This window comes from Robbsia andropogonis, assembly GCF_034047095.1.
Taxonomy (GTDB): Bacteria; Pseudomonadota; Gammaproteobacteria; order Burkholderiales; family Burkholderiaceae; genus Robbsia; species Robbsia andropogonis.
The window spans coordinates 1,152,528-1,210,198 of record NZ_CP139170.1; the positions used below are offsets into that span (position 1 = coordinate 1,152,528).

50 protein-coding genes, 1 tRNA gene, 1 other RNA gene and 2 pseudogenes (1 of these 54 only partly in view) are annotated in these 57,671 nt (G+C 60.0%); 30 read left to right on the top strand and 24 right to left on the bottom strand.

Annotated features, from left to right (window positions below):
* Together SJQ66_RS18610 and SJQ66_RS18615 are read left to right on the top strand one after the other, a co-directional pair.
* A protein-coding gene (locus tag SJQ66_RS18610) for a ferritin-like domain-containing protein (protein ID WP_036008633.1) crosses the window boundary here: on the top strand, positions 1–19 show its end. It extends 830 nt beyond the left edge of the window; the window shows 19 of its 849 coding nt (coding positions 831–849); the start codon falls outside the window, past its left edge; it ends in the stop codon at positions 17–19.
* Positions 3–599 carry a hypothetical protein gene (locus SJQ66_RS18615; RefSeq protein ID WP_052738087.1) on the top strand — a complete coding sequence of 199 codons (597 nt, stop codon included), beginning with the start codon at positions 3–5 and terminating at the stop codon, positions 597–599. Before SJQ66_RS18610 ends, SJQ66_RS18615 begins: the two co-directional genes overlap by 17 nt.
* A gap of 17 nt (positions 600–616) precedes the next feature.
* Here SJQ66_RS18615 and SJQ66_RS18620 read toward each other — a convergent pair whose 3' ends face one another.
* A complete protein-coding gene (locus SJQ66_RS18620) occupies positions 617–2,221 on the bottom strand; it encodes a DEAD/DEAH box helicase (protein ID WP_320535151.1) in 1,605 nt (534 codons plus the stop codon).
* An 860-nt stretch (positions 2,222–3,081) separates the two neighbouring features.
* On the opposite strand from SJQ66_RS18620, the gene SJQ66_RS18625 reads away from it, so the two are divergent.
* The 3 genes from SJQ66_RS18625 (at position 3,082) to SJQ66_RS18635 (ending at position 6,035) form a co-directional block, all read left to right on the top strand.
* A complete protein-coding gene (locus tag SJQ66_RS18625) occupies positions 3,082–3,771 on the top strand; it encodes a response regulator transcription factor (RefSeq protein ID WP_036008650.1) in 690 nt (229 codons plus the stop codon).
* Between the two features lie 219 nt (positions 3,772–3,990).
* The gene (adh, locus tag SJQ66_RS18630; protein WP_024902665.1) at positions 3,991–5,511 is read left to right on the top strand and encodes an aldehyde dehydrogenase; all 1,521 of its coding nucleotides are present in this window, start codon (positions 3,991–3,993) and stop codon (positions 5,509–5,511) included.
* A 167-nt stretch (positions 5,512–5,678) separates the two neighbouring features.
* Positions 5,679–6,035, top strand: coding sequence for a response regulator (locus SJQ66_RS18635; protein ID WP_024902666.1), 357 nt, complete (start codon positions 5,679–5,681; stop codon positions 6,033–6,035).
* Here SJQ66_RS18635 and SJQ66_RS18640 read toward each other — a convergent pair.
* Positions 5,984–7,018 (bottom strand): LysR family transcriptional regulator, encoded by a 1,035-nt coding sequence (locus SJQ66_RS18640; protein WP_046151846.1) that lies wholly within the window; start codon positions 7,016–7,018, stop codon positions 5,984–5,986. The two genes, SJQ66_RS18635 and SJQ66_RS18640, sit on opposite strands and share 52 nt — an antisense overlap.
* Positions 7,019–7,125: 107 nt before the next feature.
* Between SJQ66_RS18640 and SJQ66_RS18645 the strand changes: the two genes are divergently transcribed.
* From SJQ66_RS18645 to SJQ66_RS18655, 3 genes are all read left to right on the top strand, one after another.
* Positions 7,126–8,211, top strand: coding sequence for a DUF1338 domain-containing protein (locus SJQ66_RS18645; RefSeq protein WP_024902668.1), 1,086 nt, complete (start codon positions 7,126–7,128; stop codon positions 8,209–8,211).
* A 52-nt stretch (positions 8,212–8,263) separates the two neighbouring features.
* Positions 8,264–9,808 (top strand): L-piperidine-6-carboxylate dehydrogenase, encoded by a 1,545-nt coding sequence (amaB, locus tag SJQ66_RS18650; RefSeq protein ID WP_320535152.1) that lies wholly within the window; start codon positions 8,264–8,266, stop codon positions 9,806–9,808.
* Positions 9,809–9,960: 152 nt separating this feature from the next.
* On the top strand, positions 9,961–11,166 hold the full coding sequence (locus SJQ66_RS18655; RefSeq protein ID WP_390173993.1) for an aminotransferase-like domain-containing protein: 1,206 nt from the start codon (positions 9,961–9,963) through the stop codon (positions 11,164–11,166).
* A 97-nt stretch (positions 11,167–11,263) separates the two neighbouring features.
* Here the strand turns inward: SJQ66_RS18655 and SJQ66_RS18660 are convergent, their stop codons facing one another.
* The gene (locus SJQ66_RS18660; protein ID WP_024902671.1) at positions 11,264–11,938 is read right to left on the bottom strand and encodes a pentapeptide repeat-containing protein; all 675 of its coding nucleotides are present in this window, start codon (positions 11,936–11,938) and stop codon (positions 11,264–11,266) included.
* Here SJQ66_RS18660 and SJQ66_RS18665 point away from each other — a divergent pair.
* Positions 11,937–12,092 (top strand): hypothetical protein, encoded by a 156-nt coding sequence (locus SJQ66_RS18665; RefSeq protein WP_157684957.1) that lies wholly within the window; start codon positions 11,937–11,939, stop codon positions 12,090–12,092. The two genes, SJQ66_RS18660 and SJQ66_RS18665, sit on opposite strands and share 2 nt — an antisense overlap.
* Here SJQ66_RS18665 and SJQ66_RS18670 read toward each other — a convergent pair.
* Positions 12,084–12,383: a hypothetical protein gene (locus SJQ66_RS18670; RefSeq protein WP_024902672.1), complete on the bottom strand. Its 300-nt coding sequence runs from the start codon at positions 12,381–12,383 to the stop codon at positions 12,084–12,086. The genes SJQ66_RS18665 and SJQ66_RS18670 overlap by 9 nt on opposite strands.
* A gap of 96 nt (positions 12,384–12,479) precedes the next feature.
* On the opposite strand from SJQ66_RS18670, the gene SJQ66_RS18675 reads away from it, so the two are divergent.
* The gene (locus SJQ66_RS18675; RefSeq protein ID WP_320535153.1) at positions 12,480–13,532 is read left to right on the top strand and encodes a hypothetical protein; all 1,053 of its coding nucleotides are present in this window, start codon (positions 12,480–12,482) and stop codon (positions 13,530–13,532) included.
* 60 nt (positions 13,533–13,592) lie between these two features.
* On the opposite strand, the gene SJQ66_RS18680 is transcribed toward SJQ66_RS18675, so the two are convergent.
* Together SJQ66_RS18680 and SJQ66_RS18685 are read right to left on the bottom strand one after the other, a co-directional pair.
* Positions 13,593–13,677: transfer RNA gene (locus tag SJQ66_RS18680), tRNA-Leu, on the bottom strand.
* A 153-nt stretch (positions 13,678–13,830) separates the two neighbouring features.
* A complete protein-coding gene (locus SJQ66_RS18685) occupies positions 13,831–14,775 on the bottom strand; it encodes a CysB family HTH-type transcriptional regulator (protein ID WP_024902674.1) in 945 nt (314 codons plus the stop codon).
* Positions 14,776–15,251: 476 nt separating this feature from the next.
* On the opposite strand from SJQ66_RS18685, the gene SJQ66_RS18690 reads away from it, so the two are divergent.
* The 6 genes from SJQ66_RS18690 (at position 15,252) to cobA (ending at position 21,770) form a co-directional block, all read left to right on the top strand.
* Positions 15,252–16,922, top strand: coding sequence for a nitrite/sulfite reductase (locus SJQ66_RS18690; protein WP_024902675.1), 1,671 nt, complete (start codon positions 15,252–15,254; stop codon positions 16,920–16,922).
* A gap of 15 nt (positions 16,923–16,937) precedes the next feature.
* On the top strand, positions 16,938–17,531 hold the full coding sequence (locus tag SJQ66_RS18695; RefSeq protein WP_024902676.1) for a DUF934 domain-containing protein: 594 nt from the start codon (positions 16,938–16,940) through the stop codon (positions 17,529–17,531).
* Positions 17,532–17,545: 14 nt separating this feature from the next.
* On the top strand, positions 17,546–18,409 hold the full coding sequence (locus SJQ66_RS18700) for a phosphoadenylyl-sulfate reductase (RefSeq protein WP_024902677.1): 864 nt from the start codon (positions 17,546–17,548) through the stop codon (positions 18,407–18,409).
* Between the two features lie 105 nt (positions 18,410–18,514).
* A complete protein-coding gene (gene cysD, locus SJQ66_RS18705) occupies positions 18,515–19,420 on the top strand; it encodes a sulfate adenylyltransferase subunit CysD (protein ID WP_046151959.1) in 906 nt (301 codons plus the stop codon).
* 16 nt (positions 19,421–19,436) lie between these two features.
* Positions 19,437–20,843 (top strand): sulfate adenylyltransferase subunit 1, encoded by a 1,407-nt coding sequence (locus SJQ66_RS18710; protein ID WP_081764834.1) that lies wholly within the window; start codon positions 19,437–19,439, stop codon positions 20,841–20,843.
* A gap of 135 nt (positions 20,844–20,978) precedes the next feature.
* Entirely contained in the window at positions 20,979–21,770 is a 792-nt protein-coding gene (cobA, locus tag SJQ66_RS18715; RefSeq protein ID WP_036008722.1) for a uroporphyrinogen-III C-methyltransferase, read from the top strand.
* A gap of 51 nt (positions 21,771–21,821) precedes the next feature.
* Here the strand turns inward: cobA and SJQ66_RS18720 are convergent, their stop codons facing one another.
* Genes SJQ66_RS18720 through lptF form a run of 3 tightly spaced genes read right to left on the bottom strand, consistent with a single transcriptional unit; the run spans position 21,822 to position 24,442 of the window.
* Entirely contained in the window at positions 21,822–22,187 is a 366-nt protein-coding gene (locus tag SJQ66_RS18720) for a sirohydrochlorin chelatase (protein ID WP_024902681.1), read from the bottom strand.
* Complete coding sequence (lptG, locus tag SJQ66_RS18725; RefSeq protein WP_024902682.1) at positions 22,187–23,353, bottom strand: LPS export ABC transporter permease LptG; 1,167 nt, start codon at positions 23,351–23,353, stop codon at positions 22,187–22,189. Before lptG ends, SJQ66_RS18720 begins: the two co-directional genes overlap by 1 nt.
* A complete protein-coding gene (gene lptF, locus SJQ66_RS18730) occupies positions 23,354–24,442 on the bottom strand; it encodes an LPS export ABC transporter permease LptF (RefSeq protein ID WP_024902683.1) in 1,089 nt (362 codons plus the stop codon). It lies immediately after the preceding gene.
* Positions 24,443–24,681: 239 nt separating this feature from the next.
* Here lptF and SJQ66_RS18735 point away from each other — a divergent pair.
* Both SJQ66_RS18735 and SJQ66_RS18740 read left to right on the top strand, forming a co-directional pair.
* Positions 24,682–26,202: pseudogene (locus SJQ66_RS18735) on the top strand (leucyl aminopeptidase); the annotation flags it as partial.
* Between the two features lie 217 nt (positions 26,203–26,419).
* Positions 26,420–26,833 (top strand): DNA polymerase III subunit chi, encoded by a 414-nt coding sequence (locus SJQ66_RS18740; RefSeq protein ID WP_024902685.1) that lies wholly within the window; start codon positions 26,420–26,422, stop codon positions 26,831–26,833.
* 58 nt (positions 26,834–26,891) lie between these two features.
* Here SJQ66_RS18740 and SJQ66_RS18745 read toward each other — a convergent pair whose 3' ends face one another.
* From SJQ66_RS18745 to SJQ66_RS18755, 3 genes are all read right to left on the bottom strand, one after another.
* Positions 26,892–27,143: a LysR family transcriptional regulator gene (locus tag SJQ66_RS18745; protein WP_236693326.1), complete on the bottom strand. Its 252-nt coding sequence runs from the start codon at positions 27,141–27,143 to the stop codon at positions 26,892–26,894.
* A 78-nt stretch (positions 27,144–27,221) separates the two neighbouring features.
* Entirely contained in the window at positions 27,222–28,310 is a 1,089-nt protein-coding gene (locus SJQ66_RS18750) for a porin (RefSeq protein WP_236693325.1), read from the bottom strand.
* Positions 28,311–28,744: 434 nt separating this feature from the next.
* Entirely contained in the window at positions 28,745–29,488 is a 744-nt protein-coding gene (locus tag SJQ66_RS18755; RefSeq protein ID WP_036008655.1) for a GntR family transcriptional regulator, read from the bottom strand.
* A gap of 182 nt (positions 29,489–29,670) precedes the next feature.
* Here SJQ66_RS18755 and SJQ66_RS18760 point away from each other — a divergent pair, with 182 nt between their 5' ends.
* From SJQ66_RS18760 to SJQ66_RS18785, 6 genes are all read left to right on the top strand, one after another.
* Complete coding sequence (locus tag SJQ66_RS18760) at positions 29,671–30,096, top strand: GlcG/HbpS family heme-binding protein (RefSeq protein WP_024902690.1); 426 nt, start codon at positions 29,671–29,673, stop codon at positions 30,094–30,096.
* A 1-nt stretch (position 30,097) separates the two neighbouring features.
* Entirely contained in the window at positions 30,098–31,147 is a 1,050-nt protein-coding gene (locus SJQ66_RS18765) for an amidohydrolase family protein (RefSeq protein ID WP_046151843.1), read from the top strand.
* A complete protein-coding gene (locus SJQ66_RS18770) occupies positions 31,144–32,037 on the top strand; it encodes a VOC family protein (protein ID WP_046151842.1) in 894 nt (297 codons plus the stop codon). The genes SJQ66_RS18765 and SJQ66_RS18770 overlap by 4 nt, the downstream gene beginning before the upstream one ends.
* An 82-nt stretch (positions 32,038–32,119) precedes the next feature.
* Positions 32,120–32,992, top strand: coding sequence for a fumarylacetoacetate hydrolase family protein (locus SJQ66_RS18775; RefSeq protein ID WP_024902693.1), 873 nt, complete (start codon positions 32,120–32,122; stop codon positions 32,990–32,992).
* 5 nt (positions 32,993–32,997) lie between these two features.
* Positions 32,998–34,638, top strand: a complete 1,641-nt coding sequence (locus SJQ66_RS18780) for a bifunctional 3-(3-hydroxy-phenyl)propionate/3-hydroxycinnamic acid hydroxylase (RefSeq protein WP_320535154.1) — start codon at positions 32,998–33,000, stop codon at positions 34,636–34,638.
* 61 nt (positions 34,639–34,699) lie between these two features.
* A complete protein-coding gene (locus tag SJQ66_RS18785) occupies positions 34,700–36,118 on the top strand; it encodes an MFS transporter (RefSeq protein WP_253462781.1) in 1,419 nt (472 codons plus the stop codon).
* A 553-nt stretch (positions 36,119–36,671) separates the two neighbouring features.
* On the opposite strand, the pseudogene SJQ66_RS18790 reads toward SJQ66_RS18785, so the two are convergent.
* A pseudogene (locus tag SJQ66_RS18790) lies at positions 36,672–37,842 on the bottom strand (IS3 family transposase).
* Between the two features lie 71 nt (positions 37,843–37,913).
* Here SJQ66_RS18790 and SJQ66_RS18795 point away from each other — a divergent pair.
* Together SJQ66_RS18795 and SJQ66_RS18800 are read left to right on the top strand one after the other, a co-directional pair.
* Positions 37,914–38,465, top strand: coding sequence for an MFS transporter (locus SJQ66_RS18795; RefSeq protein ID WP_157684958.1), 552 nt, complete (start codon positions 37,914–37,916; stop codon positions 38,463–38,465).
* A complete protein-coding gene (locus tag SJQ66_RS18800) occupies positions 38,465–38,656 on the top strand; it encodes a hypothetical protein (RefSeq protein ID WP_024902701.1) in 192 nt (63 codons plus the stop codon). The genes SJQ66_RS18795 and SJQ66_RS18800 overlap by 1 nt, the downstream gene beginning before the upstream one ends.
* 154 nt (positions 38,657–38,810) lie before the next feature.
* Here SJQ66_RS18800 and SJQ66_RS18805 read toward each other — a convergent pair whose 3' ends face one another.
* Complete coding sequence (locus tag SJQ66_RS18805; protein WP_320535155.1) at positions 38,811–40,301, bottom strand: asparaginase; 1,491 nt, start codon at positions 40,299–40,301, stop codon at positions 38,811–38,813.
* Positions 40,302–40,703: 402 nt separating this feature from the next.
* On the opposite strand from SJQ66_RS18805, the gene lgt reads away from it, so the two are divergent.
* Positions 40,704–41,603 carry a prolipoprotein diacylglyceryl transferase gene (gene lgt, locus SJQ66_RS18810; protein WP_024902703.1) on the top strand — a complete coding sequence of 300 codons (900 nt, stop codon included), beginning with the start codon at positions 40,704–40,706 and terminating at the stop codon, positions 41,601–41,603.
* A 99-nt stretch (positions 41,604–41,702) separates the two neighbouring features.
* Here lgt and SJQ66_RS18815 read toward each other — a convergent pair whose 3' ends face one another.
* The 4 genes from SJQ66_RS18815 to SJQ66_RS18830 form a co-directional block, all read right to left on the bottom strand.
* On the bottom strand, positions 41,703–42,449 hold the full coding sequence (locus SJQ66_RS18815) for an SIMPL domain-containing protein (protein WP_253463080.1): 747 nt from the start codon (positions 42,447–42,449) through the stop codon (positions 41,703–41,705).
* 259 nt (positions 42,450–42,708) lie between these two features.
* Positions 42,709–42,892, bottom strand: a non-coding RNA gene (ssrS, locus tag SJQ66_RS18820) — 6S RNA.
* A gap of 412 nt (positions 42,893–43,304) precedes the next feature.
* A complete protein-coding gene (locus SJQ66_RS18825; RefSeq protein WP_024902705.1) occupies positions 43,305–43,619 on the bottom strand; it encodes a cell division protein ZapA in 315 nt (104 codons plus the stop codon).
* Complete coding sequence (locus SJQ66_RS18830) at positions 43,609–43,998, bottom strand: hypothetical protein (protein WP_024902706.1); 390 nt, start codon at positions 43,996–43,998, stop codon at positions 43,609–43,611. The genes SJQ66_RS18825 and SJQ66_RS18830 overlap by 11 nt, the downstream gene beginning before the upstream one ends.
* 317 nt (positions 43,999–44,315) lie before the next feature.
* On the opposite strand from SJQ66_RS18830, the gene SJQ66_RS18835 reads away from it, so the two are divergent.
* On the top strand, positions 44,316–44,948 hold the full coding sequence (locus SJQ66_RS18835) for a ParA family protein (RefSeq protein ID WP_024902707.1): 633 nt from the start codon (positions 44,316–44,318) through the stop codon (positions 44,946–44,948).
* 93 nt (positions 44,949–45,041) lie between these two features.
* Here SJQ66_RS18835 and panD read toward each other — a convergent pair whose 3' ends face one another.
* From panD to SJQ66_RS18855, 4 genes are all read right to left on the bottom strand, one after another.
* Complete coding sequence (panD, locus tag SJQ66_RS18840; protein ID WP_024902708.1) at positions 45,042–45,431, bottom strand: aspartate 1-decarboxylase; 390 nt, start codon at positions 45,429–45,431, stop codon at positions 45,042–45,044.
* A 6-nt stretch (positions 45,432–45,437) separates the two neighbouring features.
* Entirely contained in the window at positions 45,438–46,286 is an 849-nt protein-coding gene (gene panC, locus SJQ66_RS18845) for a pantoate--beta-alanine ligase (protein ID WP_320535156.1), read from the bottom strand.
* Positions 46,287–46,503: 217 nt separating this feature from the next.
* Positions 46,504–47,433, bottom strand: coding sequence for a segregation and condensation protein A (locus tag SJQ66_RS18850; protein ID WP_082102339.1), 930 nt, complete (start codon positions 47,431–47,433; stop codon positions 46,504–46,506).
* 1 nt (position 47,434) lies between these two features.
* A complete protein-coding gene (locus SJQ66_RS18855) occupies positions 47,435–47,620 on the bottom strand; it encodes a DUF3460 family protein (RefSeq protein WP_024902711.1) in 186 nt (61 codons plus the stop codon).
* Positions 47,621–47,968: 348 nt separating this feature from the next.
* Between SJQ66_RS18855 and SJQ66_RS18860 the strand changes: the two genes are divergently transcribed.
* Positions 47,969–49,804 (top strand): autotransporter assembly complex protein TamA, encoded by a 1,836-nt coding sequence (locus tag SJQ66_RS18860; protein ID WP_024902712.1) that lies wholly within the window; start codon positions 47,969–47,971, stop codon positions 49,802–49,804.
* Positions 49,805–49,813: 9 nt separating this feature from the next.
* Entirely contained in the window at positions 49,814–54,583 is a 4,770-nt protein-coding gene (locus SJQ66_RS18865; protein ID WP_320535157.1) for a translocation/assembly module TamB domain-containing protein, read from the top strand.
* A 79-nt stretch (positions 54,584–54,662) separates the two neighbouring features.
* Here SJQ66_RS18865 and metG read toward each other — a convergent pair whose 3' ends face one another.
* Positions 54,663–56,807, bottom strand: coding sequence for a methionine--tRNA ligase (gene metG, locus SJQ66_RS18870; protein WP_024902713.1), 2,145 nt, complete (start codon positions 56,805–56,807; stop codon positions 54,663–54,665).
* Between the two features lie 240 nt (positions 56,808–57,047).
* Entirely contained in the window at positions 57,048–57,650 is a 603-nt protein-coding gene (locus tag SJQ66_RS18875; RefSeq protein ID WP_046151951.1) for a YiaD family glycine zipper/OmpA-like lipoprotein, read from the bottom strand.
* Positions 57,651–57,671 lie beyond the last annotated feature (21 nt).

Below are 57,671 nucleotides of genomic sequence, written 5' to 3' on the forward strand. Positions count from 1 at the left end.
ACATGTCTTCTTCCGGTAAGCCGGCAAGGGAACGCGCCATCGTCAGTACGCTGGACGTGCTGGCGTCCGCATTGCGGTTGGCGATGGCCGATGTTCCGGGTAACGAGGATGTCACGGGTGTCCACCCGGCGGCATCTGACATGCATCCGCAGGAAGCGACCTCACCTCAATTCACCCTTTCATTATTGACTACCGGCGTCGATGGATGGCCTGTGACATCGCTGCTTGGCCCGGGCGAAGTGGTGGTTGTTGGCGAAGTACAAGTGCGTATCGCGTTATGGCCGACGGCACGGGCCAATAGCAACATCGTGCGCGAGGAACGGGCGACGCTCGATTTCGTCTTCGACGGACACTTCCACCAGCTACGACTGCGGGCACTGCGCCGCGCCCCCTTGGTCGTTGACGCGTCGGCACCGACGCTCGTGTGCCATGAGTTGCTACTGGTGGAGGGGGAGGCGCAGAAGGTACCGTATGCCGAATTAACGTCGGGTATCCGGTATCGCCTGACTGGCGATGCAGCCTGCCGGCGGGAAACCGCCGTGCGCTGGCGTGTTCAGCAGGCCGCCCTGACCCGCTTCGCCATGCCGTCCGCGGAATAACGCCACAACAAGAAGTATCAGGACCGGTCGCCGCGGGCACCGCGCGACAGCAATGCGGCATTGCGTGGCGCGTTCGCCAGGCCGCCGGTGTTGCCGCCCGGACGGGATGTCCGCGATTGACCGCGATCCGCACCTGAATCCGCGTGCACGCGTGGTGCGCTGGCCGTATGGCCGCTGTTCCCATGTGCTTGCCGTGGCCCGCGCCCGGCCGGGTTCTGCGGCTTTGGCGCACCGCCATGGCGCGGCTTGCCGTCGCCGGCCGCGTGGCGCGCGGGGCGATCTGCTACCGGACGTCGCGCATCGTTCGCGCCCTGTCCCTGGCTGCCACGCGATCCCTGTCCATCGCGATTCGCGTTATCTCGCCCGCCAGCGTGGCCGCTCGACTGTACACCATCGCGCTGTCCTTCACGGCTCCGTTGTGGGTCGCCGCGTTGCGCGCCGCCTCCGCCGCCCCCACGCTTCTGGATCGGCTCGGGCTTGATGGACGGATCGGGTTCGAAGCCGGCGAGGATTTCCTTCGGCAAGCTGCGATTGATGAGCTTTTCGATATCCACCAGCAACTGCTTCTCGTCGATGCAGACCAGCGACCAGGCTTCCCCCGTCGCCCCCGCGCGGCCGGTGCGACCGATCCGATGAACATAGTCTTCCGCGACGTTCGGCAGGTCGAAGTTGACAACGTGCGGCAATTGGTCGATATCAATGCCGCGTGCGGCAATATCGGTTGCCACCAGCGCCTGCAGCGTACCATCCTTGAATTCGGCCAACGCGCGCGTCCGCGCCGACTGGCTCTTGTTGCCATGGATCGCCAGGGCACGAATGCCGTCGCGATCGAGCTGTTCGGCCAGACGATTGGCGCCGTGCTTGGTGCGGGTAAAGACCAGGACTTGATACCAATTGTTGTCGCGAATCAACTTTGTCAGCAGTTCGCGCTTGCGCTCGCGGTCGACCAGATAGACACGTTGATCGACGGTCTGGGCTGTCGTGTTGCGACGTGCAACCTCGATCGTGCGCGGTGCGTCGAGCAGGCCTGCGGCCAGTGTCTTGATTTCGTCGGAGAACGTCGCGGAGAACAGGAGGTTCTGGCGCTTCGGTGGGAGTGCGGCCAGCACCTTGCGGATATCACGGATGAAACCCATATCGAGCATCCGGTCCGCTTCGTCAAGGACCAGGATCTGCACGCCGGACAAATCGACGGTGCCTTGCGACAGGTGGTCCAGCAGCCGGCCAGGGGTGGCCACCAGGATATCGACGCCACGGCGCAGTTGATCGATCTGCGGATTGATCCCCACGCCGCCAAACATCATCATCGACCGCAGTTTCAGGTATTTCCCATAGCCGCGTACGCTTTCCTCGACCTGCGCCGCGAGCTCTCGTGTGGGGGTAAGAACCAGTGCGCGGATTGTCGCCTTGCCCGGCTTGGCCGGTAATCGCGTCAGACGTTCGAGCAGCGGCAAGGTGAAGCCGGCGGTCTTGCCGGTACCCGTTTGCGCACCGGCGAGCAGGTCGCCTCCTTCGAGAACGGCGGGAATGGCTTGCAACTGGATGGGAGTGGGCGTCGTATAGCCCAGGTCCGTGACGGCGCGCAGAATAGGTTCAGATAAGCCGAGTTCGGTAAAAGACATGAATTTTCGTGTTTCGCCGGTTCGTCGCAACGCGTGCGCCAATCTGGAACCGGTCGAATGGTAGGTCGCGCCACGCGCGCTGACTGGAACCCGCGAGTGGCGAAAAAATAGGGCGTCGCAAACGTCCTCCGGCAACGCGTCGGAAAACGGTGTCAAAACGGCGCATGTCCGGTCAGGGCGCATCGTTGGAATGCGCGCTGACGCGAACGAGCAAATCTCACTGTATGACGCAGTGGCACTCCCCTGGTGCGAGGTAAAGCAAGACAGGACGCCGCAGAACAAGGCGCACATGCAGGCGGAACAAGCACCATGCTTATCACCGCTGCCGTGTCCACAAGCGCGGCGAGGGCATTGGATAAGGGTGGTGACGACGCGACCCAGGGGGCCTCAATCCAACGCGAGTCGAATGCGCGTGGGTTTCTCGCCCGTCGTCACCGCGCTGCCAACGGTCCTTGTAGCGGACGTATGCCGCCTGCCCCTTGTCCCGCGTCGGCACACGATGCAACAGTGCTTGTCACGGCCATTAGAGTAGCAGTCAGACCCTATGAAGCGCAACCGATAAGGTGGGGCATCGCACGATTAACCGGCGTTTCCAAGCGATGCCGCCACCGTTCTTCCATCCATTCGCAGGATTGATACGGCCGTTTGCTTATCCGTTCGTCGCCCCTGATGCATGAGGGCGAACGCGTGTCGCTGCACTGCGCATCGCTTCACGGCCTCATCCAATTGCGACAAAGGATCAGACTTTTCTGATTTCTTCGATGCCCGCTTGGATTGGTGTATCGCGGTCGCGATAATGTCACGGGCAATGATTCTCCTCCGGTTTGCGAGAGGTGATACAACCAAGCGACGAGGGAACGATGAATATCGCTCGAGAAAGCGCAAAGGCGCGCGCATGGCGCGTCGTGCTTGTAGATGATCATCCGCTGGTTCGTGAAGCGTATGGCACTCTCATAGAGGCGCAGCCGGACATGACGGTGCTGGCGAGTCTGGGGGACAGTGCCTCGCTGACCAATGTGCTGCGCCATGGTGGCGCGGACATCGTCCTGCTGGATCTGCAATTGTCCGATGATGATGTAGATGGCATTGCCTTGATCCAGCGCTTGCGTGTGCGTTTTAACGGTACTCGGATATTGGTGTGTTCGGCGCTGGATGATCCCATCACCACCGATGCTGTATTCAATGCGGGGGCACATGGCTTTCTGTCGAAACGCCAATCAGTGATGGAGATGATCGATGCGCTTTATATCGTGGCGGCCGGCAAGCGCTATCTCTCAGAGCGGACAGATGACGGTCGTGATATCGGCAGCAATGGCTTGACTGGCGTGCCCGCCTTGGCAAAGGATACGGCGCTTAACGCGGACCTGACGACAAAGGAATATGACGTGCTGCGCTGTTGTCGACAGGGACTATCGCCAACGCGCGCCGCGGCGAAACTCAAACGAAGCGTCAAGACCGTCAGCGGCCACAAGATGATGGCTTTTCGCAAATTAGGCTATGCAACGGAGGTCGCATTGCACCATGCAACCCCACGCGCAAAAGACCGTTGATCAGCGAAGTGGTGGATGACTGCATAAGACTGTGATCCTTTATTGTCTGGGCTTGGCGTATTTGCTGTTCCGAAAGTGTTGAGGCTTGTCATTGTCGTCTCAAGGGGATCGGGTTTTCACCGCATTGAAAACCCGCATTGCGTATCGGCGTGGCGCGTTACATAACCAGCATTTGCCACGCTGGCCGGACTGGCCCGCATCACCATAATGGAGACAGCAATGGACCATGCAAACATGCAATTTCTAGGTGTTCCCTTCCCATTCAAGTCGCAATATCAAAATTTTATCGGTGGGGCCTGGGTACCTCCGGTTGACGGCGTCTACTTTGATAATGTGTCTCCAATCACTGGCCAGGTCTTCACGTCAGTGCCGCGCTCCAGGGCAGCGGATATCGAATTGGCGCTGGACGCCGCACATCGCGCCAAGGACGCATGGGGACGGCAATCGGCGGCGGATCGCGCCGCTGTATTGCTGCGCATTGCGGATCGGATGACCTTGCATTTGTCGCAATTGGCCTTTGCGGAATCGATTGACAATGGCAAGCCTATTCGTGAGACACGCGCCGCGGATATTCCGCTGGCGATCGATCATTTCCGCTATTTCGCAGGCTGTCTTCGTTCTCAGGAAGGGTCAATCAGTGAGATCGATCGCGAGACAATCGCTTATCACTTTCATGAGCCATTGGGGGTGGTGGGTCAGATCATTCCTTGGAATTTCCCGATCCTGATGGCGGCGTGGAAACTGGCCCCGGCGTTGGCGGCGGGTAATTGCGTCGTATTGAAACCGGCCGAGCAAACCCCGGCCTCCATTCTCGTGTTGGCCGAATTGATCGCGGACCTGTTGCCGCCGGGTGTGTTGAATATCGTCAATGGGTTCGGTCCGGAGGCCGGGCAGCCGTTGGCGTCCAGTAAGCGGATCGCGAAAATCGCTTTCACCGGTGAGACCACTACCGGGCGGTTGATCATGCAGTACGCGAGCCAGAACCTGATCCCGGTCACGTTGGAGCTTGGCGGCAAGAGCCCGAACATTTTCTTTGACGACGTGATGGCGCAGGACGATGCATTCTTCGACAAGGCCCTGGAGGGGTTTGCGATGTTCGCGCTCAATCAAGGAGAGGTGTGTACCTGTCCGTCGCGCGCGTTGGTCCAGGAAAGTATCTATGACCGGTTTATCGAACGGGCGGTGGCCCGTGTGGAAAAGATCCGTCAGGGACATCCGCTCGATGACAAGACAATGATTGGCGCGCAAGCGTCAGAGGAACAATTGGACAAGATCCTCTCGTATATCGAGATAGGGCGAGGCGAGGGAGCGGACTGCCTGACCGGCGGGGTACGTGCGCGGCTTGATGGCGAGTTAGCGAGCGGGTACTACATGCAGCCGACGATCTTTCGCGGCAACAACAAGATGCGCATCTTTCAGGAAGAGATCTTCGGGCCTGTGTTGTCCGTGACCACGTTCAAGGACGAGGCGGAAGCGCTCGAAATCGCGAATGACAGCCCCTTTGGTCTGGGGGCCGGTTTGTGGACGCGCAATGTCCATCGTGCCTACCACCTGGGCCGCGAGATTCAGGCGGGCCGGGTCTGGACCAACTGTTACCACGCCTATCCGGCTCACGCGGCTTTCGGTGGCTACAAGCAGTCTGGGATTGGTCGCGAGACCCATAAGATGATGCTGGAGCACTATCAACAGACAAAAAACCTGTTGGTTAGCTATGGCACATCGGCGTTGGGTTTTTTCTGAATTGTAAAGCGGCGATTTGCCAACGAGTATAATAGACGGTTAAAGTCAATTGCGTCGTCAGTTGTTTCGGCGGGGTGGCCATCTACCCTTCCGTAATCCGGGCGGTTTCCGGCGCATGCGCGCCGAACGCGTTCGACGGTTGCGGAGGGAGAGGAGCATAGGTACGTATGGAAGAGCAAAAAGATCTGCTGGTCGTCGACGATAACGTTGATTCGGCTGAGAGTTTGGCCATGTTGCTCGAAATTCATGGTTACTCGGCCCGCGTGGTTCACAACGGCCACGCGGCATTGGCCGCTGTCGCGGCACGTGTACCGGAAGCGGTGATCCTGGACATCAGCATGCCCGGCATGGACGGCTTCGAGGTCGCTCGCCGTTTGCGAACGCAATTCACGAGTGCGCAATTGAAACTCATCGGGCTGTCCGGCTATGGTGACGAGGGCAGCCGCCGTCAGGCGCAGGAAGCAGGCTTTGATCAGCTATTGGTCAAGCCGATCGACGTGGAAGGTGTTATTGCTACGCTCTGACGCCGCGTGTAGGCGTCAGCTTCTTCCAACAACCATTCTCTAAACAACTGTAGTGCCGCATTGTGGCGCGCTTCGGTTGGATAGACGAGATAATATCCCGCTGCTTCGCCATCGCGCCCCTCCGTGGCGTCTCCTGTTTTTCCATCTCTGTCTGACTTGTTTTGTTTTCGTGCCTGCGCGACTGACCGTTCGGCGAAGGGCATCACCAAGCCGGGATCGTTACACAGTTCCTCCAGAAAGAAACGCGGCACCAGGGCGATGCCCAGTCCCGCGCGCGCACCGCTGATCAGCATCGTGAACAATTCGTAGCGAACGCCGCGCATTGCGCGTGGATCATCGACGCCCTGCTGCAGTAGCCAATGATGCCAAGCGTCGGGGCGCGTGGTGGAATGAAGGAGCGGGAAATCGAGCAGCCCCGACGGATGCGTGGGCGCTTGCCCGTTTGACGATAATAATGTCGGCGAACAGACGGGAACGACTTCTTCCCCAAAAAGGCGATCCGCCATCGTGCCAGGCCAGTTGGGTGCGCCGTAGTGAATAGCCGCTTCGAAATGCGTATCGGAAAAGGAAAACATGGCAGTCTGGACACCCAGGTTCACGCGCAGCGAGGGGTGTCGCGCCGACAAGCCCGCCATGCGCGGTAGCAGCCATTGCGATGCGAACGTTGGGAGTACCGCCAGTTCCAACGCGTCGGCGCCGCTGCCGTGCGCGATGATCGCCAACGTATCGCGTTCGAGCGTATCCAGCATGCGCCGGACCTGTGTACTGTAGAGTGCGCCGGCACGGGTCAGAATCACCCGCTGTTTCGCGCGAACGAACAGTCGCACTCCCAGTTGCTGCTCCAACGCGCCCACCTGACGCGATACCGCACTCTCGGTCAATGATAGCGCGCGGGCCGCGGCGGTGAAATGCTCATACCGCGCGGCGGCATCGAATGCGATCAACGCACCCATATTGGGAAGACGGCGGCGGCGCGTGGGCATGGAGTTGATTCCGTAAACGCATCATGTGCCGATTTTATCGCGCTTTACGGCATCGTCCCAGGGGCCAATAATCGATGGAACGCGCGTGAGGCTACGAGGAGACGAAGATGAAACGCAATGCGAATATCGATGCCCTGTTGCAATCCCTGCTGGGACCGGAAAAGACCGCGATTTTGTTTGAAACGCTCAATAGACCGTCCGTGCTGTCGCACTGCGAGCCCGGCATTGTCAGCCGGACCGAGCTGGCGCAAGCCATGAACATGGCTTTGTTCGACGGGCTGATTGCCCGTTCCGCGAACGGCCGTCATTACACCACCCGGGCTTTGGCCACGGCACGCGAGCGCGGCCAGGCCCACGGTGGCGCGAGTGGACAGCAGGATCAGCCGATATCCGCGGTGTGTTTCGATCATGGTGCACTGCGCACCGTGCGATGGTCGCGCAACGGCGCGTTGCCGCCTGGTGAAGCGGCCTTCGCGCGTATTCTCGTGCCATTGGGCTTCGAATTGCGCAATCGTTATCCGCTCGACAAATTGGGCATGACCGGGCGGGCGTACGCGCATCGCGATGCGCCTGAAGAGATTGCGCAATTCTTTGTCAGCGAACTGCACCCGGAGCGTTTTTCACGGGATTTTCAAGAGGCGGTGACGCGCATCGTGTCTAGCTCTGTCGATCCGTTGACGCCCAATGCCACCGCGCTGTTATGGGACCTCCATCGCGACGGTAGCCTGCCGTTGGCCTATGCGCAGGAACTGCTGCCAATCATCGTGGGTGCGTTTGCCCGGCAGCATGCCGTCCCGCATGAGCGCGACTATGACACCGTGCTGCGCGAATCGGCGGAAATGGCGTGGATCGCGACCGAGGGCAATGCCTTTAATCATGCAACGGACCGGGTGGTCGATGTGTTTGCGTTGGCCGATGCCGAGAAATCGCTCGGCTTGCCGATGAAGCCCGACGTCGAATGTTCGCGATCAGGGCGTGTTTTTCAGACGGCCTACCGTGCCGACCTGGTTGAACGGCCTTTCGTCGATAGCGAGGGTCGGCAGATCACACGAACGGTACCGGGGTCATTTTACGAATTCATCACGCGCAAGCATGAATTCGACACAGTCAGCGGTCGTTGGCGGTTGGACCTGCGCTTTGACGCCGGCAATGCGCAAGGTATTTTCAAGATGACCGCCGGTGTGACAATGTGAAGGTTTCCGTCAACGCGTCGCGAAGACGGTATGTGGGCAACGAGGAGAGCACATGAATATCGATGCTGTTTTGGCGGAACTGGGCCTGGCGCATCTTGGCGCGCATGCCGTCCCCATCGATGGCGTAGCGTTGTCGGCAGGGCTGGCGGTCCATTCCCCGATCGATGGCCGCCGTATCGGGGTGGTGCCGACGCATGACGTCGAGGAGGCGCCAGCGGTCATGGCGCGCGCGCAGACCGCTTTTCTTCGTTGGCGCGGTGTCCCGGCGCCGCGGCGTGGAGAGCTGATCCGTTTGCTGGGCGAAACGTTGCGCGCAAAAAAGCAGGCGCTAGGCGCCCTCGTGTCCATGGAAGCCGGCAAGATTTTGCAGGAAGGGCTGGGCGAAGTGCAGGAGATGATTGATATATGCGACTTCGCGGTGGGCTTGTCGCGTCAGTTGTATGGTTTGACGATCGCATCGGAACGGCCCGGACATCGAATGGCGGAGACGTGGCATCCGATGGGGCCGTGCCTGGTGATCTCGGCATTCAATTTTCCGGTGGCGGTGTGGTCGTGGAACGCGGCGCTTGCACTCGTGTGCGGCAATAGCGTGGTGTGGAAGCCGTCCGAGAAGACGCCGTTGAGTGCACTCGCGGTGGACGCGTTAATGCGCGATGTGCTGATCGCGTTCGGTGACGCACCGCCCGGACTGGTACAGACGGTGATCGGCGGCCGCGATATAGGTGCGCGCCTGGTCGGTGACGCGCGCGCGGCCATCGTCAGTGCCACTGGCAGCACGGCGATGGGTCAGGCGGTGGGCATTGATGTTGCACGGCGTTTCGGTCGTGCCATCCTCGAGCTCGGCGGTAATAACGCAGGCATCGTGACGCCATCGGCGGATCGCGAACTGGCGTCGCGCGGCATTCTGTTCTCGGCGGTAGGCACGGCGGGTCAGCGCTGCACGTCGTTAAGGCGTCTTTTTGTACATGACAGCATCTACGACGACACGGTCTCGCGTCTGAAGGCATGGTACGCCAAGGTGCCGATCGGCAATCCATTGAAGGAGGGCGTGTTGATGGGACCGCTGATTGACGCCGGGGCATTCGATGCCATGCAGCGCGCGCTGGATGAAGCGCGCGAGCAGGGCGGCCGCGTGACGGGCGGCGAGCGTGTGCGCCCCGACGGTGAGGCCGGTAGTGATGCCGCGTATTACGTGCGGCCGGCACTGGTGGAAATGCCGACGCAGACACAGGTCGTATTGCGGGAAACGTTTGCACCGATTCTCTACGTCATGCGCTATACGCAATTCGACGATGCAATAGCGGCAAATAACGCGGCGGCGCATGGTCTTTCTTCGTGCGTGTTCACCAACGACCTGCGCGAGGCGGAACGCTTTATCAGTGCGGCCGGTAGCGATTGTGGCATTGCCAATGTCAACATTGGACCAAGCGGTGCCGAGATTGGTGGTGCATTTGGCGGCGAGAAAGAAACGGGTGGTGGACGTGAATCCGGCTCCGATGCGTGGAAGGGTTATATGCGTCGCGCGACCAATACTGTCAATTACTCAACGCAGTTGCCGTTGGCTCAGGGTATCCGATTCGATTTCGACGCGAGTTGACGTGGTCTTGCCTCCCTTGGCGTCAACGTTGTTTTCGTTGTTGCAGTTGCCGTCCTTTTTTTCGAGATGATATGAGCACCACGCAATCCGACCTTTCCAGCACGGCTTCTGGATCCGCGAGCACGCGTTCCGTGACGGGTAACGCCATGAACGTGTCTTTTTTCGCGACACCGTACCGGCATGCGGCCGGATCACCAATCCGCGCATTGTTTCCGTATATGAGCCGACCCGGGATGATCTCATTCGCGGGGGGCATGCCGGATCCCGCGCTGTTCGATCGGGATGGCTTGCAACGCGCGCATGAGAAGGCATGGTCGAATCCATCCGCGTGTTTGCAGTACGGTCCAACCGATGGCTTGCCGTCGCTGCGTGCCGCCCTCGCGGCTGTGATGCGGTCGCGTGGGGTGGCGTGCGACGACGGCGACATCATGGTGACCGCCGGGTCCCAGCAGGGCCTTGATTTGTTGTTGCGCGTAATGGTGGATCCGGGGGATGTCATCCTCGTCGAGCAACCGGCGTATCCGGCGACGCTGCAGGCCATTCGCCTGGCGCAGGGCCGCATCATACCGGTGGCGGTGGATGCCGATGGGTTGGACGTCGATGCCTTATCGGAACAATTGGCGTGCTGGGACGACAGGCTATCCGAACCCAAGGCGTTGTACACGGTGCCGACGTTTTCGAATCCCAGCGGCCTGACGATGTCGCGCGCGCGGCGGGTGGCGTTGCTCGAACTCGCGGTCAAGCATCGACTACTGTTGATCGAGGATGACCCTTACAGTGGGCTGCGTTTCGCTGGGGAGGCACAGCCGTCATTGTTGGCGTTGGCACAGGACGTGCCGGGTGCGCGCGACCTGATCGTGCATTTCTCCAGCTTGTCGAAGATCCTTGCGCCGGGAATGCGGGTTGGCTGGATGCTGGCGCCCGCTGAAATCATGCGCCGATGTTCGATTGCGCGACAGACGGTGGATCTCTGCGGTCCGGGTTGGATGCAGGCCGTGGCCGCGGCGTATCTGGAGGGCGATACGTTTGCGGCCCATCTCCCGAACATCATCGCCAGCTACCGCGCGAAATGCGATGCACTGGCAAATGGACTGTCCGAGTCATTGGGCGAGCAACTAACGTTTGCCCGGCCACAGGGGGGGATGTTCCTGTGGGGGCGTTTCGCGCAAGGAATCGACGCGGCGGTGGTGTTGAAAGCGGCAATTGAACACGGCGTGATGTTTGTGCCGGGCGAGGCTTTCTACGCCTCGAACGCCGATGCTAGCGCTGTTCGGCTTTCGTTCGCGACGCCGACGCTGGAACAGATTGGAGAAGGCACGAAAAGGCTGGCGCAGGCGGTGTCTAGCGTTGCGGATTGAGGCGTGCGGTAATCGCTGTCAGGGCCGGGCGCGGCGGCTATACCCGATTGGCATACGGGCCCGTATGCGTTTGCACAGCCGTTGTTACCCTTTGCTGTCACGCTACGACGAAGCCAAACGTGGTCATGATCTGTGCGGCTTGCTCGTGAGAGATAATGGCACCTTGCAGGAGCGTGGCTTGCGCCAACGACAGTTCGCCCAACTCGCAATTTCTGAGATCGGCGTCTTTAAATCTACAGTCTTTGAACGCGGCGCCACGCAACGAGCCACCCTCGAAAATCGCTTCCCGGAAATCACAGCCGCGCAGGTCCGCGTCTGAAAAGTCGAGATGGTCAAGCGTCATTTTGCGCATCGACAGTCCGATGATCGTGGCGGCCACGAGACGCGTTTGCGCAAAGGTCGCGCCGATCAGGCCGATATCGATGTTCAACTGTGCGCCGGTCAAGCGGCAATCCGAAAAGGACGCCCCATCGATACGTGCGTTTCGCCATTCGGAATTTGCCAGATCGCATGCAGTGAAAGCGGCTCCTTGGGCCTTGATGCCATCGAAGCGTACATGTCCCATTCGGCAACGTTGCCAGTGCGTTTCTCGCAGATCGGCATGACGGAGTGCCACGCCGGCCAGATCGCAATCTTCGAATGTGCAGCCACTGAGATCGAGATTCGATAAATCCGCATCCGCGAAGGCGAGTTTGACATAATGGCGCCCGCCTTCACTGACAAGGGCACGTAACGCGCCAGGCGTCTCGCAGGTAATCGGCAGGGTCGACATGACGCGAAAAGGAATGGCGGGAACGGATTGGCATTATAGCGGGCAGTACAACGGCAACAGCACGATGTCATTGCCGATGTTGGTAGGCCTGCTCGGGGGGGTATGGCGGACGCTCGCGCACAATGCCATGTCATGCCGCGCGCTGTCACCGTGACGGCGACAGCGCCTCGCGGCCACAAATAGCCGCGCTGGCCTGCATCAAATATCTACCTCGCAGCACCCAACAGCCATCCCGCACCATCCAGCGCCGTGCGGGCTGGTCCATGCTTGTAAATTGGATCTGTTCCATGGCGCAGGGCAAGTGCGTGAACGGCGTGCGGCCTTTGAATAAATTCCGGCTAGGCATCTCGTTCGGCATCACCGTTGCATCGCTTGATTGGCCGTAGGAGAGAGGTTTAGAGGCGATCTTTTCATTGTCTGCTTTGCTATTCTGGGCTTCCTTCATGGCTAGACGAACGAGACTATGCAACGCCGCGAGCTTGCACCGACATCGGCATCACTTTCTTTGACGCAAGCATCAAGACGATGCGTTCAAGGAGAGGTGGACGATGTGTCGGCGGATGTGGATGGGCCGGCATTATCGCGCGTTGCCGTGGCGCATAGTCGACCGGGTGCGATGTCGTCGGTGTTGGGGCGTATCGGTCAATGGGTTATTGCATCGGGGCGGATCGGGACGCATGCGCAAGGTGAATCGGCATCCGCGCCGGAAGGCGTAGGCCATCTAAGCGCGTATGCGTGCAGTGTCCCGATCCATCATCGCAAGGTATCGTGGATCGAGCGGCGCCTGGCGCGATTGCCGCATGCGTCTCGTCTTGCCGCGGACATCGAACCGCTCAAGGCGTTCAATGACCGTAGCCGATCGTGGTCGGCGACCACTGCGTTCACACTGATCCCAGTGAATAAAGTGCGTAACGCGCTACGCACTACGGGTGTTCCACAATCTGGTCGAGCGGCGCACGTCATGACCACGCCGCTTGACCATGATCATTTCCGCTCGCAGGTGAGCAGGGTGCGCCAGTATGCGGATATGCTTATTCGCCCACCCGGTGAAGCTTGTGCGGGTGACGTAGCGGAGAGTATGAGATTGTCCGAGCAACAGCGGCACAACCTTATTTCCCTCTCACGGTTCGCGTCCTATATCGATGATGCGTTCAGGGCGAAGGGGAAACCGAATGAGCGTTTTTTCGCCCTGGTGCGCAAGGAGGACATCGGTTTTCCAGGGCGTCCGATTTACGCGGTGGCATACACGGAATACGTGCCAGGGGAAGATGACTTGGTGATAAAGGCCGTTGCGGCCCATCCATTTACCCATTTTTCACCCGGGACGACGTCCGCCGATATCGATGCACTACTGCAACGGAACATGGGTGCCCATGAATGGGAAACGTATTTCGACAACGACGAACATCTTAATGTGTTGGGCGCTGATTTCCGCCTGCGGAATATTGCCGGCTATTCGTCGCTGCAATCGGTAGTTGCCAGCATGCGTGACCACACAATACGAAGCATCACCGCGCACCCCGTCAATCCCCGGACAAACCATACGGCTAGCCGCCTCGGCATGAACGCGACGGAGCAGGCGCCCGCGCCATGAAAAAAGGCCTGCTCCGAAGAGCAGGCCTTTTTTTGCGGATAGACATCCGCTAAATCCCGTTGGTGCCCGGGGCCGGAATCGAACCGGCACGCCTTGCGGCGGGGGATTTTGAGTCCCCTGCGTCTACCAATTTCACCACCCGGGCCGTCTGTGGCTCGGTGATCCTTGATGGTGGCGATACAAACTGCCACCAGGAAAATGCTGTAAAGCACACACCGAGACAAACAAGAAGCGGGATTATGGCGGAAAATGTTCAGCGAGGCAAGCACTGATCGCCATTTTCTTAATGGCCCGCAGGCTACAGCTCGTATCGCTCGCCTTCGTTGCCGCGTAGTGCTTGATCCAGCAGCTTGCGATCGGTCTGCGGCGAGAGCAATTCGACCAGCGTATAGATATAGCTTCGAAGATAGGCCCCTTGCTTCAGCGCAATCCGTGTGACGTTTGATCCGAACAGATGTCCCACGGACATGGCTTTCAGTGACTTGTCTCGATCCGCTTGATACGCCATATCGGACATGATCCCCACGCCCAGTCCCAGCTCCACGTAGGTCTTGATCACGTCCGAGTCTATCGCTTCCAGCACGATGTCCGGCGTCAGCCCGCGACGCTCGAACGCCTGGTCGATTTTCGTTCGCCCCGCGAAGGCGGACCCGTAGGTGATCAGCGGATACTGGACCAGATCTTCCAGGGACAACTCACCGCGTGACGCCAGCGGGTGATCATGCGTGACGATGGCCACGTGCATCCATTGGAAACAGGGCACCGTCGTCAACCCTGGGTAATCGGCAATGGCTTCCGTCGCCACGGCCAGATCCGCCTGGTCACGCAGCACCATCTCGGCAACCTGCGTTGGATTGCCTTGCAGGATCGACAGATGCACTTTCGGGAAGCGTTTGCGAAAATCCGCCACGGCGGCCGGCAGCGCATAGCGCGCCTGCGTGTGGGTGGCCGCAATGGTCAGATTGCCTTGGTCCTGGGCGGCAAATTCGCTCCCTACCCGTTTCAGACTTTCAACCTCCTGCAAAATGCGCTCGACCGATGCCAGAATCAGGCGTCCAGGCTCGGTCAGCGAGCGTACGCGCTTGCCGTGTCGCCGGAAGATTTCAACCCCCAACTCCTCTTCCAACTCGATAATGGCCTTCGAAACGCCGGGTTGTGACGTGAATAGTGCTTTCGCCGCTTCAGTCAGGTTGAAATTCTGACGCACGGCCTCGCGGACGAAGCGGAATTGATGCAGGTTCATGATGAGCAGCAAGTCCCGAAGGGCCAGTGCCGGCAAAGGCCCCTGGTCCGGTTTAATGAGTACGTGGCGCAACCGCGCGGGTGCCGCAATGGCGTCTTCAAAACGCTGCCGCAGGCCCCACGGGGCGACTTCGTGACGTGCGGCGCCCGAAGGACAACCCTGTCGCGAAACAGGGTTAGCGCGGTGCTGACGCGATGTAACATACCGCCGTCTGGCCCGCCGACGCGCCGTAGCGCCCCGTCTGGCGGGCCAGACCGGGCTAATAACCCTGCGGTATAACGTACTAATTTTTTAGTCGTTTGAAATATAAAGCGAGTTTATTACGATTTCCAGTCCCAATGCCACCGTTCCGCGGTAGTGAAGCGCCCCCGGTTTAGCGTTTGAGGTGCCTACGTCGCAGTCTGTAAGCTGCTCATGGCTGCTCTCGGACTCAGCGGAGCGCTTGGCGAAGAGTGGCGAAATACGCGAGTTCCCCTATGTACCAATACGACCAGTACGATCAGCAAATCGTTGACGAACGCGTGGTGCAGTACGCTGACCAGGTGCGGCGTCGCCTGAGCGGCGAACTGGATGAAGAAGAATTCAAGCCGCTACGTCTGCAGAATGGTCTCTATATGCAGCGGCATGCCTATATGCTGCGCGTCGCGATTCCGTACGGCAACCTGAGCAGTACGCAAATGCGTATGTTGGCGCATATCGCGCGTGAGCACGATCGTGGATATGGTCACTTTTCCACCCGCACGAACATCCAGTACAACTGGATCACGCTGGAGGAAACGCCGGAAATACTGCGAAAACTGGCATCGGTCGAGATGCATGGTATCCAGACGTCCGGCAATTGCATTCGCAACATTTCCACGGATCAGTTCGCAGGGGTTGCTGCCGATGAACGTGTCGATCCGCGCCCCTACTGCGAGCTGATGCGGCAGTGGTCGACGTTCCACCCGGAATTTGCTTGGCTGCCGCGCAAGTTCAAGATTGCGATCACCGGCGCCGACGAGGATCGTGCGGCAACGCTGCTGCATGATATCGCCATCCATTTGAAGCGTGACGCCAACGGTGATGTGATTGCGGATGTGCTCGCCGGCGGTGGCATGGGCCGTACGCCCATTCTCGGCAGTGTGATCAAGCGTGATTTGCCATGGCAACATCTTGCCTCGTACTGCGAGGCAGCGCTACGGGTCTATAACCGCTATGGACGGCGCGACAATATCTACAAGGCGCGGATCAAGATCCTGGTCAAGGCATTGGGGGCCGAGCAGTTCTCCGAGCAGGTGGAGCAGGAATGGGTCCACCTGAAGGACGGTCCCGCGACGTTTACCGTCGAGGAGCGCGATCGTGTGGCGTCTTATTTTGTGCCGCATCCTTATGAGACGCTGCCGGCAATCGATCGTCAGTACGAGCAGCATCTGCGGGACGACCGCGCGTTCGCGCGCTGGGCCGAACGCAATGTTCGTGCGCACCGTCAACCGGGCTATGCCAGCGTGACGCTGTCGCTGAAGCCCCACAACGCGCCACCGGGTGATGCGACCGATGCGCAGATGGAAGCCGTCGCTGATTGGGCCGACCGTTTCAGCTTCGGTGAGATCCGCGTGACGAAAGAGCAGAACCTGGTTCTGGCGGACGTCAGGCAAGCGGATCTGCACGCGTTGTGGCAACTGGCGCGCGCCGCGGGTTTTGCCACGCCGAATATTGGCCTGTTGACCGATATCATCGCCTGTCCAGGGGGCGATTTCTGCTCGCTCGCCAATGCAAAGTCGATCCCGATCGCGGAAGCGATCCAACGCCGCTTCGACGATCTGGACTACGTGTACGACCTCGGCGACGTGACGTTGAATATCTCCGGCTGCATCAATTCATGCGGTCATCATCATATCGGCAACATCGGCATTCTCGGCGTCGACAAGGACGGCAGCGAGTGGTACCAGGTGTCACTGGGCGGCGACCAAGGCCACGCGGCGCGAATCGGTCGCGTGATCGGCCCTTCGTTTTCGGCGGAAGAAGTGCCGGACGTCGTCTCGCGGATTATCGATACCTTTGTTGCGAACCGCGATGGCGAAGAGCGCTTTATCGATACCTATGCTCGTATTGGCGTGACGCCTTTCAAGGAATACGTCTACGCATCCCGGCCGAAGGCCGTCGCCTGACAGGGGACCCACACCATGGCATTGATCATCAAGAACCGCGAGGTCGTGGAAGACCGCTGGCACACCGTGCGTGCGGATGCCCAAGGGCAAGTGCCGGCGCCGCAAGATCTGCCGCACGGCGCCGTTATCGTGCCGTTCACGTATTGGGCCGAACATCGCGACGCGTTGACCGCGGCGCGGAGCAAGGCCGACCTGGGCATCTGGCTGGCGCCGAATGACGAGCCGGCCGCAGTCCTGGATGACATCGATTCGGTCACGGTCCTCGCCGTCGATTTTCCGGCGTTCAAGGACGGCCGGGGAATCAGCATCGCCCGGCTGTTGCGCGAACGCTATGGCTGGAAGGGGGAAATACGGGCGATCGGCGACGTCTTGCGCGACCAGATCGGTTATATGTCGCGTTGCGGAATCGACGCGTTCGCGGTCCGTGCGGACAAGGACATTCATGATGCACTGCATGCGTTCGACGAGCTGACAGTGCACTACCAAGGCGCTTTCGATGATCCGCGTCCGTTGTTTCGTCGAGTGCGGCGCCACGGGGCGACAGCGGCGGCGCACGCAGGCGACGTGGCTTTGGCCGCGGCGAATGCACTTTCGTCGTCTGAGTCCTGAACGGAGCACGCACCATGGCAACGGAAACGGTCCCCCCATCGGCAACGGCGCTGGCGCATGTTAACGCGTCGATTGCCCGCGCCGATGACGGTGCCGGCGAGACCGATACGGTCAGCACCATCAGCATGCGCCCGATATTGTCGGGCCCTCGCCGTGACGGCCCGCGCTCTCAACCGCTGGACGCCCTGATCGCGGAACTGGACGGGCGCCTCGATGGTATCGCCGCCGCGCACCCGGGGCACCGGGTCAAGCTTGCGAGCAGCCTGGCGGCGGAAGACATGGTGCTCACGCATGCGATCCTTTCGCGGCACGTCGATATTGGCATCTTCACGTTGCAGACCGGACGGTTGCATGTGGAGACGGTTGGGATGCTCGACACAGTGGAAAGCCGTTATGGCTATCGGATCGAGGCTTTCGAGCCGCGTCCCGAAGCCGTTGCACGATACGTCGACGCGCACGGTTTGAATGCGTTCTATGAAAGCGTCGATCTACGCAAGGCGTGCTGTGAGATGCGCAAGGTTGAACCGTTGAATCGGGCACTGACTGGTGTGGATGCCTGGGTAACCGGGCAACGTAGGGAACAATCGGTAACGCGTACGGAACTGCCGCATCGTGAACACGACGGCGCGCGCGATATCGCGAAATACAACCCGCTGGCCGATTGGACCGAGGCCGATGTCTGGGCCTATCTGGATCGGCTCGATGTCCCGGTCAATCCGCTGCATGCGCGGGGCTACCCGAGTATAGGCTGCGAACCCTGCACGCGCGCGGTACGGGCCGGCGAGGACAGCCGGGCGGGTCGGTGGTGGTGGGAGTCGCGAGACACGAAAGAATGCGGATTGCATCAGAACGTTGCAACATCAGACAGCAAGCAGTGACATGGATTGGAGGCAATGAGCAACATGAACAGCCCTTTTGACTTGGATAGCGATGCCGCCGGTGTGAGCGCTGTGCCAGCCGATGGCGCGCTGCCTGCGGGCGGCATGGACCATCTGGATTGGCTCGAAGCCGAATCCATCCATATCCTGCGTGAGATGGTAGCGGAGTGCCGCAAGCCGGCGCTGCTGTTTTCAGGGGGGAAGGATTCGGTCGTCGTACTGCATCTGGCATTGAAGGCATTTGGCCTCGGTCCGAATCGCAAGACGGCGCTGCCTTTCCCCCTGGTGCACATCGATACCGGCCACAACTTCGACGAAGTGATCACGTTTCGCGACCAGCGGGTCGCCGAACTGGGCGCCGAGTTGATCGTCGGGCACGTGGAGGATTCGATCCGCCGTGGCACGGTGCGTCTGCGGCGTGAAACGGACTCGCGCAACGGAGCACAGGCGGTCACGCTGCTGGAAACCATCGCGGCGCACCAGTTCGACGCATTGATCGGCGGAGCCCGTCGTGATGAGGAGAAGGCACGCGCGAAGGAACGCATCTTCTCGTTCCGCGACGAATTCGGTCAATGGGACCCGAAGGCGCAACGCCCCGAGTTGTGGAGTGTGTATAACGCACGGCTGCATCAGGGAGAGCACTTGCGCGTGTTCCCGATCTCGAACTGGACGGAACTGGACGTCTGGCAATACATCGGACGGGAACGGTTGGCGTTGCCGTCGATCTATTACGCTCATACGCGCGAAATCGTACGACGCAACGGCCTGCTCGTACCGGTTACCCGGCTGACGCCGCCGCGCGATGGCGAGGTCGCGGAGGAAGCGCTGGTGCGTTTCCGGACCGTTGGCGACATTAGCTGCACTTGCCCTGTGGCGAGCGACGCGACCGATGTCGCGGCGATCGTCGCCGAGACGGCGGTGGCCGATGTCACCGAGCGCGGGGCGACGCGGATGGACGACCAGGCATCCGAGGCAGCAATGGAACAACGCAAGAAGCAAGGCTATTTCTGAGCGGGGCGGACCGATTATGAGCACACCATCTCTCAACGCCGGGCATCCGGCGAACGCGGGCCTGTCACACGCAAGCGACGGCCCGGTGGCCGACCTTGGCGTATTACGCTTCATCACCGCCGGCAGCGTCGACGACGGCAAGAGCACGTTGATCGGCCGGCTGCTGTACGACAGCCGCGCGGTGCTGAGCGATCAGCTCGGTGCGCTGGCCCGCGCGAAGAACAAGCGGACGGTCGGCGACGAAATCGACCTCGCGCAACTGACGGACGGCCTGGAGGCTGAGCGCGAGCAAGGCATTACGATCGATGTCGCTTACCGCTATTTTGCGACTGGTCGTCGCAAGTTCATCATTGCCGATACGCCGGGGCACGAACAATACACGCGCAACATGGTCACGGGCGCGTCTACGGCCCACGCGGCCATCGTCCTGATCGATGCCACGCGCGTGACATTCGATGGCGACACGACCACCTTGCTGGCCCAGACCAAGCGACATAGCGCGATTGTCAAGTTACTCGGCATCCAGCACGTGATCGTCGCTGTCAACAAGATGGATCTCGTTGACTATAGCGAAAGTGTCTTCGACAAGATCCGGGAAGCCTACGTCGCGCTGGCACGGCGCCTCGGCCTGCGGAACGTGCGATTTGTCCCGGTATCGGCATTGAAGGGCGACAACGTCGTGACCCCGAGTGAACAGATGCCGTGGTATGGCGATGGTCCGCTGTTGTCGACGCTCGAACTACTGCCGGTGGCGCAACGGCTTGGCGCATTGCGTTTCCCGGTGCAATGGGTTGCGCGGCAAGACGGTTCCCAAGCGGATGACTTCCGCGGCTATATGGGGCGAATTGAATCCGGGGGGCTGAGCGTCGGGCAAAAGGTTCGCGTGTTGCCGGGGGGCATCGAGGCCGAGATCGCCGAATTGATCGCACCGGTGCCGGGCGGTACGGCGGCGGTACGGCAGGCGCATGCCGGGCAATGTGTCACGGTCCGGCTGACCGCCGATGTCGACGTGTCGCGCGGCGACATGTTCGTGGAGGCGTCGAGCACGGCGGATGCGGCGCAACAGCAGGGCAGCGGTATTGTCGCGCGCAAGCTCGAGGCCGATATCTGCTGGCTGGGGGAGGAACCATTGTCGCCGCTGCGCAAGTATCTGCTGAAGCACACGACGGCAACCGTATTCGCACGCGTGTCGGCGGTCAAGCATACGCTCGATGTCCATACCTTGGACCATACCCTTTCGGACAATAGCGGCGCCGCGGTCACGGTGAAGATGAATGATATCGGCGCGATCTCGTTGAATCTGCAAAAACCGATCGTCTGTGATACCTACGACAGCAATCCGGCGACGGGAGCGTTCGTGTTGATTGACGAAGCGACGTATCATACGGTTGCTGCCGGAATGATTCGGCAATACAGTGCCTGATTGCCTCGCTGCCCGGACCCTTTGAATGTGGAAGTGCGACGCGGTGTATAGAGGCAAGGCGGCATGCAATCCACACGCATCGTCCGGGAACATGGGCGGCGTAATGCGGCAAAGGATCCCCGGCAGGGGGAAAAGATGACAGCAAAGGTTTATCTGATTGGTGCGGGACCAGGCGCTGCCGACTTGATTACGGTCCGGGGTGCGCGCTTGCTGGCGCGTGCGTCTGTGGTGCTGCATGACGCGTTGGTCGAACCGGACATGCTGGCACTCGCACCGAATGCGCGTCTGATCGCCGTCGGCAAACGCTGCGGCAGGCATTCGAGTGCGCAGCATTTCATCAACAAGCAGTTGGTGGATGCGGCACAAGCGCAGGATGACGAGCAAGTGGTCGTGCGGCTGAAAGGCGGCGACCCCATGCTGTTTGGTCGCGCCGATGAGGAAATGCGGGCGCTTGAGGCCGCCGGTATCGATTATGACGTCGTGCCGGGTGTAACCGCGTCACTGGCCAGCGCAGCCAGCCTGAAGCGTTCGCTGACGTTGCGCGGCGTCGCCCGCAGCGTGGTGTTGGCCACGCGCAGCCGTGCCGCCGATTCGGATGAGATCCAACGTCGTGCCGATGCGGATTCGCTAGTGTATTACATGGGTCGGGATCAGGCCCCGGACATCGCACGGGAAATGATCGAAGCGGGGCGAGATGCCGCCACGCCAGCGGTCGTGGTTGAAGCGTGCTCGACGAACCGCGAGCGTAGCATTACCGTCACCCTCCGCGCGCTGGCGGACGGCGCGCTGGCTGATTGGTTCGACGCGTCGCAGCCCTGTACATTGCTGATTGGCGACGCGTTTCGGCAGAGGGCGATACGGGCCGAGGCGCCGGCTTCAGCCGAAGCATCGGCTGCGTCCAAACACGAACAGGGCGTGGCTGCCTAAGCGCGGGTGCCGGCGGCCAGGCGATTGCGAGGCGGCGCGCACATACCCTCGCTACGCCCGTAGCGCGTATGCTGCGAGCGCGTCCAGCACCGCGTCATCCTCGCCTGCCGCCTGGGTGCAGAGGAGGGTCACGTTGGGCCGCGTCAGTCTGCATTGATCCAGCAGCACGGGCAAATCCCGACGTAAATGGGCGCCCTGGCCGAAAAACACCGGCACGACCTTGATCGTATCGCACCCTTCGGCGACCAGTGCGTCAATCGCGCCCCCCAAATCCGGAGACATCAATTCCAGAAAGGCCAGTGATACCGGTGGTGCATCGGGCACGCCGCGCAACCGCTGCGCCAGGCGCTCGAAAGGCGCCGCCCAACGCGGGTCGCGTGCGCCATGACCAAACAAGATGATACCGGGGCGTGACATCAGTTTCGATTCATCCATTTAAGGCCGACCATCCCCATCACCAAATAGATCAGCGAGGGCAGCGCCGCCGTCAGAGGCGCCGGCCAGGTATTCAGGTTGCCGATATGGGAGAACAGCGTGTTGATCAACTGGAAGCTCATACCCAGCATGATGCCGCCGAAAACCTTCATCCCGACGACACCGGCACGGCTGTGCAGATAGGCAAAGGGCAGGGACAGCGTTAGCATCACGAATACCGCGAACGGATAGAAGATTTTCCGCCAAAGTGCGGTAAGGTAGCGCTGGGCATCCTGGCTGTTTTCGCGCAAATGGCTGATATACGACGATAGCGCATAAATCGACATCTGGTCTGGCGGTACCAGCAGCACCGCCAGAATGCGCGGCGTCAGTTCGGAGCGCATCAACATTTCTGGCTGCACCTTCTCGGTCGCCCGGTACAGTGGATCGAGGGAATTCAGATCCGCCACTGGCTCATCCGTGAGCCGTTGCAGGTCCATTTCCGTTACGTCATGCAGCTGCCATTGGTTTGGCGGAACGAACGTCCCGCTCTTTGCCTCGCGGATGCTGTTCAGCCGGTATTGCGAGTCGAATTCATAGATCTTGACCGCGCTGATCGATGAATCCGAATTCAATTTGCCAACATTGACGAAACGCGTGACGCTGGCCTGGTCGTTCGCCGCGCCCTTCGTATTGGCCGTCACCGTGTCCTTCAGCCAGACGCCCGATTTGAAGCCGGATGAGACCGACGAGCCCAGCGCACCCAAACGAACTTGCTCGGCCAATTGATTGGCGTAGGGGCCGACGAATTCCCCTATCACAAACGTGACCAGGAGCAGCGGTACACCGATCTTCATCAGCGTGCCGAGCGCGCGACGCGGCGATAGTCCGGCGGCGCGCAAGATGGTGAATTCGGACGTTCCTGCCATCTGGGCTAAGACATAAATGGCGCTGATCAGGACCGCGACCGGGATAATCTCGTAGAAATGCGACGGCTGCTGCAACGCAACCGTCAGCATCGCATACGCAAAACTGTAATTTCCCTTGCCGACCGAATCAAGTTGGCTGATCAAGTCAAAAAAGAAGAACAGCCCTGAAAACGCGAACAGGATGAAAACAAAGGTCAGGTAGATCTGCTTCCCGATGTATCGTTCGTAGGTACGTAACATTTATTTTGCCCGCCGCAGCCGAAGAGTGAAGAGGGGGCGGTTTTGAATCCGGCGCCACAACAGGAAGGAGGCCAGGCAAGCCACGATGATATGGAGTGCCAGCAGGCCGAATGCGAACGAGATCTTGCGCTGCTCTATCCAGTTTTGCATCAGGTTCTGCAGGTTCGAGTACGTCAGGTACACGAGAACGGCGAACACCATATTAATGGTGCGCCCGCGCCGCGGATTCTGATAGGCCAGCGGGATGGCAAGCAGCATCAGGGTGATGCCGGTCATCGGCAACCCAAGCCGCCAGGCCAGTTCTGCCAAGTTATCCGGCGAGGGGTTTTGCAGAAGCGCCAACGACGGCGTGCCGCGCGTGGATTGCGTGTCCACGGTCGGTTTGTCGTCCATTTTTACCCCGTAGCGTTTGAACTCGACTACGCGGAAATTGGCATGTCCGGGCTCGCCGTCGTATCGGCGGCCATTTTCCAGGACGACAAAGCGATCGCCGTTCGGTTGGGTCTCGATCTGTCCTTGCTTCGACACGACGACGAACAATTTTCCGTTCTCGGTGCTGGTGACGAAGACGTTCTGCACCTGGGCTTGATCGGCGGAGAGTTTTTCGACGAAAAACACCCGGTGATTGGTGGCCGACTCGCGAAACTGTCCGGCCAGGATCAACGAGAGATCGTCGCGCTGCTGGAAGCGCGCGGTAATCTTCTGTTGCTCGTTACTGGCCCAGGGCCACGCCACCAAGGAGCAAAACGCAATGGCAACGATGATCGGCGCCGAGAACATCGCGACCGGCGGTATCAGTGCCGTCAGGCTCAGTCCGGATGCCTGCCACACAACCATCTCGGAATCCCGATACCAGCGCGTCAGCACGACCAGGATGGAGACGAAAAGGGTGACGATCATCATCACGGCGAGGTAGCCGACCATTGTCAGGCCGATCAATACCAGGACGTCGTGAGGGTCGATCTTGCCGACGGCGGCCGATCCGATCACCCGGATCATCATTGTCGTCAGCATGATGGTCACCAGCACCATGAAGACGGCGCCGGCGGTTGCCGCGAGTTCACGCTGCAGTGAACGTTGAAAAATCATGTTGTCAGAATGAGAGAGCGCCGGAAACACGCGATCCGCTCAGCAGGATAGCGCGAAGGAGGTCCTGATAGCGCTGGCGGACTTGTTTCGACGCATTACACGCATCACGTTAGCGGGTTCCGTACACCGCGTCAGGGGAGCATGACGCGCAGGCCTGGAACACGTTCAACTGCCGCTCGCTGCCGTTAGGCGGAAAATAGCGGATAATCGCGCTTGAACTGTCACCAGGAATGAGCGCGATGGACTTTAGCATAAAAGCCTTCGGATGGACCAAGACGGCCGGCACCGCCGACGGCGTTACGGGTACAAAGACCGATTGTATCGTGGTCGGCGTATTCGAGGCGACCGGTCATGCTGCTTTGAGCCCAGCCGCCGCGTATGTCGATGCCGCGACTGACGGCCTGTTGGCGCGCTTGCTGAAGACCGGGGACATGGAAGGCCGCGTCGGTGCGACGTTGCTGTTGCACTGCGACGCCGAGGGGCCCGCGCCGCGCGTGCTGGCGGTGGGCCTTGGCAAGCCGGACGCCTTTGGCGCCAAAGCCTATTTGGAGGCGACCCGCGCCGTCGGCCGTGCCTTGGCGTCGGCCAAGGCCGCGCACGTCTTGCACACGCTGGCGCAACTGCCCGTGCCGGAGCGCGACGCGGCATGGGCGCTGCGCACGGCGATCGTCAGCCTGCGCGAGGCCAGCTATCGCTTTGCCGGTCGTCGGTCGCGTGCCGACGCACCCCCCGCGCGAACGCTTAAGAAAGTGCTGTTCAGCGTCAACGCCGGTGAGGACAAGACCCTGAGGACGGCGCTCCAGGCGGGTGTGGCGTTGTCTAACGGGATGGACCTGACTCGCGATCTCGGCAATGAAGCCCCGAATTTCTGCACGCCGCGCTTTCTGGCCGACACCGCGCGCAAGCTGGCGCACGATTGGAAGCTGAAGGTCGAGGTGCTGGAGCGCAAGCAGATCGAGGCGCTGCGCATGGGTTCGTTCCTGTCCGTGGCCAAGGCGTCCGTCGAGCCGCCACAATTCATCGTGCTTCGTCATAACGGCGGCGGTGCGAAGGATGCCCCAGTGGTGCTGGTGGGGAAGGGGATCACGTTCGATACGGGCGGCATCTCGTTGAAGCCGGGCGAGGCGATGGACGAGATGAAATACGACATGTGCGGTGCCGGCACCGTGCTTGGCACGATGCGCGCCGTTGCCGAGATGAAGCTGAAGCTGAATGTCGTCGGCATCATTCCGACCTGCGAGAACATGCCCGGTGGCAATGCGCTGAAGCCGGGTGACATCGTCACCAGCATGTCGGGTCAGACGATCGAGGTGTTGAACACAGACGCCGAAGGGCGCTTGATCCTGTGCGATGCGCTGACCTACGCCGAGCGCTTCAAGCCGGCCGCTGTGGTCGACATCGCCACGCTGACGGGTGCCTGCATCATCGCGCTCGGCCACCACAACTCCGGCCTGTACGCGACCGACGACGCGCTGGCGGCGCAATTGCTGGACGCGTCCAAGATCGCCGCGGACGCCGCATGGCGGATGCCGCTCGACGATGCCTACCAGGACCAGTTGAAGTCGAATTTCGCGGACATGGCGAATATCGGCGGCCGTCCTGCCGGCAGCGTGACGGCGGCATGCTTCCTGGCACGCTTCGCGAAGGCGTATCCATGGGCGCATCTGGATATTGCCGGTACGGCATGGAAGAGCGGTGCGGCAAAGGGCGCGACTGGCCGTCCGGTTCCGCTACTGGTGCAATTCCTGTGCGAACGGGCGGACGGACCCGCAACCACGTTGGTGGACGAGGCGGCGAAAGCAGGCAAGCCCGCTGCCCGGAAAGCTGGCACCACGCGTGTCACCGGCGCCGGACCGGCGGCGCGCAAGGCGCCTGGGCGCAAGCCCGCCGTCAAGGCCGCGAGCGCGGCCTGAGTGCCATGTTGTTCGCGGAACGTCTCCGTAACCACCGCCGCGCGTACATCGTCGGGGCCGGCTTATGACGCGTATCGATTTTCACACCGGGGTGCCGGACCAGATTGGCTATGCCTGTCGGCTGGTGCGCAAGGCGTACGGGGCCGGTCAACAGATTGTCGTCGTAGCGGAGCCGGGCACGCTGGCGGCGTTTGATACGGCCTTGTGGACGTTCTCGCCATTGGACTTCATTCCACATTGTGGCGTGGACAGTCCACTGGCGGCGCAGACGCCGGTGGTGTTGAGCACGGAGCCTGCCAGGGCACCACATCATGCAGTGCTCGTGAATCTGGGTGCGGCCGTGCCCGATGACTTCGCGCGTTTCGAGCGCTTGCTGGAGATCGTGGGTGCGGCGCCGGAAGCCGTGACCGCCGGCCGTGATCGATACCGCTTCTATCGTGACCGTGGCTACCCGTTGACCAATCACGTCGCCGCGTGATTCGTTGGCGGATGGCGGGAAAGGGCGACGCCGAAAGCCGGTGGGCCTTCCCTTCTATTTAGCGTGGCCCGGTCCCAATGGTCTGCCAGCCAACGCCCCCTTCTTGTAGTGACTTTAGTTCCGCGCGCGCACGTTGTGACTCCAGTTCGATAAATCGCGCACGATTGGCGAGCGTGATACCGAACTGTGTCGGGACCGTCCCATCAGGAGTGCGATAAAAAAGGGGTACACCGAGTTCGCTCTCGAGGCGACTCAAACTCTTTGATAGTGCTGGCTGGGTGATGCATAACGCCAGTGCCGCGGAGGTCATTGTGCGATGCTCCAAAACCGCTAAAAAGCATCGAAGCAGGTTCGTGTTCAGCATTGCACGCACCTCCCCGGATAACGCTTAGAATTTATGCACGATACCCGCGATGAATGCGGTCAAGTTTCCACCTGCCTTGACGGGAATGCCTGCACCGGAAGCGTCATTCATAGAGAACGTAGCGGCACTGTGATTGCGAATTTCGGAAACCCCTGCGTATAGGCCGGTTCGCCTCGACAGACGATAGTCATAACGCACCGCATAGGATGAGGCATCACCGCTACTCCCAGCGCTCAGGCGATACTGTCCCACGCTGACCAAAACCGTCCCATGGGCTATATCTCGGACAAGGAAATTAACCTCGTAGAAATCGTGGTTGGGATTTGCATAGGTGCTATTGACTGCCGCGGTGACGCCAGTGGCATTGCGGTGCATTTGATACAGCGCGGCCGCCTTGACGCGTCCCCAGTCGTAAGACGCCGCGAAAAGATAGTAACGTCCGGTTGCCACCGGGCTGTTCTGGGTCACAACGGCGGTTTGTGCAAAGCGCTGCTGCAGATAGTCCGCGTCTGCTGAAAAATTGCCATGTACGTAATTGACGCCGGCAGACAAGGTATCGCCTAGCGAGGGCGGTTGGCCGGCGGTGCCATTTGTGCCACGCGCGTACAGCAACCTCACCAATGCCCCACCAATCGGTGCGCTAACGAAGCGCACCGAGTTTGCAGTTCTGGCAGAGGGTACAAACGCAAAATTATTGGTGGCATTACCCCATCCAAGGGTATTCAGCTCCCCCATCGAATAGTTTACGTAGGTAGTGAAAAGCGGGGTGTAGTTGTTGCCCAACTGCACCTGACCGAATTTCCCCCGTAAGCCGACCCACGCTTCCCGATTGAATTCCGCACCGTTGCCGGCAATCGTCCCGTTATTGGTATTAAAGCCATTTTCCAGCCGGAAGACCGCGGACAAGCCACCTCCCAGATCTTCGCTGCCCTGCAAGCCCCAGCGAGATGGCGCGACGCCACTTGAATCCAGCCGCGTTGTGGTTGTTCCTCCAGTACGCCCCACCTGGATGGCGGCGTCGATGATGCCATACAAGGTGACGTTCGATTGCGCGTAAGACATCGATGCCCAGGCACTCGCCGCCAGCGCTACAGCTAACTTCAATCTTTTCACAATGGTCCCCACAGTCGAGCCTGAAGCTCAGGTTTTTATAGAAGTGTCTGCGGAGCGTAATGAAAATTAAAGATATACAAAATAGGAGGAAACTATTATTCCTGTACAAAAAGTGGAAAATGTAGCGAAACGCACACTGCGGGTAAACCTGCGTGGTGCGAGTTCATCGCGGCCATTTACGAGCAAGGCATGGCGATCCGATGCAAAGCCTGCAAGCGCTCGCAACAAGGCGCATACGCGCATTTGATTGATATGTGGACGCACGCGAGGCAAGTGCGGTCCGGCCTTTTGGAGGCCGGCATCGCGATCGAGAAAGCGAGCGGTGGCTTTCACTGGAAATGCCACGTGATGAAGGTAACCGTGCAACAGGTGTTTGGCGGCGCTACGAGGCAGCCAGGCGGAAAGTACGGAAGAGGATGGAAGTTGCCGAGGTCTTAATCGGAGACGGTCGCGCCTTCTCCGGGAAAAAGTTCGGCGTCCGCGAGAATGATCTCGGCAGTGGTTTCGTAATGCGCCCTCAACAATCCAACGACCCTATCCACATCGCCTTCGACGAGCGCATCGAGCATGGCTTTGTGTTCTTCCCGCTCGTGCCGTTTTGGATAGACACGCCGGACGGCAAGCTGGCGATAACGATACAGTTGATCGCCCAACTGGTCGCAGAAATTGATTAGCCAGCGCGATCCGCAACCACTGATCAGGCATCGATGAAAAGCACGATGCAGCCGCTCCCACTCGGGATTTTCCTGGTATTCCACTTCAGAAAGAGACCGTACCACCTTCGACAATCGGTGATAAGCCAATACCACTTGCTCCTCCCATTCTGGAGAGTTCGCGGCAAACCCTTCGCGGATCGCGATTTCTTCCAACCAGCATCGCGTTTTCGTTATCTCTCGAAGATCGGCTGCGCTGACACCGGCCACGACAAAGCCCCTCCGGTCACGCCGTTCCACCAAGCCGTCGGATGTCAGGCGATTCAACGCCTCCCGGATCGGCGTCTGCCCTGATTGGTACTGCTCGCTGAGGTTCTCTATTTCCAACTTCCTGCCAGGCGTCAATTTGCCGTCGAGCAAATCGGCTCGCATCCGATCATAGAGATTGGTTGCCAGGGTAGCAAAAGACGGTGTCGTTTGGCCTTGCGCTGCACCTGCAGGCTGCGGCAAAGAAGGAGAAGACATGGCTGACCTGGAGAGGAACAAGAACGATCCGAATAATTTCGTAAGGACAAGTATAGCTTATCAGGGAAGAGGGGCGAATAGCGCCAAAACACGGGTTTTCCCTATTTTATATACAAAATCATATGAACTACAATTTTGTATATCTTGAGAGATGCAAGACCGATTGCAACGTGGAGTAGGACATGCCCGCTTTAACGCTTACCTTGGCAAGCAAGATTACCGACGCGGCCATTGCCGCCGCGCGCATGCAAAAGTTTGCGCCCATGGCGGTGGTTGTGGTGGACGCCGCCGGTCATGTGGTGACGCTTCAAAGGGAAGATGGCGCGACGATGATCCGCGTTGACATTGCGCTTGGAAAGGCCTGGACAAGTGCTGCAATGAGCGTGCCGACGCGGGATCTGGTGGGGCGCGCCAAAGACAATCCAGGCTTCTTCAATGCGCTGATGGCGACAGGCAAGGGGAAGTTTATTCCGCAGACCGGTGCCGTGCTCATTAAAGATGGCGACGGTGCGATTATCGGCGCGGTAGGCGCCAGTGGCGGTACAGGCGACCAGGATGAGCAGATCTGCTTGACTGCCCTGGCGGAAGTCCTTGACGGAGCGCATTGATATGCAAGGACGCCCGCTAGCGGCCCAATGTCGGTGTGCGATGGGCGGCGTGGATATCCACACCCATTTCGTGCCGTCGGATTTCCCCGCTTATATCGGAACAAAGATTCCCGTTGACTGGCCGTCGATGGCGCCCGCGGACGCCTGTCATCGGCACGTCATGATCAAGGAGAAGGTCTATCGGACCGTGTCCGACCTTTGCTGGGATGGTGAGAAACGGCGTCTTGATATGGACGCACAGGGTATTGGCCTTCAGGCCGTTTCTCCCATGCCCGAGCTATTGTCTTACTGGATGGATAAAAACGACGCTCAGGTCCTGTCACGCTATCTGAATGATCAGATCGGCGACATGGTGGCTGCAAGCGACGGACGCATGATCGGATTGGGCACCATACCGTTGCAGGATGTTGATCTGGCCATTCGCGAACTGACCCATCTCATGCGGAGTAATGTATTTGCGGGTGTAGAGGTGGGAAGTAATGTGAACGGCGTACCTATCGGCGACTTGCGATTTGCGCCTTTTTTTGAAGCGGCGGAAGCGTTGGGTGCGGCGGTTTTCGTGCATGCGCTCAAACCCACCGGGCAAGACCGATTGATCGGGCCTAAACCTTTGCTGCAGGCCCTGGCCTATCCTACCGACGTCGGCTTGGCGGCAGCATCGGTTATCTGCACCAATGTATTGACGAAATTTCCGAAACTACGCATCGCGTTTAGCCACGGCGGAGGAACGTTGGGCTCGCTTCTTCCGCGATTAGATCAGGCGTATCGCGTATTCGGAGTCTTGAATGACAGCATGCATACGGCGCCTGCTGTTCAGGCGCGCCAATTTTTTTACGACACGCTTGTTTTTGACGATGCGACGTTGCGCCATTTGATCGACCTGTTTGGTTCGACGCAGTTAATGATCGGCACGGACTACCCCTTCGCTTTCCGCGAAAACGACCCGCGTGCGCGGGTTGAAGCCGCGAGTGCCGACCAGCATCTACGCGATCTTCTTCTATATCGCAATGCTGAAATATTCCTTGGTCTTCATGCTGGGAGCGAGATATGACCTATCCGTTTGTTACCGCCTTGCGCGGTATTGACATTGGTGTGCCGGATATATCGGCGGCCACGCGTTTCTATACCGAGACATGGCATCTGGATGTCGTTGCGCAGACCGACGACGTTGTGTACCTCCGTGGTACGGGCCCTGCACATCACATACTCTCGCTGCATCGTGCGCCACGTTCGGAAGTACGGGCGGTCGTTTTTAATGTTGCGTCGTTGGAAGCGTTGTCGGAGCTGGCACGAACGATCCCCGAGTCCGGCGGAACGATCTTGGCGGGTCCGTCGGACGTAACCGGTCCGGAAAAGGGACGCGAACTCGTGGCAGCCGATCCGCAAGGACGCATCCTGCGTTTCGTGTATGGCGATATCCGGCATACCGATATCGATGCGGTGAAAGACCGTCCCGTCAAAATCACGCACGTCGTACTCAACAGCGAAAACGTCGCCGTCGCGCAGCAGTTTTTTGAGAAAGCATTGGGTTTTCGTCTATCTGATCGCACGCGAATCATGGCGTTCATGCGATGCAGTACGGACCATCACAGCATCGCGCTTGCCGACTCGCAAGAGAACAGTCTGAATCACATTGCCTTCCTGATGCCTGATCTGGATTCCGTGATGCGTGGCGGCGGACGCATGCGTGATGCCGGCTATCCCATCGAATGGGGTGTCGGGCGACACGGGCCGGGTAACAACGCATTCGCCTATTTTCTGGGGCCGTTTGATTTCGTCATCGAATATACCGCCGAGGTCGAGCAGGTTGACGATAGCTACAAGACAGGTGGCCCGGACGACTGGACATGGCCGCCAGGGCGAATTGATCAATGGGGCATTGGACAGCCGCCGTCGGCCCGCTTGAAAACAGCCCAAAAGACGATTTTTTTCGCGCGATAACGCGCACCGCCTGGTGAATTGCCGCCGTGCGTTGGCCAGGTTCCATCACTGAAGAGCATCGCGAAAAAGAGGGAAATGCACCATGAAGCTGCTGACATTCAAATCGAACGACGGATACCGTCTGGGTGTATTGGACGGTGATGAGGTCATTGATCTTGCTCGGTTCGATAGCACAGTGCCTGCCGATTTGCGCCAGGCATTGCTCGCTGGCGTTGACCTCGTCGCTGCCGCGAAGCGCGCTGTCGCCTCGGCCGCTGATCATCGCGTGCCGTACGGTTCAGTGAAGTTGGGTCCCGCGATCCCGGCGCCAGGCAAGGTGGTGTGTCTGGGTCATAATTTCTATGATCACGCCAAGGAAGGCGGCAACGATAAGCCGGTTTATCCCCTGATCTTCTTCCGCGGCGCCAGCTCGTTGATCGCGCACGGCGATCCGATCATTCGTCCGCAAGTCTCCGACAAGCTGGATTACGAAGCCGAAGTCATGGTAGTCATCGGCAAGCGTGCGCGTCATGTCAAGCGCGAAGATGCGTTAAGCCATGTTTTCGGTTACGCCTGCTTCAATGACGCATCGGTGCGTGACTATCAAAAGCGTACATCGCAATGGACGATTGGCAAGAATTTCGATAACACGGGAGCGTTTGGTCCCTATGTGGTGACAGCGGATGAACTGCCGCTTGGCGCGGAAGGTCTCGCGGTCGAACTGAGGTTGAATGGCGAAGTGATGCAACGCGCGAGTACGTCCGACATGATCTGGGGCGTCGCGGAAACAATCGAGCTGCTAACCGAATGTCTGACACTGGAACCCGGTGATGTGATTGCCATGGGAACGCCGGCAGGCGTGGGCTGGGCTCGCAAACCTCCGGTCTTTATGAAGGACGGAGACCGTGTTGAAGTCGAAGTCGAACGAATCGGCCTTCTGCAGAACAATGTGCAGGATGAAAGCCTGGCCCGGTGAAAGAAATGAATGCCCATTATGACGTTTTGATTGTCGGATTCGGTCCTTCCGGCGCGGTGGCGGCGAATCTGCTGGGTGCGGCTGGTCTGAGAATTCTTTGCATCGACGCTAGCCGGACGGTTTATGAAAAACCGCGTGCCATTGCGGTCGATCATGAAATCATGCGTGTTTTTCAGGAGATCGGCATTGTGGACGAGATCGCGGAGCATATCGCGGTCTTTCCACCGTCGGAGTTTTATGGCGTTGATGGGCAATTGATCAAACGTATCCATCAAGTTCCGGAGCCCTATCCATTAAGTTATATCCCCACGATGGTCTTCACGCAGCCGCCCGTCGAAGCTGCGTTGAGAGCGCATGCGGCGAAAAAGCCGAATGTCGAGATCGCCCTGGGGACTCGGCTGGTCGAATTTGATCGCGGGCAGGATGCCGCCATTGACCACGCGGGCGACGACGTTGGCACTCGCCCTGGCACAGCAAGCGGTGGCCGAACGCATGAAAAAATCACCGCGCATTTACGAGACGATACCGGGGTCGAGCGCACGGTGACGGCGGAGTACGTGATCGGTTGCGATGGCGCATCCAGCACGGTCCGGAATCAATTGGGCATTCGCTACGAAGATCTGGTCTTTGACGAACCCTGGCTTGTCATCGACATGATGGTCAATGAATCGGGGCTGGCAAAACTACCTTCGACGGCGGTCCAATACTGTGAGCCGAGCCGTCCTGCGACGTACATCGTCGGGCCGGGTCGTCATCGTCGTTGGGAGATCATGCTGCAAGAGGATGAGGATCCGAAACACATGCAGGAAGAGGCACAGGTGTGGCAGTTGCTATCCCGGTGGCTGGCGCCTGAAGACGGCGTACTGTGGCGTGCGGCCAGCTACCGATTCCATGCGCTGGTGGCGAAGGAATGGCGTAAGGGCAATGTCTTTATCGCCGGTGATGCAGCGCATCAGCAGCCGCCCTTTATTGGTCAGGGCATGTGCCAGGGCGTACGGGACGTGGTCAACCTGTGCTGGAAGCTCAAGCAGGTCATTCGAGGCGAGGCACGAGATACCTTGCTGGAGTCCTATCAGATCGAGCGCAGTACGCATGTTCGAACGCTCACTTCGCGGATCAAGGCGTTGGGGCAGGTTATTTGCGAACGTGATCTTGAAAAAGCCCGCCTAAGGGATGCGAGGCTGCTGGAAGAAGCGGGAGGGGTGATCAAGACGGTGACGCGTCAGGAAATCGTGCCACCGCTGCAAGCTGGCCTGCTATCAACGACGGATCACTTGGCGAACGGCACCTTGTTCCCGCAACCGCGTATTTGGCACGAAGGCAAGACGGCACTTTTTGACACGGTGATTGGGGACGGATGGCGGGTGGTGCTTGCGAACGATGAACCATTGCCGGCGTCACTGCGTACGTTGCTCTCGCAAAGGCATATTCGAATCGCGCAAGTATGCAAGGAACGTGAAAAGGTATCGGTCGAGGTGGAGGGTGAAACGCGTCGCGTCGTTGAGCTGGATCGTGTCTTGGAAAACTGGTTTGCCAAGCATGCCTGCACTGCGGCGATTGTACGCCCTGACCACTACGTTTATGGCGTTGCCGAGCATCCGAACGAACTGGTACCCATGCTTGAAGCGCTGTCATCCGTTATGTAGTTAGCCTTTCACGAGCGGCGCGCAGACGCCGCGAGAGGAACCGCTCCCGAGGAGGAGACAAATGGCTTTAATCAACGCGCGCGAAGAGCTTGCTCAAGCGCCCATAGGTGTCTTTCACTACAAGTTTGCAATACTTGTAGCCTTCATCATGTTTTTCGATGGCTATGATCTTTTCAATGCCGCGTATGTCATTCCGCTGGTACGCCAAACATGGCATCCGTCCGCGACATTGATCGGCATCATGTTATCGAGCGGCATTGCCGGTTTATCGATCGGATCCGTATTGCAAGGACTGCTTTCGGACCGATTTGGTCGCCGCAAGATCATGATCCTGGCGCTGTGGCTGCTTACTGTAGCAAGCCTTATACTCGCCACGATGGTAAGCGGTGCAATCGAGTTTGCCATTGCGCGACTCGTTTTAGGCACGGCGCTGGGGATGGTTACCCCGCTGGCCTTGACGTGCATCAATGAATGGGCGCCGCGCAAACAAGCGAATACCTATGCCACGTGGGTTTTTCAGTTTGGCTTTTCGGCTGGCGGCATTTTTGCAGGCATTGCCGGCATCACCTTGACGCATCGGTTCGGTTGGCAGTCTCTTTATTATATCGGGGGATTGTCGGCACTGGTCGCGCTCGCCGCAACGGCTTGGCTGCCAGAGTCGATTCAGTATCTGCTGCTTCACAACAATCCAGAGCGCGTGCGTAAATGGCTGACTATCGCGAGGCCGGATCGTAAGGATTCTTACGCCAATGCGGAGTTCTCGGTTATTAATCCTATTAGCCGGATTGGCTCGATTACGGATTTGCTGTCTCCGCTATATCGCCGCAATACTATCGTCCATTGGATCGTGGGGTTTCTGAGTCTCTTTTGTATCCATGGGCTAACGGGCTGGCTCCCGTCTCTGGTGATTGCAAGTGGCGCCGGGGTGAACTCCGCATTCGGTTACGGCACGCTGACGATGATCGCTTCCGTGTTCGGCGGTATCGGCATGGGATGGCTTGCCGATCGCTTGGGAAGCCGTATCCGCGCCATGATTATTGGCTATGTGATGGCTGCGGTGTCAATGGGTGCTCTAGGTTTTGCGTTGGGCCACGGCTTTGTCCTGCCAATGGTGGCGGCCACGGGGTTCTTCATTTTCGGTGCGCAGGCCGTGTTGAATAACTATCAGGCCATGAGCTATCGCACGGAAGTCCGCGGCACCGGGATGGGGGTTGCCGTGGGGTTGAATCGCGTCGGCGGTATTCTCGGCCCTGTGATCGTTGGTGCGATCGCGACGTTTAATTCGAGTGCGTGGATCACCTTCGCCGTATTTGCTCTCGCGCTATTGCTGGCTGCCATTATCATCTCATTGGGCAAAATTGAAATTGCCTCGCTGCCTTCCGATCAGATGGCCGTGGCGGCGAAAGCAGTCGCAAGCACTGATGCGACGCAGTCGACGGAACGCCACGACGCTACACCCGGTTGGAGAGCGGGTCATTAATTGAAGAAGTAGATAATTGCGGACGGGCGCCCAGGGTTGAGGTTGGCTGTGAACGGCGCTTGGTTTTTGAATGCGCTACGGCCTTTCGTTGTCAAGACCTCGTTATGAACACAAGACCTATTCCTAACGTCGCAGAGGCAATCAGCGCCGCCGCGCAGTAATACAACAGTGGCAAGCTCTGCTGTCCTAAACTTATCGGAAGCGAAAACGCGAAAAGAGCCGCGCCTTGCGTCAGCATATTCGCGGTGCCGCGCGAATGGCCAAGTGATGCCTGAGGCGCGAGCATTAGAAATCGCGCTTCTCCTCTCATTCGCACGATGGAAAAGGCGATACCTAACAGCCAATGTATCGCTGCCAAAAGCACCAACATTGTTGTAACTGGAACCAAAGCTAACAATACAGCCATTGCAAAAAGAACCGTGAGGTCAACAAAAACTGACGTCGAAGAACGTGACTGGCGGGCCGCAAGCCACGTGCTCGCTATTATCGAACCAACCGACCACGCAATTTCCAGCAACGAATATGACCATGCCTCGTTTCCACGTACAGCAACTCACGCTGCCTTTTGCATAGCCTCGTAATCGCACGGCCTGCAATATTCAATCGACGAATGGATGCGTTGACGATTGTAGAAGCCTTCAATCCAATCCACTACATCCAGCTTTGCTTGCCCCCGTGTTTCGTATCGATGTCGCGACGTTTGCTCCACTTTTAACGTCTTGAAGAAGCTTTCCATCGCCGCATTGTCCCACGCGTTTGCTCGCCGACTCATCGACATCGTTGCGCTAACTCCCGATAACGCCAGCTTGCGTAGTGGCTCCCGCTATCGGAATGCAGAATCAGCCCCGCACCGGGACGACGCTGCCAGTATGCCGCACGCAGCGCATTGCAAACAAGCTCGGCGTCGATATGCTCGGACATCGACCAGCCGACTATCCTCCGACTTCCCAAGTCCAATACAGCGGCCAGATATAACCAGCCCTCGCTTGTGGGCAGGTACGTTATGTCCGTTGCCCAAGCCTGATTCATATCCCAACCATCAAATCGGCGTGCCAGTACATTAGGTGCCACGGGCAGCCGGTGGGCCGAGTCCGTCGTTACTTTCCATGCTCTCTTGTACACGGGCCTTCGCCCCTGACGCACAAGGCTTCTACGCACGCGCTCAGCACTCGTTTTTATGCCGCTTGCGGCCAGTTCTTTCACCAGCCTGGGGCGACCGTAGGTGACGCGACTTCTCGCGTGTAGCGCCGCTATTTTCGCATCCAGCGCGGCACGTCGCCGTGCGCTTTTACTAGGCGCTCGCACACGCCATTGGCAGTATCCGCTGCGCGAGACGCTCAACACCCGACATAGCCGGCTGACATCGTATTGGTCGCGGTTAGCGTCGATCCATGCATACTTCACCGCGACCCCTTCGCGAAGCATGCCGTCGCTTTTGAGAGGATCTCCACATCGAGTTTCGCGCTCGCCAACTCTTTGCCAAGCCGACTGATCTCGGCTTCCAGTTCCGATACACCTGGCTTGGCGCGACTCGCCAGCGTTGGTATGCGAGTCCCTGACGCAGCCCCTGCACGCTGCTGCTGACGCGCCCAGTTGCCGATCGTCGCAACCGGTACCCCAAGGCGACGCGCCGCCTCGTTATGCCCGACAGAATTTGCCAGCCTTACCGCTTGCGTTCGGAACTCCTCCGTGTAGCGACGATTCGGTACAGTCTTTTCGCCCATCTCGACCTCCGTTCAACAGATTATCTAACGTTTCTGCTGTACGTCGTTTCGAGGCAAGGTCAGACTTATGGTTGATTGCTGTTACTGAAGCGGCGTTTGCAGTGGGATTACTGGTGGGTAGCCTGTCACTGGTCAAGTGCGCCAACCATCGCCGGGGCCGACCAAACGTGGTGTTCGGAGGATTCCTGCTGGTGGGGTTCACCATGTCTGCCTGCGGCATCTTTAGCGATTTCTTCCACACCGAGCCGCGGTGGTTCGCCAGCGTGACGGTACTGCTGCTGTTCATCGGCGGTATCGGTCTGGTCATGGTCACAGTCAATACGTCCACCGTGCGGATGCTGGCCACACCAGACCATTACAGAAACCGGATTGGTTCGGCGACGTCTTTCATCTCCGGGATGGTCATTCCGTTTGGGACCTTGGTTGGTGGCGCGTTTTCAGGGGTGTTAGGCGTGAGCTACGCCATGGCGGTCCTGGGCCTGCTCATTATCCTGGCCGTTGTCCCGTGCATGTTCAGCGCGGTGCTGGTGCAGGTTCTGGGCATGCGTGATGAGCAGATAAAGAACGTCTACAAGGACTTTTACCCTGATGCTTTCCCGGGGACTGAAGGAGGTAACGATTAGTGACTGCCTCGACCGCCGCACCCATCACCGTAAACAACGCTCCGACGGTTCCCGCTTCTTTTTGGGATCACTTTGTTCGCCTCGCGCAAGACAAATCGCAGCCGGTGGTAATCGAGAAGGGCGCACTCGAACTGTTGATGCTAGAGGACGTTTTTCAACTGGCGAAAAACGTCGTTGCTTCGCAAGAGTAGGCATGTTCAGCCACGGCACTGCCTGAGACTTCTGTGAAAGCCCGATCAAGGTTTTGATGGCGTCAAAAGGCGGGCAGCACAGCGGTCCAGTACCGTCTTCAAGTCGCTGTACGAGGTTGCGCTGCCGATGCAAAGCGGCACTTTTGCTACCCCATCACCCCAGCAGCGCTGCCGCGATCTGCTGCGTAGGCACATCGGCCGCTAGCAGCAACCGCAGCAATACCCGCGCTTTTTGCGGGTTCAACCGTCCGGCGGGTAGCCCTTCCGCATGCGGCGTTACATGTCCGCCGCCGGTTCGTGTGGTGCGTACCACCGGCACGCCGGCATCGATCAATGCCGCTACGCGCGGCTTCCAGGTGTTTGGCAGCGAGCCGTTCCCCACGCAGGCAATCACCAAGCCAGCCGCGCCGCCTTGGACAGCCGCATCGATAAGATCGGTGCTCATGCCTTGATGGCCATAGAGAATGTCAACGCGCGGCAGTGGCGGCAATGCGTCGAGGTTAAAGGTCACCAGACCGGCCGGCCGCGCCGCTTCAAAGAAGAAGTGAGGGCGCAGGCCGATAAAGTAGCCGAGATACCCCGCCTCGCCACCATCGAAGGCGTCGGTCTGGTTCGCGTGCCGCTTGGTCGTATAGAACGCCGAGCCAATGCGGTCGGCCAGCACGATCATCGGTCCTCGTCCTGCGGCGTGAGGACTGGCAGCCAATGATACGCCCTGCAGCAGGTTCATTGGTCCGTCGGCGCTGACCGCTGTAGCAGGACGCATGGCGCCCACCAATACCACCGGTTTTGGTGATCGCACCGTCAATGCAAGCAAGAAGGCCGTCTCCTCTAGCGTGTCCGTGCCATGCGTGATGACCACGCCGTCCAGCTCCGGATCGGCCAATGCGCCATCAATCCGTTGCACGAGCTGCGTCAACTGCGCATCGCCGAGGTCCTTGCTGGACACATTGGCGAATTGCTCATAGCTGACGTTCGCCCCGTCTGCCAGCTCCGGAATGGTTTCCAGCAGCGTGTCGATGCCCACGCCAACCGTGTAGCTGGCGGTTTCGGTGGCCGATGCGGCGCTGCTGGCGATGGTCCCACCGGTCGCGAGCACCAGCACGGCGGCACGACGCGACGGTGATGATGCCAACGCACTGTCGCTTTCTATGGCCGGTGGCATGTCGGCGGGGTAGGTCGCTGGCTTCTTGGACGCTGTGGCGCGCGAAGTCCGGCGCGGAACGGAAGGCTGCGCCGGCATGGCGATCCGGGTCGGCGCATTTGACGCCAGCACCGTCGATACGGCGTCACCGGTCACCTTCTTCTTGCCACTGCGTGTGGACGGGGCCTTGACGTCGTGCTTTCGATCCTTCGCTTTCTTGGCTTTCTTCTTCTTTGATGACATAAGTGGTTCCGATTGCCCGCCTTGCAAGCCCGCATCCTCGTCAGGCATGGTGATGGCGCGTTCGATGAATGCGTCGACAGCGTTGGGATGCAGATGGCCCCGTATTACCCAAATGCCGACCGCCCGGTTGCCGCGATCGGCACGGAGGGCCGAATCGCGATCATATTGCCACGTCGTACCCCGGGCCATGCCGCCTTTAAGCCAGCGCCAGCGCTGCGGCGTTACGAATGAACGGCTGCAGCGCGCCAGAGTAATCACTGGTCAACCCATAGTCCAGTGCAATTTTTCGCGCATCCATTGGACGAGCATTTACGCGCGATCGATATCGACCGCTCATTGCCCCTCGGCCCTGGCGTCTGCATGTCTTGTCTGTCGCGCTTGGATAGCGCGATGTCCTTTCGCGTGTTCCCGGTCGCGGATACCCCGCCGGATCGCCGACGGGGAACGTGCCGCATGCGTTCGACCGCCCTGGATGAGGGTTTTATGACATCATAACGGGCTATTATCAGGTGCCCGGGATGTGATTCCGTCGAAATTGCGTCAAAAGCGGACAATTGCAAGGTGTTGTCGGCTGAACGTCAGCAATAAGGCGGCGCTTGCCGAGCCATCCATCTCATCGATGCCACCCCGGACACGATTCTTACCCTGACGAAGGCTGCTATGCTGCTTCATCCTGATTTCAATCCAATCGCGATCCAGCTCGGGCCGTTGGCAATCCGCTGGTATGGCCTGATGTACTTGCTGGCGTTCGTCCTCGGCGTGGTCGTGTTGCGGCTTCGTCTGAAGCAGCCGCAAATAGCGTCCCAGGGATGGGATAAGCGCGACATCGACGATCTGCTGTTCTATGCAGTGTTGGGAGTGATCCTCGGCGGCCGGATCGGCTATATCTTGTTCTACAAGGCTGATTATTATTTCGCGAACCCCGCCGCGATTTTTCGGGTGTGGGAGGGCGGCATGTCATTCCACGGTGGGTTCCTTGGCGTTGCCCTGGCCATGTGGTTGTTCAGCCGGAGCCGGAAGCGCCCGCTGCTGCAAGTGACCGATTATTTGGCGCCGGCCGTGCCACTTGGCATTGCGGCGGGGCGTTTCGGCAATTTCATCAACGGTGAGCTATGGGGGCGGGTGACAAGCCCGTCCTTGCCATGGGGCATGATGTTCCCGCAGGCAGCGGGGGAAGATCGTCAATGGATGATGACCCACGCGGCCGAGGCGGCAGCGAAAGGGCTGAACGCGGTCTATCCGATCCACGGCTTGCTGCCGCGTCATCCCTCCGAATTGTACGAAATGGCGCTGGAAGGCTTTATCCTGTTTGCCGTCATGTGGCTGTTCTCACGCAAGCCGCGCCCCATGGGCGCGGTGACTGGCGTGTTCATCGTCGGTTATGGCATTGCACGGTGCCTGGTCGAGTTCACGCGCCAACCGGATGATTTCCTCGGATTGCTGGCACTTGGTCTGTCCATGGGGCAGTGGTTGTCCATCCCGATGATCTTGTTCGGTATCGGCATGATCATCTGGGCTTTCAAACGAAATAAGCCCCTTCCTGCGGGTCAGTCCGTTTAAGCGGGCAGCGGGGAGCGCGATGCTCCACCGCATCGGCTGACGTGACCATTGTGGAATGGGCGCTGCTGGTCAAGGGCCTGGCGTTTCACCGCGCAGCGCTCAGGGCACCATCTGAACACTCCCGTTGACGTCCACTGTCACCGTGGTCGTCCCTGCCTCCACCGGTACCGCACTCATCTTTGCCATCGGCGCTGCCGCCATCGACATCATGGCGATACGCGGTTGGCGGATGTTGCCACTATGCCCCAGTTGCACCTCGCGGATCGAGAACCCGTGATAGCCGAAGGCCTTAGCGGCCGCCTCGGCCTTTTGCCGGAATGCAGCGATGGCGACGTCCGTCAGTCGGGATTCGGCTTGCTGCCGCTTGGTGCGCGACAAAGAGAACGACACATCTGCAACCTGCATCTGGTCACCGAGATCACCCGCGAGCTTTGATGCCGCGGCAAAGTCTTGGGATTCCAATATCAATTCGCTTCGTCCCCGCCAGGCGACAATTTTGCCGTCACGATCAGTCGATGGGGAAATGGAAAACGAGCCGGTGCTGACCTTGACGGATGACTGCGACCTTGACTTGTCAAGCGCTGCCTGCGTTTGCTGATTCAACTGCCGTGCAACGGTGGCGGAGTCATTGCCCTGTCGTTCCGAGAACAAAGTGATGCGGATTTCATCGGCGGGCACGTCGTTACTGGCCGAGGCGTCAAGTTGTAGTACCCCCGACGGTGGCGATTGCAGGGTTGACTGAGCATGTGCAATCCGCGGCGCCGCGAGCAGTGCGATACTTATCGCGCCGATACCAGCCATTGCACACAGCGCCGTGGCGATGCGGGACGCGCTGACGGTATCCATCGCCTTGTAGACAGGAACGGACAGTGCAGCCGACGTGGCTGCCGGCGCCTGTGGTCTGATGGGGGAACGCGATGCGATCATGGATTGTCGTCTCCTGTATGGATGGTCCATGATAAACCGCCTCGTGCAAATCGACCTTCGGGTTTTACGCGGAAAAAGTAAGGACTACGTATTAATTGCTAAAAAACAAAAAGCGGCATGAGCCAACGCTCATGCCGCCACCAGAGCGCGATATCGATAATCGATCGATATCGCCAATAAGATCCCCGCCTTAGCCGCTTGGCCGGCATCCTGAACCGGAGTTCAAGATCGGCCGCAGTAAGAAACGCTTCGGGTTCGTCAGACAGAGTGACGCTCACGCCCGCATTTCAATGTCCCGCGACCTGTGCTGAGTAAGCATTGGTTCAAGGAATTTATGACCATCGCGAACCAGGCAGGGAAACCGTAAAATCTGTGTTGCCACGCAGATGAGCACTGTTGCTGTTCCTCTGCGTTTCATTCATTAACCGCTTTTCATCGTCGTTTGTCAACCTCCGTGCAGCCTATATCGACGATTTCTTCAAACCGATGCTACATCGTCACAGAACACACTTTTAGCGTCCAAAGTACGTAAATTTATCGCGACCACAGTATGGATCGACAAATTCATTGTGCCATAAGCGAACGTTCGATGCATGCTGAGCCCCTGACTTCAGGCCATTGTGCCGATCCGTTGCAGGCATACATCGGCAGCGCAACGTGCCGTGCTTGCCTGTCAATGTCCCGCATCTCGTATGAAGATAGGCGCTGATCGGCGATGCCGCAAGGGCCGATCGCGAATATATTTTCGATGTCCGGGTGCAGGCCGCCGTTACGTTATTGCATTGCCGCGCGGGACACGGCATTATCGATGTCGGTGTTCATCCGTTCCAACGCCGCACGGATCTGCTCCGCGGGAAACGCTTCGCCGTGTCGCACGCTTTCTTGCAGATTCATCAGCTCGGACGCGATGCTTAGAGCGGCCATCACGGCCAATCGGTCCGTGCCGCGGATGGCGCTGTTTTCACGCACTTTGTGCATTTCCGAGTCGACCCGTGCAACGGCGGCACGCAAGATGGGCTCCGTTTCAGGTGAACAGGCAAGCCGGTAGCTTTGCCCCAGGATCTTGACTTCGATCTGCTTAGCGGCCATAGGATTCTCCCTCCACATGCGGCTCTTGTTCGGCCATTACCTCGGCGCCTGCCGCGTCGTGATGGTGCGTGTTGCCGTCCGCTCGCGCGTCGGCACCATCCTGCTGCGCCGCGTTCCGGTCTCGGGGGGGCGGCAGCTTTTCGAGGATGGCGTTTAATTTGACCTGCGCATCCTCGATCTTGGCGAGCAACGTGTCCCGTTCCTGTCGCAGGGCGTCGCGCTCGGCGCGCAACGCATGATTGGCGGTCAGGGCCTCATCGCGTTCGACGCGCATGCGGTTTAACTGTGTCTCACGGTCTCCTAGCGTCTGGCGATTGGAATCGACCAGACGCAGAAGTCGCGTAATTTTCTCGGATAGTGAATCGAGTTCGTTCAACATGGTGAGCGGGTCCTCAGAATTCCGGGCATTTTAACCCGGAACACGGACCATACCGAAACACGGTTGCAGGTTGTTTCGAATTGTTCTGTCGGATGGGGCACCGGGGGTATCCGAGGCGTCCTGTTTCCCCTCACTCACGGGTGGGGAGCCGCCGTTTCTGGGGCGAACCAGGGGATCGGCGTCCCTCTCACGTTTTCTGCTCCAGGCAGGCGACGGGACACGCCCATTAGCCATTACCCTCGATTGCACGGGACGACCATGCACACGACTGTCCACTTCAACGATAATAGGGTTTCGTTCGGACTACGGGAGACGTCATGTCGGTCATTGCGGTCGTGAATCCTAAGGGCGGAGCAGGCAAAAGTACGTTGGCAACAAATTTGGCGGGCCATTTTGCGGCAAACGGCGAGTGGACGGCCTTGGGGGATATAGATCCGCAACGCTCGTCTCACGGCTGGCTCGACATACGCTCTCCCATGCTGCCTGCCATCGAACGGTGGGAGCTGGATGTCGACGCGCCGGCCCGCCCTCCGAAAGGCATCGAATTTGCGGTACTCGATACGCCCGCGGGTCTAAGCGGCCCAGTTCTGCATCAGGTGGCAAGCATTGCCGACAAATTGATCGTGCCGCTCCAGGCGTCGATTTTCGATATCTTCGCGACGCAGGCTTTTCTGCAGACGCTGGCGGAGGATAAGACGCTGAAACGGCGTCACACGCAGATCGGCATCGTCGGCATGCGCGTGGACCAGCGCACAAAGGCCGCCGACGAGTTGCATCGCTTTGTAAAGGGCCTGGGCATCACGGTGCTGGGAGATTTGCGCGACACGCAGAATTACGTGCAGATCGCGGCACATGGCCGGTCTATTTGGGACGTCGCGCCCAGCCGCGTCGAGAAGGACGTCGCGCAGTGGACGTCGATCATCGACTGGGTACGCGCTAAAAGCGCCTGATCACGCCCAAAATGCCTCGATGGATCGGGGAAGGCCCGTGATTGGTGCAAAAACGCGATGTCGATCCAAAGACGGCCGGCAGATCACCGTTGATCAACCGGGCGCCGATTGGAGCGGCACGTGACCGCGCGTCTCCTTGATCTTGTTGTCCGCGTCGACAAACACCAGATGCGGTGTGACGCCGGCTTGGACGTCTTTCTCATGGATCATGGCAAACGCGGCGATGATCACCAGGTCGCCAATTTCCGCGCGCCGCGCCGCCGATCCATTCAGCGAGATCATGCCGCTACCGCGTTCGCCACGGATGGCATACGTCGTGAAACGTTCGCCATTATTGATGTTCCAGATGTCGATCTGCTCGTTTTCGGCGATATTGGATGCTTCCAGCAAGTCTTCATCGATCGCGCACGACCCTTCGTAATGCAGCTCGCACTGCGTGACGGTGGCACGGTGGATCTTCGACTTCAACATTGTACGAAACATGTTGGTTCAGATTTCCAGATTGTCGATTAAACGGGTGCCGCCCAATTTCGCGGCCGCGAGCACCACCAGGGATTCGGCCGTTGCCGCATGTGCAATGTCATCGGTCTGCGGGGCCCTCAAGTCCGCACGGCGTCGGATGGCGATGTAGTCCGGCTGCCAACCGGTGCCTTGCAACGCCGTGCGTGCCTTTGCCTCGAGCGCCCCCAGGTCTTGCTCGCCCGCCCGCACGCTGGCGCGTATTTCGGAGAGCAACGCGTACAGGCGCGGTGCCTCGGCGCGGTCCGCCGCGCTCAGGAAGCGGTTGCGTGACGACAGCGCCAGACCGTCGGTGTCGCGTACCGTCTCCGCCGCGATGATATCGGTGGGCAGCGCGAACTGCTGTGCGAGCTTGCGTACGATCATCAGTTGCTGGTAATCCTTCTTGCCGAACACCGCCACACGGGGATTGACGCAACTGAACAGCTTCATCACGACCGTGCAGACGCCGGCAAAGAAGCCCGGACGGAACTCGCCTTCGAGAATGCCGCCGAGATCCGACGGCGGATGCACGCGATATTCCTGCGGCTCTGGATACAGGTCCGACTCGGTGGGGGCAAACAACACGTAGACGTTCTCGCTTTGCAGCTTCTCGATGTCTTCCTGCAACGTACGCGGATAGCGGTCGAAATCCTCGTTCGGGCCAAATTGCAGCCGGTTCACGAAAATACTGGCGACCACGGGGTCCCCATGCTGGCGTGCCTGACGCATTAGCGTCAGATGACCTTCATGCAGATTGCCCATCGTCGGCACGAAGGCAATGCGCGTCTGTCCGCGCAAATGGTCGCGCAATTCGTGAATCGAACTAATGACTTTCATGGTGCGGCACGGTCTCCTAGCGTCCGGCGCGATGCCTGCGGCGACATCGCGGTCAATGGTGTCTTTTCAGCCTTGTCAGTGTGGTACAACACACCAAAACACGGAAACGCCGGTTTGACGTATCGCGCGATTGTAGTGCATTCAGCCAAACTAGACAGGCGATCAGGCGCACCACCGACTCGCGCCGGTATCAGAGACGGGTTTCGAAGGGGGGCGATTAGCTCGGCGCGTAGGCCAAGCGTACGTAAATCGGGGCGTACGGTGCGGCTTGTGTCACTTGTAACAACGATTCCCGAGTCAATTCCAACATGGCGATGAAATTGACCACCACCACCGGCACGCCTTCCTGAATATCGAACAGCTCGGTAAATTCCATGAACTGGCGATCTTGCAGCTTGCGCAGCATCAAACTCATATGCTCGCGAACCGATAGGGCTTCCCGTGTGATCTTGTGGTGAGCGACCAGGCGTGCACGCCGGAACAGATCACGAAATGCGGCTGCGAGGTCGTCGGCATCGACGTCCGGCCAGCGCGTGACCAGGCTTTCCTCGACATAGACCTGCGCCTGACGGAAGTCACGTCCGTGCTGTGGCAATTGATCCAGCTGGTGCGCCGCCAGCTTCATTTGCTCGTATTCCAGCAGGCGGCGTACCAATTCCGCTCTGGGATCGGCTACTTCTTCATTGCTGTCGGCCTTCTTCACCGGAAGCAGCATGCGCGATTTGATCTCGATCAACATGGCGGCCATCAGCAGATAGTCCGACGCCAATTCGAGGTTATGTTTGCGGATTTCATCAACATATCCGAGGTACTGCCGCGTCACGTCGGCCATCGGAATGTCGAGCACGTTCAGGTTCTGCTTGCGAATCAGGTACAACAATAGATCCAGCGGTCCTTCGAAGCTTTCCAAAAACACTTCGAGGGCTTGCGGCGGGATGTACAGATCCTGAGGCAGTTTGAACAACGGCTCGCCGTACAGGCGCGCGAAGGCCACGCCGTCGATCACGTCGGGAGTGGAGTCGGTCGCGCCAGGCGCTACCGCCAGCGGACCCGCTGCCGCGGCATCCCTATCCTGCGATGGTCGGCTGCTGCTGCCGGGCGCGACCGGTCCACCGGACACCAGGTCCGGTGGGATCGATGCCGTCATGTCAGATGTTCTGGTAGTACACGTACGGCGTCTGCTTCACGCGCGCATGTGTATCAGCGGCGCGTTGCGCCAGATCGATCGGCTTCTTGTCCCACAACAAGGCGCGGCCGGTTTGCTGCTCCTTGTCGAGTTCGGGATGGGTTGCCTTCAATTCGTTGAGGAATTCTGTGACTTCGGACTTGTACATGGTCGATACAGGATGCAGGCCTGAGTGGCGGGCGCGGCGGCCCGGGGCGGCAAAACGCCGGGGCTTTCGTGACACCCGAGTATGACCGTATTTTAGCCTAAGCGCGGGCATTATCGCCTTACGCTGGCGGGAAATGCGCGCTGTGCATTGATTGCCCGGCCGGTTGCCGCTGTCGGCCGCTCCGAATATGCTGGTTGGACACGTCGTGAAGGGCGACAGTGGTGTCCGGTTTGTGGTCAAATAATCGCGAGTGAGATGCGCTGCCGTTGTCGGGGGCGTGGCAATGACGCAGCAATGCAGCAACGGAGGGTGTGTTTGGGGGGGCGACGACAGTGGATCACCGCGGCCATGTGGCCATTGCCCGTGCGCCTGGCGCCGTCTGGCTGGGCAGCGTGCGTCTGGCGACGGATCAGGCCGAGCGGTCGCGCGTCTGACGCGGGGGCGCGGTCGGGCGTGAGGGGAGTCCATATCAGGTTGCTGGCCCTCTGTTTCGCTTACGCTCCGGCTGCCTGGGCAAACTACGACGTTGACATCGTTGCCCCGCATTCGTTGAAAAAACTGCTGAAACAAAATCTCAACTTATCGCGATTTTCAAAGCGCAAGGACATTGACGCCGAGCAACTGCGTTTCCTGGTCACCGCCGCGCCGCAGCAGGCTCGTGAGCTGGTGCAGACGCGGGGTTACTTCACGCCGGTCATCTCGACGGACTTGCGCACCGACGACGGCAAGTCGTCGGTCACCTTGCGCGTGGCGCCGGGACCGCAGACCACCGTATCCGAGGTAAACCTGTCATTCACTGGAGCGGTGCAGACGGAGGCGCCTGATCGTGCGTTGGCCGCCCGGGTGGCATGGCCCCTGAAACCGGGCGATCCGTTTTCCCAATCGTCGTGGGACGATGCCAAAAAGGCTTCGTTGACGGTGCTGCAGGCCAAGCGGTACCTCGGCGCACGCATCGTGCATTCCGAAGCGAAGATCGATCCGCGGACTCATACGGCGGTGTTGAACGTGGAGTACGGCAGCGGGCCGACCTTCCATCTTGGCCCGATCAAGGTGAACGGCGTCAAACGCTATCCGGAATTCATCGTCGACCACGTGAATCCGCTGCACGAAGGTGAAATCTACGATGCCACGCGCATCCAGACGCTACAGCGTCAGATTCAGAACACGCCGTATTACGCCAGCGTGGCCGTGGATGTCGCCGCAGATCCGGCGCAAGCCGCCGCGGCGCCGGTGTCGGTCAGTCTGAATGAATACCAGTTCCATAGCGTGCGTGCCGGCGTTGGTTATACAACGGACCGGGGGGCGCGCGTGGAGGGCGCCTATTCCTATAACAACGTCTTCAACCGGGCGTATGTGTTCACGATCACGGGGCGCCTGGAGCAAAAGAGCCAATACGGCTCGGTTCAATTGTCGATGCCGCCGGACAGTAAGGGGTACACCAACAGCGCGCTTGCGTCCTATACCCGTACTGATACGGAAGGGACGGTGATCTACAGCTTGCGCACGGGTTTCCAGCGGACCCGGTCGCTGCAGTTTTATGACTATTCCTATTCGTTGCTCTACTACCAGGATCGGTTGGAGCAGAATTCCGGTCCGCCCACGGTCAGTCGGGCGCTGTTGCCCGCGTGGGCCTGGGCGCGGCGCAACGTCGATGATCCAATGTTCCCGCGAAGCGGTAACCTGATCGGCGCCGAGGCGGGTTTCGCGGTCAAGGGGGCGCTGTCCGACGCCACGTTCCTGCGCCTGTACGCGCATGGGCGCCAGTATGTCCCACTCGGAAGGCGTGATCTGTTGCTGTTTCGGGCGGAGTTGGGCGGGGTATTTTCCAATGCGCCTTCCTATCGGATTCCGGCAACGCTGCTGTTTCGCACCGGTGGCGCCACCTCGGTACGGGGTTATGGATACGACAGCATCGGTAACGATGTGGCAGGGAGTGTGCTGCCGACGAAATACCTGATCACCGGCGGCGTCGAGTATCAACATTGGTTCTCGCACGATTGGGGCGCGGCCGTGTTTTACGATGTCGGCACGGCAAGCGATACCTGGGACGAGCGGCGTTTTTACCAGGGGGTTGGCATAGGCGCACGCTGGCGCAGCCCCGTCGGACCGCTGAACGTCGACGTGGGATACGGCATACAAAACCGGAGCATCCGGCCTTACCTGACGCTTGGCGTCGCGTTCTGAGGGCGCAGCATGGAACCGACGACAGCACACGCATCGCACCCGAGCACGGTGCCACCGCCTGACGGCAATGCGGCAGGGAGCGCCGCTTCGGTCGGCAGCCGCTTGCATGGCGGCAACGAGGCGATGGACCTGAATGCGGCAGGTGAGGGTGCACGTGTCGCGCAAGCCGCGCCTGCAGGTGGGCAGGGCGGGGGCAATGGGGACGGGAGCGGCAAGCCGCCACGTCGTCGGGGCTGGCAGCGCGGCGGGCGGGTGCTGCTATGGCTGGTCGCCGTTATCTTCATCGTGGTGGTGGCGCTGGCGGGCACGCTTGCGTGGGTTGTACACACCGATACGGGCACCCGAACGGCCTGGCGCATCGCCACGTACGTGCTGAAAGGCCGTCTGTCCGGCGTCCTCGATGGCGGCGCGCTGCAAAACGGCATCCGCATGCATGATGTGCGCTGGCATAGCGGTGCGACCGACATCCGGATCGATCGATTGGCGGGCCGCTGGAGGCTACACCGTGTCGCCGCCGCCCCGGCATTGCCCATCATCGCTGCGCCGCCGGTGCCCGCACCGATGACGGCATCGGGCGTCGCGACGTCCGCCGCCTCATCCGTTGTCGCCGCATCGACCGCGGGAGCGCCGTCTACCAGCGGCGACACGGCATTGTCCACGGGGGACGGTGCATTCCCAAAGGCGGCGGGGACGGCATCGCCGGGTCATTTGCCACACTGGCGTTTCACCGTCGATTACCTGCGGGTGGGTACCGTCGATGTGCGGACCGGACCGTCAAGCGGCGACGCCTCCTCCTCCTTGACGATGCCGACGTCGCTGCGTTCTCCATTGCAGTTCGAGGTACGGGATGTCCGAGTGGAACGGATCGCGCTGCATGGCGGTGGGGACGAGACCGACATCGACGAACTGGCGTTGCAGGGTGCCAGTGATGGTCGCCACCACGCGATGGTCTTGCAGGGCGTTCGTACCCCATACGGTACGGCGACGGCGGGACTGGCGATCGATGGTGTCGCGCCATTCGCATTGCACGGTGATCTGCGCATCGCCACGAATGTGAAAACACAGGCCGTGACGGCAAACGCAACTCTGTCCGGCAACCTGGAAGCACTGAAGGTTCATCTCGACGCGACAGGCTATAAACTGGCGGCGCGTGCCGATATCGAGGCCAGTCCGTTTGCGGCGGTGCCGTTCCGGACCGTGTCGATCGCCGCCGACCATATCGATCCCTCGGTGCTCAGTGCCGGTGCCTCATCCGCTGATCTGCGCGTCCGTGCGCTATTGTCGCCAGTAGCGTCGGACCCACCAGCAGGACCAGCAGCATCGGGCGCGGCAATCGGCGCGGCGGCCGCGGCACCGACAACCGCGTCGACGGTGGCGTCTAACGCAGCATCGCCCGTGGCGTCGGCAGTGACGCCCAACGTGGCGTCTAGCGCAGCGGCCTCGCCGGCAGCGCGTCGGGCGGCCGTGTCAGGGCTCGTCGTGGCGGGGACGATCGATATCGACAATGCGATCCCAGGTCGAATCGATGCACAGCGCTTGCCCTTCGTCAGCGCGCATGCCCGCGTGCAGCTCGACGCCACGCGGCAGGTCATCGACGCGCTGCGCATCGCATTGCTCGATGACGCATCGATCACTGGCAGCGGCCAGTATGCGCAAGGCAAGGGGCAACTGGACCTGCGCGTGTCCCGTCTTGATCTGCATGCGGTCCATTCCGCCCTGCGACGGACAGCACTTGGCGGCGATATCGGTGTGCGCCTCGACGGCGCGCAACAAAACGTGACACTGCAACTCGCGGACCCGCACGCGCGCATCGCGTTGCGAGGGACGGTCAAGGCCACGGCGACGCAGACGATGTTCGATGCCGTGCGGCTCAATGCCGGCGATGGCGAATTGCGGCTTGATGGCACCCTCGGCCGCGATGCCGACGCGAAGTTCGCGCTAAAAGGCACGTTGCATGACGTCGATCCGCTGGCCCTGCTCGACGATCGCGCCACGACCCAGGGTGCAACGCCCGCGCGGCGCGCGCGGGGAGCCTCCGGACGTGTCACCAACGGCGACACCGGTATTGCGCGGCGCGGCGACGGCACGGCCAAGACCGCGAGTGAAAGACAAGGGGATTCGACGACGCGTGCTGCCCACCGAACGACGACTGCGGCAAAAACCACCGCGTCGATCGGCACATCCGTTTCAACAGGGGGGAAGCGCATCCAGGCCCGGGTGTCCGGTAAATTCGACGTCACCGGCCGGCTTGCGCCCACCCTGGCGGCGCGAATCGCCTTTGCTCTGGGCGACAGCGAGTACAACGGCTTGCCGCTCACCGGCGACGGCACCGTGCAATTGGCGGGTTCCCGTCTGTTGCCGAGTCGCGCCCATCTCTCCGTGGCAGGCAATCTGGTGGATTTGAACGGCAGCTTTGGCGCGCGGGGCGATCGCCTGGCCTTTCGCGTCGACGCCCCGGATATCAGCAGGCTCGGTTTTGGCCTTTCGGGCGCGGTGCAGGCACAAGGTGATGTGACGGGTTCGATCGCGCATCCCGATGTCACCGCGCGCTATGATGCGTCCCATCTGGTTTTCGGTACCATCAGCGCGCAACGGGCCCATGGACAGGCGGAGTTGCGTGATGGCGCGAATGGCGCATTGAACCTCTCGGTGGACGGTAGCGATATCGATGCACCGGGTGTGACGTTGCAGACGTTGAGCGCACGCATTGCCGGTACGCGTGCAAAGCACACGATCGACGCCACGATGCACGGCTCCGTGCATGGCAATCTCATCGATGCCAGCATCGCCGCGCAAGGTGGCCTGTTCGATGCGGCCCCCACACGCCAAGGCAAGGCGACGCCTGCGCGTCGCGACGCGCAGGACAAACCGACGGAAGGGACAGCCCGTGCGGCCGACACGTCCGTATCCGCGTCGTCATCCGGCGGCGGGATGGGCTGGCGCGGCACGATCAGTCGACTCGAGAATCGGGGCACGCCGGCCATTGCCCTTGCGGCACCTGTCAGTGTGGTGGCCGCACCAGGCGACATCGAGTTGGGGCGGACGCAGATGACGCTCGAAGGCGCCACCATCGACATTCAAAGCCTGTTCTATCGTGCCGGCCAGATCCGCTCGGCCGGCCGTGTCGCCAGTATCGATGTGGGTCGATTGCTGGCGTTGCAGGCGCAGATGACTGACCAGCCAGCGCCCCAGAATCTCACCGACCTGGTCTTCGATGGCGATTGGAACCTGTCGCTCGCGGATACCGCCAGCGGCTATCTCCAACTCCAGCGTCGTAGTGGTGATATCCAGATTACGACAGGACAAGGTCGTGCCGGGCTGGGCCTCGAGCAACTGCGCGCTCGCGTGGATTTTACAGGGGCGCGCCAGGCGCACTTGACCGTTCAGGCCAACGCCGCGCGCATCGGGCAGGTGAGTGCCGACTTGCACGCCGGTCTCGTGGTGGAAGACGGCATGCTGACCGTGGGACCGGACTCGGCGCTATCGGGCACCGTGACGGGGGATGTGCCGTCGTTGCGGACGACCGGCGGCCTGCTTGGACCCGCCTATCTGTTCGATGGTGCGTTGGCGTTGCGGCTGCAGGTTGCCGGCACTTTCGGCAAGCCCCGGTTGTCGGGCTCGCTGAAGGGCAGCCAGTTGAATGCCCAGTTGCTCGACCAGGGTGTGCAATTGCGCGATGGCGTCATCGATATCGGTATCGACGAGAATCTGATGACGTTCCGGCAAGTGGTCTTCCACGGTAGCAGCGGCACACTGCGGGCCACCGGCCAGGTGCGCCTGGACGCGGATGATCCCACGATCGCGGCGAAGATCGTCGCAGACAAGCTCGAACTGTTCGGAACACCGGATAGGCAACTGCAACTGTCCGGACAGGCCACGCTTGAAAATGCAGGTCCGGAGGGCGGCGTCGCGGTTGATGGCAAGTTCGTCGTCGATCACGCCCTGTTCGATCTGCCGGAATCATCGGCGCCTTCGCTGGGAGACGATGTGGTGATCGTCCGGTCGAACGGGCAGCCTACGCCCGCGGTCCCGAAAAAGGGCGTGCCGGGCGCTGAAAAACCGGTGGGTAAGTACGCGCCACGCGCCAATATATCGATTGATCTGGGGCGTAATTTCCGATTCCGAGGTGAAGGCGCGGATCTCGGTTTGACGGGCGGCCTGACGGTGGTCAGTGCGCCAAACGTTCCGCTGTCCGCGCAGGGATCGGTCAATGTGGCGAACGGCTCGACGTATACGGCATTTGGCCGGAAGCTGAATATCGAGACAGGCTTTTTTACGTTCAACGGGCCGATCGATAATCCGTCGATCAACCTGCTGGCGATGCGTCGGAACCAGGAAGTGGAAGCGGGCGTGCGCGTGCGCGGAACGTTACGGGCGCCCGATGCCCAATTGGTGTCGGAGCCGAGTGTACCCGACAACGAGAAGCTCTCCTGGCTGCTGTTCGGCCATGGCACGGACTCCGGCCAGAATCTCGGTCAACAGAATACCGTCGACGCCGCGCTGGCACTGCTGGGTAGCGCCGGAGGCAAGCGGATCGCGCAGACCGTGGGCCTCGACGAATTCACGATCGGGTCAAGCGATTCGGGCCTGACCGATGCCCAGGTCGTCCAAGTCGCGAAGGCCTTGAACGAACACTTCGTCCTGGGCTACGAGCAGGCGCTGCAATCCACGGGGTCCCTGTTCAAGTTGACTTGGCTGTTAAGCCGCAGTTGGTCCGTGGCCCTGCAGGCCGGCACTTACAACGGTGTCTTCCTGCTTTACGTTCACCGTTTCGACTGACGGTGCGGGAGGCGAGACAGCAGCGCGATGCGTCGACGCCTGTTCATTGGCCGTATCGAAGTATCGCGCCCGGTCCCGATCAGCCGATGCGCATGCCCGGCTGCGCGCCGGAATCTGGTTCGAGAACCCACAAGCCGCGCCCTTCAGCCGGTTGGTCCTTGCTGCCCGCCGCCGAGAGCACCATGCCTTCGGACACGCCGAACTTCATCTTGCGCGGCGCCAGATTCGCAACGACCACCGTCAAGCGACCAACTAGTTCTTCCGGCTTGTAAGCGGACTGGATGCCGGAGAATACGTTGCGCAGGCGACCCTCGTTCAGGTCCAGGGACAGTTGCAGCAGCTTCGTCGATCCCTCCACGGCCTTGCAATCGACGATGCGCGCCACGCGCAGGTCGACGCGGGCAAAGTCATCGATCGTGATGTACGCGTCGCCTTGCTCACCGCTATCGGCGGATGGTGCCGGTTTGGTCTTGTCGCCGTTGCTGGCGGATTTTGCCTCGGACTTCGCGTTCTTCGCCGACGTTGTATCTGTCGCCGCACCCTCGGACGTCAGGGAATCCCGGTTGGCCGCCAGCAACTTCTCGATCTGCTTGATGTCCACGCGTGTGGTCAGGTGCTTGTAGGGCGACACCGGCTGCGATGATGACAGCGGTTGTGTCACCGCGGCCCAGGTCAGCGGCGCCACGCCGAGCATCTGCTCGACCGCGGCCGCAATCGTCGGCACCACCGGCTTTAAACCGATCGTCAGCAGCCGGAACGCTTCCAGGCTGATGCTGCAAGTCTCATGCAACGCGGCGGCCTGCGTTTCGTCCTTTGCCTGTTCCCATGGTTTCGCGCCATCGACGAAGCCATTGACGGTATCCGCCAACTCCATGACCAGACGGATTGCGCGGCTGTATTCGCGCGCTTCGTAATGTGTGGCCACCTGTGGAATGCCGGCGCGCAGTTTTTCCAGCAAAGGATGCGACATCACCGTGTCGAGCACCTTGCCGTCAAAGCGCTTGACGAGGAAATTCGCGGTACGGCTGGCGATATTGACGTATTTGCCGACAATGTCGCTATTGACACGGGCAATGAAATCTTCGAGGTTCAGGTCGATGTCTTCCACCGCGCTGTTCAGCTTTGCCGCGAAGTAATAACGCAGCCAGTCCGGGTTCAGGCCCGTATCGATAAAGCTGCTGGCTGTGATGAACGTGCCGCGCGATTTCGACATCTTCTGGCCATCGACAGTCAGAAAGCCATGGGCGAACACATTGGTCGGTGTGCGATGGCCCGAGAACTGCAGCATGGCGGGCCAGAACAGCGTATGGAAGCGCAGGATGTCCTTGCCGATAAAGTGATATTGCTCGGTAGTGCTGTCCGGGCGTACCCACTCATCGAAGTTCAGACCGCGCTGCGCGCACAGATTCTTGAAGCTGGCGTAATAGCCGAGCGGCGCGTCCACCCAGACGTAGAAATACTTGCCGGGCGCATCCGGAATCTCGAAGCCGAAATAGGGCGCGTCACGAGAGATATCCCAGTCGCCGAGCTTGTTGTCGCCATCCTCGCCGAGCCATTCGCGCATCTTGTTCGTCGCTTCGGGCTGGGCCAGCTTGCCGACCCATTCACGCAGGAAGGATTCACAGCGCGGATCGGACAGCGTGAAGAAGTAATGGGTCGATGTCTTGCGTACGGGCGTGGCGCCCGAGACCACGGAGTACGGGTCTTTCAGTTCGGTCGGGTCGTAGGTCGAGCCACAGACTTCGCAAGAGTCACCGTACTGGTCCTTCGCCGCGCAGACAGGGCAGGTGCCCTTGATGTAGCGGTCCGGCAGAAACATCGCGCGCACCGGATCGAAAAATTGCTCGATGTCCCGCGTCTGAATCAGGCCGGCATCCCGAAGCGCCAGATAGGTGCGCTCCGACAAGGCCTTGTTTTCCGGGGAGTCGGTCGTGTAGAAATTGTCAAACGAGATACCGAAGTCGTCGAAATCGCGCTTGTGCTCGGTCCAGACCCGCTCGATCAACTGCTTGGGCGTCAGGCCTTCCTTTTCCGCGCGGAGCATCACCGGCGTGCCATGCGTGTCGTCGGCGCCGCAGTAATAGACCTCGTGACCATGCATCCGATGCATCCGGACCCAGACATCGGTCTGGATGTATTCGACCAGATGGCCGATATGAATCGGGCCGTTGGCATAAGGCAGAGCGGAGGTGACGAGCAGGCGGCGGGAAGCGTTGGCTGACATAGGACGTTGGAAAGAGTTCGGTACAGGCTAAGCCCCCGATTCTAACAGTCCGCGCCAAAAAGACCGGGGCAGAACGCCCCGGAGCAACAACGACAAGAGGAGAATGGCACGCTACGGTCAGGCACCGTCACATGCCATCAAGTCAGACAGGCGCAATGCCAGAGAGTTCGCGGTTTTTCTTAAAAAACTACGTTGACCTCTTTCTCGCTCTATGTCGCGCAACGTCGGTTAATTTGTGGCTTACTGTCCGTGCTGGCGCGTGGCGCGGAGAAAGATTTCGACGCGACGATTCTGCGCTCGGCCGGCTTCGGTTGAATTGTCGGCAATCGGCTGGGTCTGGCCGCGTCCTTCGGCAGCCAGGCGATTGGCTGCCACGCCATGCTGCACCAAATAACCCGCAACGCTTTGCGCGCGGTTCTGTGACAACGTCTGGTTATAAGCAGGGCTGCCGGTGCTATCCGTATGGCCGACGACCTGGGCCACCAATTCCGGATTCTCGGTCATCGATTGGGCAACCTGATCGAGGACTGGCGCGAACGACGGCTTGACCTCGTAGCTGTTCGTGTCGAAGGACACCGAACTCGGTATATTCACTTTCAGCGAGCCATCCTGTTGCTCGGTGATCTGTGTGCCGGTACCCTTGCTGGCGCCGCTCAAGCGCGATTTGATGGCGCCCCAGTTATAGCCAGTGATGCCGCCGGCGGCGGCCCCCAGCGTGCCCCCGATGATCGCGCCGGTACGATTGCCCAGCAGGGCGCCGATGCCGGCGCCCACCGCCGCGCCGGCGCCGGTGCCCACGGCGGTATTGGTCTGCTGTTGATTTGCGCACCCGGTGAACAGCATTGCCGTGCACAACACGCCGAT

Bases quoted from the DNA above. Each gene is read 5' to 3' on its own strand.
- metG (WP_024902713.1), bottom strand. From the start codon at position 56,807: ATGTCAGCCAACGCTTCCCGCCGCCTGCTCGTCACCTCCGCTCTGCCT.
- SJQ66_RS18765 (WP_046151843.1), top strand. From the start codon at position 30,098: ATGCAAGGACGCCCGCTAGCGGCCCAATGTCGGTGTGCGATGGGCGGC.
- cysD (WP_046151959.1), top strand. From the start codon at position 18,515: ATGGACCATCTGGATTGGCTCGAAGCCGAATCCATCCATATCCTGCGT.
- SJQ66_RS18700 (WP_024902677.1), top strand. From the start codon at position 17,546: ATGGCAACGGAAACGGTCCCCCCATCGGCAACGGCGCTGGCGCATGTT.
- panC (WP_320535156.1), bottom strand. From the start codon at position 46,286: ATGAAAGTCATTAGTTCGATTCACGAATTGCGCGACCATTTGCGCGGA.
- SJQ66_RS18760 (WP_024902690.1), top strand. From the start codon at position 29,671: ATGCCCGCTTTAACGCTTACCTTGGCAAGCAAGATTACCGACGCGGCC.
- SJQ66_RS18695 (WP_024902676.1), top strand. From the start codon at position 16,938: ATGGCATTGATCATCAAGAACCGCGAGGTCGTGGAAGACCGCTGGCAC.
- lgt (WP_024902703.1), top strand. From the start codon at position 40,704: ATGCTGCTTCATCCTGATTTCAATCCAATCGCGATCCAGCTCGGGCCG.
- SJQ66_RS18720 (WP_024902681.1), bottom strand. From the start codon at position 22,187: ATGTCACGCCCCGGTATCATCTTGTTTGGTCATGGCGCACGCGACCCG.
- SJQ66_RS18825 (WP_024902705.1), bottom strand. From the start codon at position 43,619: ATGGCCGCTAAGCAGATCGAAGTCAAGATCCTGGGGCAAAGCTACCGG.
- SJQ66_RS18660 (WP_024902671.1), bottom strand. From the start codon at position 11,938: ATGTCGACCCTGCCGATTACCTGCGAGACGCCTGGCGCGTTACGTGCC.
- SJQ66_RS18685 (WP_024902674.1), bottom strand. From the start codon at position 14,775: ATGAACCTGCATCAATTCCGCTTCGTCCGCGAGGCCGTGCGTCAGAAT.
- SJQ66_RS18855 (WP_024902711.1), bottom strand. From the start codon at position 47,620: ATGTACAAGTCCGAAGTCACAGAATTCCTCAACGAATTGAAGGCAACC.
- SJQ66_RS18615 (WP_052738087.1), top strand. From the start codon at position 3: ATGTCTTCTTCCGGTAAGCCGGCAAGGGAACGCGCCATCGTCAGTACG.
- SJQ66_RS18645 (WP_024902668.1), top strand. From the start codon at position 7,126: ATGAAACGCAATGCGAATATCGATGCCCTGTTGCAATCCCTGCTGGGA.
- SJQ66_RS18780 (WP_320535154.1), top strand. From the start codon at position 32,998: ATGAATGCCCATTATGACGTTTTGATTGTCGGATTCGGTCCTTCCGGC.
- SJQ66_RS18875 (WP_046151951.1), bottom strand. From the start codon at position 57,650: ATGCTGTTCACCGGGTGCGCAAATCAACAGCAGACCAATACCGCCGTG.
- SJQ66_RS18775 (WP_024902693.1), top strand. From the start codon at position 32,120: ATGAAGCTGCTGACATTCAAATCGAACGACGGATACCGTCTGGGTGTA.
- SJQ66_RS18850 (WP_082102339.1), bottom strand. From the start codon at position 47,433: ATGACGGCATCGATCCCACCGGACCTGGTGTCCGGTGGACCGGTCGCG.
- SJQ66_RS18740 (WP_024902685.1), top strand. From the start codon at position 26,420: ATGACGCGTATCGATTTTCACACCGGGGTGCCGGACCAGATTGGCTAT.
- SJQ66_RS18665 (WP_157684957.1), top strand. From the start codon at position 11,937: ATGACGCGAAAAGGAATGGCGGGAACGGATTGGCATTATAGCGGGCAG.
- SJQ66_RS18745 (WP_236693326.1), bottom strand. From the start codon at position 27,143: ATGACCTCCGCGGCACTGGCGTTATGCATCACCCAGCCAGCACTATCA.
- SJQ66_RS18670 (WP_024902672.1), bottom strand. From the start codon at position 12,383: ATGAAGGAAGCCCAGAATAGCAAAGCAGACAATGAAAAGATCGCCTCT.
- SJQ66_RS18770 (WP_046151842.1), top strand. From the start codon at position 31,144: ATGACCTATCCGTTTGTTACCGCCTTGCGCGGTATTGACATTGGTGTG.
- SJQ66_RS18755 (WP_036008655.1), bottom strand. From the start codon at position 29,488: ATGTCTTCTCCTTCTTTGCCGCAGCCTGCAGGTGCAGCGCAAGGCCAA.
- SJQ66_RS18785 (WP_253462781.1), top strand. From the start codon at position 34,700: ATGGCTTTAATCAACGCGCGCGAAGAGCTTGCTCAAGCGCCCATAGGT.
- SJQ66_RS18710 (WP_081764834.1), top strand. From the start codon at position 19,437: ATGAGCACACCATCTCTCAACGCCGGGCATCCGGCGAACGCGGGCCTG.
- cobA (WP_036008722.1), top strand. From the start codon at position 20,979: ATGACAGCAAAGGTTTATCTGATTGGTGCGGGACCAGGCGCTGCCGAC.
- SJQ66_RS18620 (WP_320535151.1), bottom strand. From the start codon at position 2,221: ATGTCTTTTACCGAACTCGGCTTATCTGAACCTATTCTGCGCGCCGTC.
- lptG (WP_024902682.1), bottom strand. From the start codon at position 23,353: ATGTTACGTACCTACGAACGATACATCGGGAAGCAGATCTACCTGACC.
- SJQ66_RS18625 (WP_036008650.1), top strand. From the start codon at position 3,082: ATGAATATCGCTCGAGAAAGCGCAAAGGCGCGCGCATGGCGCGTCGTG.
- SJQ66_RS18640 (WP_046151846.1), bottom strand. From the start codon at position 7,018: ATGCCCACGCGCCGCCGCCGTCTTCCCAATATGGGTGCGTTGATCGCA.
- SJQ66_RS18835 (WP_024902707.1), top strand. From the start codon at position 44,316: ATGTCGGTCATTGCGGTCGTGAATCCTAAGGGCGGAGCAGGCAAAAGT.
- SJQ66_RS18860 (WP_024902712.1), top strand. From the start codon at position 47,969: ATGTGGCCATTGCCCGTGCGCCTGGCGCCGTCTGGCTGGGCAGCGTGC.
- panD (WP_024902708.1), bottom strand. From the start codon at position 45,431: ATGTTTCGTACAATGTTGAAGTCGAAGATCCACCGTGCCACCGTCACG.
- SJQ66_RS18690 (WP_024902675.1), top strand. From the start codon at position 15,252: ATGTACCAATACGACCAGTACGATCAGCAAATCGTTGACGAACGCGTG.
- SJQ66_RS18815 (WP_253463080.1), bottom strand. From the start codon at position 42,449: ATGGATACCGTCAGCGCGTCCCGCATCGCCACGGCGCTGTGTGCAATG.
- adh (WP_024902665.1), top strand. From the start codon at position 3,991: ATGGACCATGCAAACATGCAATTTCTAGGTGTTCCCTTCCCATTCAAG.
- SJQ66_RS18865 (WP_320535157.1), top strand. From the start codon at position 49,814: ATGGAACCGACGACAGCACACGCATCGCACCCGAGCACGGTGCCACCG.
- SJQ66_RS18635 (WP_024902666.1), top strand. From the start codon at position 5,679: ATGGAAGAGCAAAAAGATCTGCTGGTCGTCGACGATAACGTTGATTCG.
- SJQ66_RS18830 (WP_024902706.1), bottom strand. From the start codon at position 43,998: ATGTTGAACGAACTCGATTCACTATCCGAGAAAATTACGCGACTTCTG.
- amaB (WP_320535152.1), top strand. From the start codon at position 8,264: ATGAATATCGATGCTGTTTTGGCGGAACTGGGCCTGGCGCATCTTGGC.
- lptF (WP_024902683.1), bottom strand. From the start codon at position 24,442: ATGATTTTTCAACGTTCACTGCAGCGTGAACTCGCGGCAACCGCCGGC.